General features: G+C 63.3%; 45 protein-coding genes, 1 tRNA gene and 2 riboswitches (2 of these 48 cut by a window edge). Of the genes, 15 read left to right on the top strand and 31 right to left on the bottom strand.

The window, feature by feature from the left end:
• Both fliG and fliF read right to left on the bottom strand, forming a co-directional pair.
• Positions 1-46, bottom strand: partial view of a flagellar motor switch protein FliG gene (gene fliG / locus ACIQWO_RS09185; RefSeq protein WP_039393995.1) — the 5' portion only. Its footprint begins 953 nt before the window's first position; 46 of the gene's 999 nt are visible here — the first part of the coding sequence; the start codon lies at positions 44-46; its stop codon lies off the left edge, out of view.
• Positions 33-1712, bottom strand: coding sequence for a flagellar basal-body MS-ring/collar protein FliF (gene fliF / locus ACIQWO_RS09180; RefSeq protein ID WP_402822308.1), 1680 nt, complete (start codon positions 1710-1712; stop codon positions 33-35). The genes fliG and fliF overlap by 14 nt, the downstream gene beginning before the upstream one ends.
• A 359-nt stretch (positions 1713-2071) precedes the next feature.
• Here fliF and fliE point away from each other — a divergent pair, with 359 nt between their 5' ends.
• The gene (gene fliE, locus ACIQWO_RS09175) at positions 2072-2407 is read left to right on the top strand and encodes a flagellar hook-basal body complex protein FliE (RefSeq protein ID WP_402822305.1); all 336 of its coding nucleotides are present in this window, start codon (positions 2072-2074) and stop codon (positions 2405-2407) included.
• A 79-nt stretch (positions 2408-2486) separates the two neighbouring features.
• Here the strand turns inward: fliE and ACIQWO_RS09170 are convergent, their stop codons facing one another.
• The 12 genes from ACIQWO_RS09170 to ACIQWO_RS09115 all read right to left on the bottom strand — a co-directional run bounded on the left by ACIQWO_RS09170 (position 2487) and on the right by ACIQWO_RS09115 (position 15101).
• Complete coding sequence (locus tag ACIQWO_RS09170; RefSeq protein WP_402822302.1) at positions 2487-3683, bottom strand: AAA family ATPase; 1197 nt, start codon at positions 3681-3683, stop codon at positions 2487-2489.
• Positions 3684-3759: 76 nt separating this feature from the next.
• Positions 3760-4215, bottom strand: coding sequence for a hypothetical protein (locus tag ACIQWO_RS09165; protein WP_402822299.1), 456 nt, complete (start codon positions 4213-4215; stop codon positions 3760-3762).
• Between the two features lie 233 nt (positions 4216-4448).
• Complete coding sequence (locus tag ACIQWO_RS09160; RefSeq protein ID WP_402822296.1) at positions 4449-4820, bottom strand: EscU/YscU/HrcU family type III secretion system export apparatus switch protein; 372 nt, start codon at positions 4818-4820, stop codon at positions 4449-4451.
• Positions 4817-6235 carry a flagellar hook-length control protein FliK gene (locus ACIQWO_RS09155; protein WP_402822293.1) on the bottom strand — a complete coding sequence of 473 codons (1419 nt, stop codon included), beginning with the start codon at positions 6233-6235 and terminating at the stop codon, positions 4817-4819. The genes ACIQWO_RS09160 and ACIQWO_RS09155 overlap by 4 nt, the downstream gene beginning before the upstream one ends.
• Positions 6236-6275: 40 nt before the next feature.
• Positions 6276-6614: a flagellar protein FliT gene (locus ACIQWO_RS09150; RefSeq protein WP_150578041.1), complete on the bottom strand. Its 339-nt coding sequence runs from the start codon at positions 6612-6614 to the stop codon at positions 6276-6278.
• Positions 6607-7041, bottom strand: a complete 435-nt coding sequence (fliS, locus tag ACIQWO_RS09145) for a flagellar export chaperone FliS (RefSeq protein ID WP_150738181.1) — start codon at positions 7039-7041, stop codon at positions 6607-6609. The genes ACIQWO_RS09150 and fliS overlap by 8 nt, the downstream gene beginning before the upstream one ends.
• Positions 7042-7056: 15 nt before the next feature.
• A complete protein-coding gene (gene fliD, locus ACIQWO_RS09140; RefSeq protein ID WP_402822286.1) occupies positions 7057-9102 on the bottom strand; it encodes a flagellar filament capping protein FliD in 2046 nt (681 codons plus the stop codon).
• A 158-nt stretch (positions 9103-9260) separates the two neighbouring features.
• Positions 9261-10679 carry a flagellin gene (locus tag ACIQWO_RS09135; protein ID WP_402822283.1) on the bottom strand — a complete coding sequence of 473 codons (1419 nt, stop codon included), beginning with the start codon at positions 10677-10679 and terminating at the stop codon, positions 9261-9263.
• Positions 10680-11214: 535 nt separating this feature from the next.
• Positions 11215-11874 carry a response regulator transcription factor gene (locus ACIQWO_RS09130; RefSeq protein ID WP_010807699.1) on the bottom strand — a complete coding sequence of 220 codons (660 nt, stop codon included), beginning with the start codon at positions 11872-11874 and terminating at the stop codon, positions 11215-11217.
• The gene (locus ACIQWO_RS09125; RefSeq protein ID WP_402822280.1) at positions 11871-12671 is read right to left on the bottom strand and encodes a sensor histidine kinase; all 801 of its coding nucleotides are present in this window, start codon (positions 12669-12671) and stop codon (positions 11871-11873) included. The genes ACIQWO_RS09130 and ACIQWO_RS09125 overlap by 4 nt, the downstream gene beginning before the upstream one ends.
• A gap of 371 nt (positions 12672-13042) precedes the next feature.
• Entirely contained in the window at positions 13043-14437 is a 1395-nt protein-coding gene (locus tag ACIQWO_RS09120; protein ID WP_402822277.1) for a sensor histidine kinase, read from the bottom strand.
• Positions 14430-15101, bottom strand: coding sequence for a response regulator transcription factor (locus tag ACIQWO_RS09115; protein WP_046290162.1), 672 nt, complete (start codon positions 15099-15101; stop codon positions 14430-14432). Before ACIQWO_RS09115 ends, ACIQWO_RS09120 begins: the two co-directional genes overlap by 8 nt.
• 301 nt (positions 15102-15402) lie before the next feature.
• On the opposite strand from ACIQWO_RS09115, the gene ACIQWO_RS09110 reads away from it, so the two are divergent.
• The 3 genes from ACIQWO_RS09110 (at position 15403) to ACIQWO_RS09100 (ending at position 18321) form a co-directional block, all read left to right on the top strand.
• Positions 15403-16404: an ABC transporter substrate-binding protein gene (locus tag ACIQWO_RS09110; RefSeq protein WP_402822272.1), complete on the top strand. Its 1002-nt coding sequence runs from the start codon at positions 15403-15405 to the stop codon at positions 16402-16404.
• A gap of 187 nt (positions 16405-16591) precedes the next feature.
• Positions 16592-17425, top strand: coding sequence for an ABC transporter ATP-binding protein (locus ACIQWO_RS09105; RefSeq protein WP_233327268.1), 834 nt, complete (start codon positions 16592-16594; stop codon positions 17423-17425).
• Between the two features lie 14 nt (positions 17426-17439).
• Positions 17440-18321 carry an ABC transporter permease gene (locus tag ACIQWO_RS09100; RefSeq protein ID WP_402822268.1) on the top strand — a complete coding sequence of 294 codons (882 nt, stop codon included), beginning with the start codon at positions 17440-17442 and terminating at the stop codon, positions 18319-18321.
• 85 nt (positions 18322-18406) lie between these two features.
• Here the strand turns inward: ACIQWO_RS09100 and ACIQWO_RS09095 are convergent, their stop codons facing one another.
• The 4 genes from ACIQWO_RS09095 to ACIQWO_RS09080 all read right to left on the bottom strand — a co-directional run bounded on the left by ACIQWO_RS09095 (position 18407) and on the right by ACIQWO_RS09080 (position 21892).
• Positions 18407-19009: a YSC84-related protein gene (locus tag ACIQWO_RS09095; RefSeq protein ID WP_402822265.1), complete on the bottom strand. Its 603-nt coding sequence runs from the start codon at positions 19007-19009 to the stop codon at positions 18407-18409.
• Positions 19010-19340: 331 nt separating this feature from the next.
• Positions 19341-19817, bottom strand: coding sequence for a hypothetical protein (locus ACIQWO_RS09090; RefSeq protein WP_402822262.1), 477 nt, complete (start codon positions 19815-19817; stop codon positions 19341-19343).
• Positions 19818-19859: 42 nt separating this feature from the next.
• The gene (locus ACIQWO_RS09085; protein ID WP_402823869.1) at positions 19860-20672 is read right to left on the bottom strand and encodes a response regulator; all 813 of its coding nucleotides are present in this window, start codon (positions 20670-20672) and stop codon (positions 19860-19862) included.
• Positions 20673-20785: 113 nt separating this feature from the next.
• Positions 20786-21892, bottom strand: a complete 1107-nt coding sequence (locus ACIQWO_RS09080; RefSeq protein WP_402822259.1) for an ATP-binding protein — start codon at positions 21890-21892, stop codon at positions 20786-20788.
• A 307-nt stretch (positions 21893-22199) separates the two neighbouring features.
• Between ACIQWO_RS09080 and ACIQWO_RS09075 the strand changes: the two genes are divergently transcribed.
• The gene (locus ACIQWO_RS09075) at positions 22200-22907 is read left to right on the top strand and encodes a flagellar basal body L-ring protein FlgH (protein WP_402822256.1); all 708 of its coding nucleotides are present in this window, start codon (positions 22200-22202) and stop codon (positions 22905-22907) included.
• Positions 22907-23440 carry a hypothetical protein gene (locus ACIQWO_RS09070; protein ID WP_402822253.1) on the top strand — a complete coding sequence of 178 codons (534 nt, stop codon included), beginning with the start codon at positions 22907-22909 and terminating at the stop codon, positions 23438-23440. Before ACIQWO_RS09075 ends, ACIQWO_RS09070 begins: the two co-directional genes overlap by 1 nt.
• A gap of 58 nt (positions 23441-23498) precedes the next feature.
• Here the strand turns inward: ACIQWO_RS09070 and ACIQWO_RS09065 are convergent.
• Positions 23499-23574, bottom strand: a tRNA-Arg gene (locus ACIQWO_RS09065).
• A 391-nt stretch (positions 23575-23965) separates the two neighbouring features.
• Here ACIQWO_RS09065 and ACIQWO_RS09060 point away from each other — a divergent pair.
• On the top strand, positions 23966-24862 hold the full coding sequence (locus ACIQWO_RS09060) for a c-type cytochrome (protein WP_402822250.1): 897 nt from the start codon (positions 23966-23968) through the stop codon (positions 24860-24862).
• 99 nt (positions 24863-24961) lie between these two features.
• Here ACIQWO_RS09060 and ACIQWO_RS09055 read toward each other — a convergent pair whose 3' ends face one another.
• Both ACIQWO_RS09055 and ACIQWO_RS09050 read right to left on the bottom strand, forming a co-directional pair.
• Positions 24962-25738 (bottom strand): metallophosphoesterase, encoded by a 777-nt coding sequence (locus ACIQWO_RS09055; RefSeq protein WP_402822247.1) that lies wholly within the window; start codon positions 25736-25738, stop codon positions 24962-24964.
• A gap of 548 nt (positions 25739-26286) precedes the next feature.
• A complete protein-coding gene (locus tag ACIQWO_RS09050) occupies positions 26287-28395 on the bottom strand; it encodes a UvrD-helicase domain-containing protein (protein WP_402822244.1) in 2109 nt (702 codons plus the stop codon).
• 309 nt (positions 28396-28704) lie between these two features.
• Here ACIQWO_RS09050 and ACIQWO_RS09045 point away from each other — a divergent pair, with 309 nt between their 5' ends.
• From ACIQWO_RS09045 to ACIQWO_RS09015, 7 genes are all read left to right on the top strand, one after another.
• Positions 28705-29754, top strand: coding sequence for a hypothetical protein (locus ACIQWO_RS09045; RefSeq protein ID WP_402822241.1), 1050 nt, complete (start codon positions 28705-28707; stop codon positions 29752-29754).
• 100 nt (positions 29755-29854) lie between these two features.
• Positions 29855-29951: riboswitch (glycine riboswitch) on the top strand.
• 8 nt (positions 29952-29959) lie between these two features.
• Positions 29960-30074, top strand: a riboswitch (glycine riboswitch).
• A 173-nt stretch (positions 30075-30247) separates the two neighbouring features.
• A complete protein-coding gene (gene gcvT / locus ACIQWO_RS09040) occupies positions 30248-31354 on the top strand; it encodes a glycine cleavage system aminomethyltransferase GcvT (RefSeq protein ID WP_402822238.1) in 1107 nt (368 codons plus the stop codon).
• A gap of 77 nt (positions 31355-31431) precedes the next feature.
• The gene (gene gcvH / locus ACIQWO_RS09035; RefSeq protein ID WP_039393944.1) at positions 31432-31815 is read left to right on the top strand and encodes a glycine cleavage system protein GcvH; all 384 of its coding nucleotides are present in this window, start codon (positions 31432-31434) and stop codon (positions 31813-31815) included.
• Positions 31816-31967: 152 nt separating this feature from the next.
• Positions 31968-34895 (top strand): aminomethyl-transferring glycine dehydrogenase, encoded by a 2928-nt coding sequence (gcvP, locus tag ACIQWO_RS09030; protein ID WP_402822235.1) that lies wholly within the window; start codon positions 31968-31970, stop codon positions 34893-34895.
• 139 nt (positions 34896-35034) lie between these two features.
• Complete coding sequence (locus tag ACIQWO_RS09025) at positions 35035-36438, top strand: L-serine ammonia-lyase (RefSeq protein WP_402822232.1); 1404 nt, start codon at positions 35035-35037, stop codon at positions 36436-36438.
• Between the two features lie 223 nt (positions 36439-36661).
• Positions 36662-38584 carry a hypothetical protein gene (locus tag ACIQWO_RS09020; RefSeq protein ID WP_402822229.1) on the top strand — a complete coding sequence of 641 codons (1923 nt, stop codon included), beginning with the start codon at positions 36662-36664 and terminating at the stop codon, positions 38582-38584.
• Positions 38585-38859: 275 nt separating this feature from the next.
• Complete coding sequence (locus ACIQWO_RS09015; RefSeq protein ID WP_402822226.1) at positions 38860-40365, top strand: alanine/glycine:cation symporter family protein; 1506 nt, start codon at positions 38860-38862, stop codon at positions 40363-40365.
• Positions 40366-40505: 140 nt separating this feature from the next.
• On the opposite strand, the gene ACIQWO_RS09010 is transcribed toward ACIQWO_RS09015, so the two are convergent.
• The 7 genes from ACIQWO_RS09010 to hemE form a co-directional block, all read right to left on the bottom strand.
• Positions 40506-41648, bottom strand: coding sequence for a branched-chain amino acid ABC transporter substrate-binding protein (locus tag ACIQWO_RS09010; protein ID WP_402822223.1), 1143 nt, complete (start codon positions 41646-41648; stop codon positions 40506-40508).
• A 207-nt stretch (positions 41649-41855) separates the two neighbouring features.
• Positions 41856-43409: a sodium/proline symporter PutP gene (putP, locus tag ACIQWO_RS09005; RefSeq protein WP_402822220.1), complete on the bottom strand. Its 1554-nt coding sequence runs from the start codon at positions 43407-43409 to the stop codon at positions 41856-41858.
• Positions 43410-43892: 483 nt separating this feature from the next.
• A complete protein-coding gene (putA, locus tag ACIQWO_RS09000; RefSeq protein ID WP_402822217.1) occupies positions 43893-47807 on the bottom strand; it encodes a trifunctional transcriptional regulator/proline dehydrogenase/L-glutamate gamma-semialdehyde dehydrogenase in 3915 nt (1304 codons plus the stop codon).
• A gap of 151 nt (positions 47808-47958) precedes the next feature.
• Complete coding sequence (locus ACIQWO_RS08995; protein WP_402822213.1) at positions 47959-48327, bottom strand: sulfite:cytochrome C oxidoreductase subunit B; 369 nt, start codon at positions 48325-48327, stop codon at positions 47959-47961.
• A gap of 14 nt (positions 48328-48341) precedes the next feature.
• Positions 48342-49679, bottom strand: a complete 1338-nt coding sequence (locus tag ACIQWO_RS08990) for a molybdopterin-dependent oxidoreductase (RefSeq protein WP_402822210.1) — start codon at positions 49677-49679, stop codon at positions 48342-48344.
• Between the two features lie 141 nt (positions 49680-49820).
• Positions 49821-52313 carry a primosomal protein N' gene (locus tag ACIQWO_RS08985; protein ID WP_402822207.1) on the bottom strand — a complete coding sequence of 831 codons (2493 nt, stop codon included), beginning with the start codon at positions 52311-52313 and terminating at the stop codon, positions 49821-49823.
• A gap of 395 nt (positions 52314-52708) precedes the next feature.
• Entirely contained in the window at positions 52709-53779 is a 1071-nt protein-coding gene (gene hemE / locus ACIQWO_RS08980) for a uroporphyrinogen decarboxylase (RefSeq protein WP_402822204.1), read from the bottom strand.
• Positions 53780-54043: 264 nt separating this feature from the next.
• On the opposite strand from hemE, the gene ACIQWO_RS08975 reads away from it, so the two are divergent.
• On the top strand, positions 54044-54871 hold the full coding sequence (locus tag ACIQWO_RS08975) for a transporter substrate-binding domain-containing protein (protein ID WP_402823866.1): 828 nt from the start codon (positions 54044-54046) through the stop codon (positions 54869-54871).
• Positions 54872-55044: 173 nt separating this feature from the next.
• Here the strand turns inward: ACIQWO_RS08975 and ACIQWO_RS08970 are convergent, their stop codons facing one another.
• The 3 genes from ACIQWO_RS08970 to otnI all read right to left on the bottom strand — a co-directional run.
• Positions 55045-55983 (bottom strand): alpha/beta hydrolase, encoded by a 939-nt coding sequence (locus tag ACIQWO_RS08970; protein ID WP_402822201.1) that lies wholly within the window; start codon positions 55981-55983, stop codon positions 55045-55047.
• A 112-nt stretch (positions 55984-56095) separates the two neighbouring features.
• Positions 56096-56545 carry a CoA-binding protein gene (locus ACIQWO_RS08965; protein ID WP_402822198.1) on the bottom strand — a complete coding sequence of 150 codons (450 nt, stop codon included), beginning with the start codon at positions 56543-56545 and terminating at the stop codon, positions 56096-56098.
• A gap of 630 nt (positions 56546-57175) precedes the next feature.
• Positions 57176-57671 carry the 3' portion of a 2-oxo-tetronate isomerase gene (gene otnI / locus ACIQWO_RS08960; RefSeq protein WP_402822195.1) on the bottom strand. Its footprint extends 299 nt past the window's final position, so only the last 496 of its 795 coding nucleotides appear in the window; its start codon lies off the right edge, out of view; the stop codon is at positions 57176-57178.

Genomic DNA, 57671 nt, shown 5'->3' with positions numbered 1-57671 from the left:
ACATCAGGAGGATGGCGCTGCGTTGGAGTCCCTCAGCCGCGCTCATCGCCACCACCCACCCATGCTTTGACTACCGTTGCCACGATCTTCGGATCCTGTCGCGCCACCTGACGCGCGTACTGCAAGTTACGTTCGTAAGCGCTGAGTTCGCCGCGCTTGCCAGCTTCGCCGTCTGCGCCTTCGCCTTCACCGCCGTCGGCACCTGCTGCGCCTGCCATCGTCGGCTCGGCCGGCGGCGGCGGGGTCAGGTGCTTACGGATGGCCGGACGAATCACGCCGAACCACAGATAGAGACCGATCAGACCGATCAGCACCCACTTGCCGACTTGCTTGGCCAGTTCGATGTTCTGACGCTGACGCCACCACGGCAGGTTCGCTTCCGGATCTTCTTCGACCGTGAACGCGCTGTTCACGATGTTGATCGTGTCGCCGCGCTGGCCGGAGAAGCCGATGGCTTCCTTCGACAGATTCTGGATCTGGTCGAGTTGGGCTTGCGTGAGCGCCACCATCGCGGGCTTGCCCTTGGCATCCGTGCCCGGACGGTAGTTCACGACAATCGCCGCCGACAGGCGCTTGAGGCCGCCCGTCGCCTGCTGCACGTGACGAATCGTGCGGTCGACTTCGTAGTTGGTCGTGGCGTCCTTGCGGTCGCTGCGCGGGCCTTGCGGGGCGCTGGCGGCGCTTGCCGGGTTGGCACCTTGCTGGGCGAACTGCTGTTGTTGCTGCTGCTGCGTGATCGGCGCGGTGGCCTGACCCGGCGGCTGGTTCGACAGTGCACCCGGCACACCACCGGCGGCGTTCGCACCGATCTGCGAGGCTTCGCTGCTTTGCTGGCTGCGAACGGCTTGCTCGCCCGCGTTCGGCTTGTAGTTCTCGGACGTCTGCTCGACCTGATTGAAGTCGACGTCTGCCGTCACTTGCGCGTGGACGTTGCCCGGCCCGACGATCGGGTTCAGGATCGCCTCGATGCGGCGTGCGTAGGACTGTTCGAGTTCGCGGACGTACTTGAGCTGGCTGGCGTCCAGACCCAGCGCATTACCGCTTTGGGCGGAGAGCAGATTGCCGTTCTGGTCGAGCACCGTCACGTTCTTGACGGGCAGTTCCGGCACGCTCGACGCCACCATGTGCACGATGGCGCTCACTTGCGCGTCGTCGAGCACGCGGCCCGGGTAGAGCGTGACCAGCACCGAGGCGCTCGGCTTTTGCTGTTCGCGCACGAATACGGAAGGCTTCGGGATCGCGAGGTGCACGCGGGCCGCCGACACGGCGGAGAGCGATTCGACCGAGCGCGCCAGTTCGCCTTCGAGGGCGCGCTGGTAATTGACCTGTTCGGCGAACTGGCTGATACCGAACTTTTGGTTGTCCATCAGTTCGAAGCCGACCAGACCGCCCTTGGGCAGGCCTTGGGAGGCCAGACGCAGACGCACGTCGTGCACCTGTTCGGACGGCACCAGAATGGCCCCGCCACCCTCGGCGAACTTGTACGGCACGTTCATCTGCTGGAGCGACGTGATGATGGCGCCGCCGTCACGATCGCTCAGGTTGCTGTACAGCACCTTGTAATCGGGGGCACGGCTCCACAGGAAGACGGCGATCAGCAATGCGACGATGGCCGCGCCGCCGATGAGCAACGGCAGGCGCTCACGCGAGCGTAGCTGCGCGAGCAGGGGCGGCTTGGCGGCGACGTCAGCCGTCTGGGTGGCAGCGTTCATGCGCGGCTCCACGCCAGGGGCGTTGTGATGACGGTCATCGCGGTGGAAGTGCTCACTAACATGCGACAGAATTCTCCGGGTACGCGTGGCATCGGGCACACATCCTCAAGTCGCTAAGGATTGGAAAGAAACTTGGTACAGGTGCGCACGATGCCGATGGTCCTGATTATTCGTTGGCGAATGTGGAATCGTTCTGAGGATTAGGCGGGTCTTTCCCCGTTAATTAAGCTATTGAGGGCTTGCCAAGGGGTGGTAAGCTCCGACGTGACTGATAAAAGGCAATCCGGTGTGAGCCGCGGGTGTTTCGCGGGGTGCCGGGTTGTTGTATCGACGCATCGACATAAGCAAGGACAAGCAAAATGGCCATTCCGGGGATCGAATCGGTACTGCAAAAGCTGGGCGGCGTCGCGTCGCAGGCGGCAGGCTCGATCATGGGCACGTCCAGTGTCGGCGTGGGTTCCGCGTCGAAGTCGGGCGGTTTCGCGTCCGAGCTTGAGGCATCGCTTAAGCGCGTGTCGGCATCGCAGAACGGTGCCGAAGCGCAGGCCAAAGCCTTCGAAATGGGCGAGCCGGGCGTGGCGCTGAACGACGTGATGGTCGACCTGCAAAAAGCCAACATCGGCTTCCAGATGAGCCTGCAAGTGCGCAACAAGCTCGTTTCGGCCTACACAACCGTGATGAATATGCAGGTTTGATGGCTGGCTAAATGGCTGTTGAGAAGGCCCCGTCTTTGACGGGGCTTTTTTGTTTCACGTTAGGACCCGAAAGCCGATTTCATACTGGCTCGGCCTCGACCGTGTTTGGCATGATTCGCTTCAGAAACTCGTGGAAGCGAGGTACGGTGAACGCCGCGTCCCCAAGCGGGGCGGTGTAGAGCATGCCCTTTGTGACGAGATCGTTGCGAACGGGTTCGAGAAGCTCTGAAGGTAGCCCCATCGCCTTCGCGACGCGGCGTGAGTCGTGAGGCCCCTCACCGAGTTCTGCCATCGCACGCAGGTAGCTTCGCTCCGGCTGCGTCAGCCGTTCAAAGCGAAATCCATAAAAACCGTCATCTAATGCAGCGATGGCGGCATCCGAGACGTTATCGACATGATCGGGTGTGATCGGGCTCACGCTTGCCGCCCGCCACGTGAGCTTTCCCCACTGTTGCAGGAAGTATGGGTAGGCCCCCGACTGTTCGACGATGGCGTCAAGTGCGGCTGGCTGAATCGTGACACCCGCCTGCGCGGCAGGCTCGGTGATCGCATCTCGAGCGGCTTCCAGCGTAAGCGGTCCAAGGCGATGGACATCGAACATCCGCTCGGCGTAGGACTTGGCGTCGCCAATGTGCTTGATCATTGGTGGAAGGCCTGCGCCGATAAGAATGACCGGCAGCTGAAGCTGGGTGCATCGATGGAGCGCGTAAAGCAGCGAAGACAATTCATGCTGCGGCATCCCTTGAAACTCGTCGATGAAGATCGCGAGTACCGTGTGTGCGGCGCGTGCTGCACGCCCCGCTTCAACCAACAATGCGCAAAGATCCAACTCCAGATCGCCACAGTCGGCCAGTCCGGGCTCCGGAGGGTAATCCATCCCAACTTCGATATCGCCGAACGATACTTTCAGTCCTATCACGAAGCCCGCAAGTGCTCGCAGCCCCCGAGTGACGGCTTCTTTTGCGCTCTGCATTCTGTTCATGCGAAGCAAAGCTACGCGTAGCGCCGGAGCGAGTGACGCAGGCAACGATTTGAATTCCGGCGCTTCGAGCCGAAGCGTAATCGAGTCACGTTGCTCGGCCTCGTACAGCAACCGTTCAAGCAAAACGGTCTTGCCAACGCCGCGAAGTCCGACGAGCAGTTGACCATTGGCATGGCGCCCGATACGAAGGCGTTCGATACAAATACGAACTTCCTCGCGGATGTCATCGCGACCGGTCAAGGCGGGCGGGGCTGCGCCAGCGCCGGGATTAAAGGGGCTTAAGATGCCGTCCATTGTGATGGGCTCCAAAAAAGCGGTAAGCGAAGCGTTTTGTTCGGCTGTAGCGCCGTGGCACTCCAGACGATCGGGATCACTCGTGATTGCCCTCGATCAGGTTTCTGGTCGCTTCCTCGACCTCGTCGTTAGCAATCCACTCCGTGTCGGGGGCATCCGCCTCGCGGACGGCTTCCTGAATTGCCTGCAAGACCCAGTTGTCGTAGTCCGCCGCGCGTAACGCGGAAGGATTCGGGATCACGGAGAATTCGGTGATGCCCAAGGCGAGAAGAAAATCTGAGACGTCGCTCAATGTCGCAAAGGCTCTTGCGGCAGTCGATGTCGTATCCGCCAGCAGTCGAATCTCATCGTCGACGATGACTTCGATTCGCCAGAACTCCGCCTCCGATACCGCAAACACGCCGGACTTCCCTGTGGTAATCCAATCGAGAAATGCGTCGTGCGAAAGCGTCGGCATAGGCGGGGACATGAAATGTGAGGCGCAAGGCATTGCGCCGGACCGATGAGCGTCGGGAAAAGCGATGAGTTGCATAGTCTTCGGTCAAGAAAGCGGTCTGTAGAGACGGGCGTTCCGCGTGAACACCCGAAGACTCATGCTATTGACCTGTGCAAACGACGTGATGGGCGTGTCGAATCCCGACGCGTCGGAAACGTCAAATACCTCGGAAAATCAAGCGAGTAGCGCGCACTCGCATGGAGTGCAATTCGGACGCTTCACGCCACACACGCATCAAACGTGCATGGCGTGACCTAGCGCTTGCGGTGTCAGGCGGACGGGGGTGAGGCGGGGAGTGAAGGCGGGTTTTCGGCGGATGCGTCGGCCGGGACTTCCGGGGGCAGGATGCCCGGAGGGAGCGGAGGCGGTTTGCCGCCGCGTCCGGCTTCCAGCTTGTAGAGCCATGCCAGCAGTTCGGCGACTGCCTGATAAAGCTGTGCGGGAATTCGCTGGTCGAGGTCGACCTGCATCAGCAGACTCACCAGCTCCGGCGACTCGTGCACGTACAGGCCATGCTCGCGTGCCGTGCGCACGATGGTCTCGGCCAGCAGGCCGTAACCCTTCGCGACGACTCGCGGGGCCGAATCCTTCGCGCCGTAGGCGAGCGCGACCGCAGTGCGGCGTTCCGGTGGCAACGTCATGCTTCACCTCCGGTTTGCGGCGGGGTATCCGTCACGGGTACGGGCAGTTCTGCGACTTCAACATCGGTGGATGGCACGCCGGACCCACCGGACACAGTGGTATTCCCCTGCGCCGCTACCTCACCCGCATCGTCCAACGCACCGAACGACAACTGACTCGCGATCAGGCCGACGGCCGCCAGTCGGTGGCGTAGGTCTTCGCCTTCGTTCGACAGCACGTCTGTCGACGCCGTCGAGTCAGTGAGCAAGCGTGCCTGCAACTGCTGACCAGACAAGCCCAGCGTGACGTCGATGGTCCCCAGCGACGGCAGTGTCAGACGCAAATGCGTATGCCATGTCGACGGCGCAGCGGCTTCGCCCGGCGCTTGCTGTCCGGGACGCTCTTCGACGCGCCACTCCATCGGCGCACCGGGCCACGCCATGCCGTTCCACTGAAACTGCGGATTGACCAGCATGTCGAGTTGCTGACGGACCAGCGTCACACTCTCGGCAGGTGTATTCGCGACGGCCGCAATCGCGCCCGCCGCACCGTGCTGTTGCGCGTTCGCCGACGTACCGCTGGCCGCTAGCGCAGCGTCGCCGCCGTCATGTCCCGTCGGGAGCACGCTGCTTGTCGTATGCGCCACGCTTGCGGCATGCGCAAGCGCGGTCGCGGTGTTCGGAAGATTCGCACTTGTGCGCAGTCCACCGTCGCCGGTATCGCCCTGAGCGGTCGGTGTGCCGGTGCCGGGCTGTCCCGGCGTGGGATTCGGTGTGGCCGACGGCAGGGTCGAAGCCAAGGCGGACGGACTCAACGTCGGCCAGCCAGTCGCCAATGCAGCCTCGCCACCCGCCGGGCCGAGCAAGCGCGTCAGCGGCCCGGGCCCGGGCAACGTGGCATCCGCACCGGCGGCTCGCAACTGCGCCGCAAGATTGGCGGACGCTGGCCAGCGCAACTGTGGCTCGGCCTGCAACTGCTCGAACGAGCGGCTGCCCGAGGCCCATTGCGACAGGTGCGATTCGTAGAAAAGCCCACTCGCCGACAACGCTTCCTTCAGCGCGGCGGCGACCAGCGGTGCCAGCGCCGGAGCGCCTGTGCCGGGCGCCGCAGGCCACACCGGCGCGCTCGCCTGCACGGGGCCGGGCGAGTCGGGGGCGAGACGCAGAATGGTGTCGATGGTGCGCGCAGCGGCTGACAACGTTGCCTGCTGAACCGGCGTGGGAACACGCGCCCCCGTCTGCGAGGTCGCATTGCCCAACGCAACGGCAGTGGGTGAGGTCTTGGTGGCGAGGTCGCCGAGGGCGGAGGTGGCGTCGCCCGTCGGCTGAGAGCCTGCGACGGCATTGGGCGCGGTCGTGGAAGACACCCCCACGCCGAGTAAAGTGTCGAGCCGCCGTGCGAGTGTCGTGGCCAGAACCGAGTCGAGACCGGCCATGCCTTACTCCGAGATGCGGGCGGTGACGCGCGGTCGCGCGTCAGGCGCCCAGGTTCAGGCCGTAGACTTCGTGCAGGGCACGTTGACGGCGCGTGCTGTTGATCATGGCGTCCAGGTGCGCCAGATGGGGCACCGCGAGATCGCGAATGGCGGCATCGTCGGCCAGAATGCGGCGGATGATGGCGTGCTTGCGCGTGCGCTCGTCGTCGGACAACGGCAGATCGGCGTCGAGCTGCTTGATCGAGTCGACCTGTGCACGATACTGCGTCTCGAGATCGATCAGGGCATCCCAGTCGCCATCGCGCGCCACACCGAGCATGCGCTCCGTGAGACCGGCAATACTTTCGTAGCAGTTCAGCAAAGTCGTGGCTTCATTCATAGCGCACTCCGGTGCCCGCCTGAGCGGCGGGGGCACCCGTGCCAGTGTTCGGTGCGATCGCTCGCCAGGCCGATGCAATTGTCTCGAGCAGGGTGTCGACTTCTTGAATCTTGGCCACGTCGTTCTCGAGGTTGGCTTCGAGAAGACGTCGCCCCATGTAGTCGTAGAGATCACGCAAATTGCGTGACAGTTCCCCGCCGACTTCCATATTCAAACCATCGCGCAGACCGCCGATGATCTCGATGGCTTTCGAGATGGCTTGCCCGCGCTCGACGATATGGCCAGCTTCGAAGTGAATGCGGGCTTTGGTGAGCGCAGCCTTGGCACCGTCGAACAGCATCACGATGAGCTGGTGCGGGCTCGCGGCGACGACGCCAGTTTCGAGCCCGACTTTGCGATACGCATTGGCGGCGTTCTGACCGTACATGACTCTTTGCCCCGCTTACTTCGAAGACGACGAAGACGAACCACCGAGCACCTGCTTGAGGTAGTCGCTGGTGTTCTGGAGCTTGGCCATCGTCGCGTCGAGTGCCGTGAACTGAGCCAGATAACGGTTCTGCATCTGCGTCATCTGGTCTTGCCAGTCGGTTTCCTGCTGCTTGATCTGCTTGATCGACGTGTTCAGGTTGTTCGTCGCGCTCGTCACCGCGCCCTTGGCGCTCAGGAAGTCGCCGACCTGCGTGTTCAGCAGCGATGCGAAGCCCTGCGAGAAGCCGATGTTGCCGCGATTGCCCGTGGCCGTGCCCGACACCGTGATCTTGAGGCCGTCGATCGGGGTGCCCGCAGCACCGGTGAGCGTCTGACCGCTACCCACTGCGGTGAAACCGCCAATGGTGCCGACGACATCTTTACCGGTCGTCGTGTTGTTGCCGTTGAACAGCTGGTTGTACGCCGAGCCGCCCGTCACGATCACTTTCGATGCCGAGCCGTAACGGTTTGACGTGATCGTCAGAATGCCGTTGTTCGACGCCACCGACACGCCCGACTGCGCGGTGGTGAACTTGCTGTTGCCATTGATCGCGGACTGAATCGCGGAGGCCAGCTTGTCTTGCGTGTAGGTGCCCGGCGGAATCAGCACGCTGGCGATGTTGCCGTCGAGCGAGATCTGGAGTTCGTTGCTGCCTGCGGCAATCGTCGTCGTCGCGCCCAACGTGATTGAGCCGGTCGTCGTGCCTTGCGTTGCCGCTTGCGAGATGTTGATGCCGTACTGACCCGGCTGTGTCGCGTTCGTCGAGCTGGTGAAGCTCACCAGACTGTCGGTCGTCTGACCGTTGGTCGCGAACAGCGAAGCCAGCGCGTTGAAGCCGTTCGTCGTGTTCATCGCCTTGTTCAGGGCGGTGGTGTCGACGGACAGCGTGCCGTCCTTGTTGAAGCCCACGCCAACCTGTGCGAGCGATGCGAGGCCCGTCGAGCCGACGCCCGGCAACTTGCCGTTCAGAATCTGGGTCAGACGGTTCTGCACGAGCTGAACCGTCGAGTCGCCGATCAGCGGACCGTTGTTCGCGCCGTTGCCGGCCGAGTCGAACGCGGTCAGCTTGCCGATCGTCGATTGCAGTGTGTTGTAGGCGGTCGCGAACGACTGCACGGCTTGCGTGACGGCCGCCGTGTTGCGGCTGGTCGTGACGGTCGTCGAGCCGATCTTCGTCAGATTGAGCGTGACGCCCGTGATCGACTTGGTCACGGTGTTCGTGGCGCTGGTGACAGCCAGACCGTTGACGGTCAGGAGCGCGTTCTGCGCGGCGCTCGTCTGCGTGAGGTTCTGCGTGCCGGTCGGATCGTTGGCCAGCAGGTTCGTGACCGCGGTGTCGCCGCCAGCGGCCACATCGACCTTCATGCTCATGTTCTCGCCCGTCGTCTTGGAAGTCAGCACAAGACGATAAGGCGTGCCGCTGCCGTCGTTGACGATCGTTGCCACGGCGTCGCCGTTCTGGGCGTTGATCGCGTCGCGGATACCGGTCAGCGAGTTGTTGGTGCTGTCGATCGTGAAGTTGATCGGCGTGGAGCTGGCGTTGGCGGCGAAACTCGCGCCCGTGTACGTGCCGTTGGTCAGCGTGCCGCCCGAGATCGTGCCAAGGGTAATCGTCACCTTGGTCGACGTACCCGCGCCGATCGTGCTCGTCTGGCTCGAAAAGCCGCTCGTGGTCAGGCTCTGTGCTTGCGCGAGCTGCGTGACGCCGACCGTGTACTGGCTGACGTTGGCCGTCGAATCGGCGGTGGCCGACAGGATCGTATTGTCACCCACGGCTGCCGCGACTTGCAGGAACTGCGAGGCGCTGGAGAGCGTGGTGAGCGAGGACTGGAATGCGGACAGCGCCGATTGCAACTGACCGATGGCGGAAAGCTTCGTGTTGTACGCCGCTTCCTGGTTTTGCAACAGAGTGAGCTTGTTATTGGCAGGGGTCATCAAGCTCTTGACGAGTGCATTGACGTCCAGGCCTGACCCAATCCCTGGGGAGGAAATAGTGCCCGGTCCGTTAGAAGTTGCCATGATGTGCTCTCACTCCGTTGAATTGATCGTTACCACCCGGACCACCAGAAAACACGAGGGTCCGTAAAACACACGCGGCGGCGGCACCGTTTCGCAGTGACGCCGCCGTCGACCCGGCGAGCTTGCGCTCACCGGGTGTGCCAAGCACTACTCCGGTATTACTGGAGGAGCTTGAGCACTTGCTGCGGCAGCTGGTTAGCTTGCGACAGCATCGAGATACCAGCTTGTTGCAGGATCTGCGAGCGGGTCATGTTAGCCGTTTCCGCTGCGTAGTCCGTGTCCTGAACGCCCGAACGTGCCGAGGTCAGGTTTTGCGTCGTTGCCGACAGGTTGCTCACAGCCGACTGGAAGCGGTTTTGGATTGCGCCCAGCGTTGCGTTGAACGAGTCAGCCGTGCCGACGGCGGCGTCGATCTGTGCGACCAGCTTGGTAGCCGAGTCAACCGTCAGCGCGTTAGCCGTTGCCAGGCTGCCGCTCACTGCCGAGCTGCCTGCTGCCACGCCGATTTGCGTCAGCTTGGCGGCCGTGCCACCGACCGTGAAGTTCTGGCTCGACACCAGGTTCAGCTTGCCGGTCGAGTCGACGAACGCCGTCACGCCGCTGCCGCTGGCGCTGATGGCGTCAGCCAGTTCGCCCACGGTCTTGAACGTGCCGGTGATCGACGTAGCCGTCGTGGAGCCTGCGGCTTGCAGCGTCAGGTCGTTGCCCGTCAGGGTCAGCGGAGCCAGGGCCGTCTTCACGCCCGTGGTCGAAGCCGTACCCGGAACAGCCGGCGGGCCACCTGCGGCAGCGGCCACGTTGGTCGGGATCGTCACGCCGGTCACGCCGGTCTGAGCCATCGTGATGGCCGTGGCGGTCGAGTTGGTGAAGTCGATTTCACCCGTCGTCGCGTTGGCGGCGGCGATGTTCGAACCTGCGGCGGTGTTGATCGCGGCGGCCAGGTCGGCTGCCGTGTTGTACGTGCCGTTGGCAACTGCCGTGCCACCGACCTTGATCGAGTTGGCAGCGTCGAGCGTGATCGAACCGAACTTGGCGGCCGTCGTAGCCGTTGCCAGAGCAACGCCACCGATCGAGCCAGCGCCCATGTTTTGGCTCAGCGAAACCGAGATCGACTGACCAGCGTTAGCGCCAACTTGGAAGTTCGCTGCGCCCATCGTGCCGTTGAGCACCGACAGACCGTTGAACTGCGTTTGTTGTGCCGTGCGGGTGATTTCCGACAGACGTTGCTGAACTTCCTGGTCGATTGCAGCGCGGTCCGAAGCCGAGTTCGTGGCGTTCGTGGCTTGCACTGCCAGCGTACGGATACGTTGCAGGTTGTCCGAGATCGACGTCAGGCCGCCAGCAGCGGTCTGCACCAGCGAGATGCCGTCGTTGGCATTGCGCTGAGCTTGCGTCAGACCGTTGATCTGCGACGTCATACGGTCGGTAATGGCCAGACCGGCGGCATCGTCAGCGGCGCTGTTGATGCGCAGACCCGACGACAGACGCGTGATCGACGTTTGCAGGCTGGATTGCGACGTACTCAGGTTACGCTGAGCAATCGTCGAGAAGATATTGGTATTGATGACAGATGCCATTTAGCAACTCCTTTCCCAAAATTTTTTGGCTCCGGCTTAAGTGCCGTAACTTTGGCTCACCAGCCAATTGCCGAAAGCCGCCGTTGTAAGGGATATCGGACGGCCATTGGGAAAATTTAGGGTGGATTTGCAAAATGCTTTGCCAGCCCCCATCGACGTGCCAGGCCGATGTCGGAAAAACGCTAGTAGGCCAGTCTACAAAATTCCTCCACGATTGATCCGTCAAGGAAAGGGGCAATGTGCCGCCTATTCATGCCCTGTAAGGCTCGGAGAGGTGGCGACACGCTGACGGCCGTCGGCGATTCCCGATGGCGTGGTCGGTAATTCTCAACCGGCGGCAACCCCGGCCCGTGGGCGAAAAAAATTTTCTCGTCACCGTGAAAATTCCTCTAAAGCGCGTACATCGACCGTCGAGTGCGACCCCGGAAATGGAAGTGGCCCGCTGTCGCGGGCCACGAAGTGAGTACTTAGTTCTGGGGATTCCTGGCGAAATCTGGCAGGAATTGTGGTGACGCTGTCGTGCCCCGCGCCGTGATCAGGCGCAGACCGGCCCCATCTCCGCACTGACCAGGCCGTGCTGCATGACGTAATAGGTCAGCTCGGCGTTGTTATTCAGACGCATCTTCTCTAGTAGACGCGTGCGGTACACGCTCACGGTCTTGACCGAGAGGGACAGCGCGTTGGCGATGTCGGTGAGGCGCTTGCCCGAGCCGATCATGCACAGCGTCTGGTATTCGCGATCCGACAGGCGTTCGTGCGGCGGCTGATCGGCGTCCGGTCCGAGATAGTCGGCGAGCGTTTCGGCGACCATCGGGCTCACGTACTTGCGGCCCGCGGCCACTTGTCGCACGGCCGAGACCAGTTGCTGAGCGTTCGAGCGTTTGCTCAGGTAACCGGCGGCGCCCGCCTTGAGCGCGCGCAGCGCGAACTGACCTTCGCCGTACATGCTGAAGATCATGATCGGCAGACGCGGATGTTTGCGTCGCAGGGTCTTGAGAATCTCCAGACCGTTAGTGTCGGGCAGCGAGATATCTAGTAGGACGATGTCCCACTGGGCTGCGTCTGTCATCTCCAGCGCTTCTGCGCCGCAGTCGGCTTCGCCAATGACGGCGATGCTTCCGCTATCGGAGAGCAATTGCCGGACGCCCTGGCGCACGATGGCGTGGTCGTCGACGATGAGCACTCTAAGCGTCATGATGCGTATCCGTGAAGAGCAAGCGATTCCGGGCCGTGCTGGCCGGTCGGGGCAGGCAGGATCTGATGCCAGGGAAGCCGTGCGCTGACGAGCGTCCCCGATCCTTGAACACTGCCGATACGTAGCGTGCCGCCGAGCGCCGTACAGCGCTCGCGCATGCCAACTAATCCGAAATGTTCCTGCTTGCGACGCGCGCCGCGGGCCAGCCCGCAACCGTCGTCGGAAATCGTGAGTTTGAGTGAACCGTGGCTGCCATCGAGCGCCACGACCACGCGCGTGGCGCGGGCATGACGAGCAACGTTGGTCAGCGCTTCCTGAGCGATGCGATACAACGCCAGCACCGCGTCGGGAGTAAGGTTCGCAACGCGCTCGCGCGTCACGTCGTCGCAGCGCCAGATGCACGTGAGACCGCTTTGCTCGCCAAAGCCGCGCAGCCAGGCACGCAGCGAAGTGACGAGACCTGCGTCGAGCGCAGGCGGGCGATTGCGTCCGACGAGTTCGTCGGCCGCGTCTTGTGCAGCGTTCGCTACGTTCTGAATCTGGGTGCAGAAGGATTGCCACTCGGCGGCGTCTGCGGGCGCGCGCGTCGCAAGACGTGCGACGACCAGTTGCAGTGCCGTAAGGTGAGCGCCGAGCCCGTCGTGCATTTCCTGCGCAAGTCGCGTGCGCTCGGCTTCGCGTGCTGCGTCGATCTTGCGTGCGACCGTCTGCGGCGTCGTGGCGCGCGTGTGCAACGCGTCGTCAATCGACACGCGATGTCTCGCAGCCTGTGCGGCAGGATCGACGAGAAACGGCATGGAGGCAAATCCCTGAGAGAAAAAGTCCCGTGCCGCAACCCACGCGGCGAGACCCACAATCAATTTAACAAACTTTACATTTCGTCACAATTACACGCGGCGGGCACCCGCATGGTTGACAGCGATGCGTAACTATTTGATTTGGATCAAGAAATTTTCGCTTGCTTGAGGGGATTTCTGCGAAGACCCTGAATATATCAGGGTTTGTCCTAGCGTATCCACTCGAGCGTATGTTTCAAACGACATTCTCGGTCCAAAACGGTCATAACGCCTGAATTGACGACGTCATTTCATACGATTGTTATTTTCTTTCAGATGAGAGCGCGGGTATACCACGTGCTCCATCGGTGAACCGCCTCGCGTGGCGCTCCTCATAAGACGTTGCTTTCGGTCTCCGAATCTAAGGGGAGCGTCACGCTGACGATCAGTCCGATGCCATCCGTGCCTGGCGACAGGGTCACCGTGCCATGGCTGGCCGCCACGATTTCCTTCACGATGGCCAGCCCCAGACCCGTGCCGGGCTGACCCGGCGGCGCGTTGCGGTAGAAACGTTCGAATACGCGCTGACGTGCTTCGGCCTGAATGCCGGGTCCATCGTCGATGACGCGCAGGCGGGCGGTGCTGTCCGGACAGTCGATCGCGACGGTCACGCGTCCACCCTCGTGGATATAGCGGATCGCATTGTCGACAAGATTCATGACCATCGCATGAAACAGCTCGCCATTCCCCGAAACCCACACACTCGCATCCAACGTTTCCAGCCCGAGATCGATGTTGCGTCGCTGTGCCAGCCCGACCAGTTCTTCCAGCACCCCGGCGGCGACCGCTACCAGGTCCACCCGCGAACGCGAGAACGCGGGCGTGTCCGCCGCCTCGGCCTGCGAGAGCAGCAACAGCTTGTTTGTCAGATCGGCGAGGCCCCGGCTGCTCGTCTGCATGGCGGCCAGCACGTCGGCCAGCGCGGTGCGGTCGTCGAGCTGCGCGGCGAACTGCAACTGCGTGTCGAGCAGCGTGAGCGGCGTGCGTAACTGGTGGGCGGCATCGGCGACGAAGCGACGCTGCTGCTGCGCCTGTGCGGAGAGCCGCTGAATACACAGGTTGATGGCGTCGACGATGGGTCGCAGTTCCGTTTGCAGTTGCCCGGCGCGAATCGGCACCAGTTCTTGTGGCGCGCGTCCGGCCACTTCGTCCTTGAGCCGGATGAGCGGATGCAACTCGACCGTCAACCCGATGAGCACCAGCACGGCGGCCAGCGCGGCCATGGCGATCTGCCGGTGCAGCGAAGGCTTCCACAACTGCGCGAGCATCTCGTCGCGCGCATGCATCGTCTCGGCGACGACCACCGCTACGCGATGCGGCTGGCCGGAGTCGTACATCGTACGCACGAAACTGATGGCGCGCAGCGGCTCGCCGTTCACTGTGACGTTCGAATAAGTGGGGACTGTCGACGGAAACAGTGGCGGATGCGGAAAGTCGGGCGGTCCGGCGAGCAGCTTTCCGTCTTCGGTGATCACCTGATAGAACACCCGGTCACGCGCGGGCGACGCGAATAACTCCAGTGCCGAAGGCGGAACCGTTGCACGCAGTGCACCATCCACCCAGGTCAGCTCGCCCGCAATGACCTGCGCCGAGGTGAGCAACGCGCGGTCCTGCACGAGTTCGGCGGTGTCGTGTGCGCTGCGATAAGCCTGCCAGCCGGTCGCCACGATGTAGAGCGAGAGCGGCAGCATCAGCCACATCAGCAGCCGGACGCGCAGACTAAGCATCTTTCTCGCGCAGCAGATAACCGAGACCGCGCAGGGTCATGATGGCCGCCCGGCTCGTTTCGAGTTTCTTGCGAAGCCGGTGAATGTAGATCTCGATGGCATCGGCGCTGGGTTCGTCGTCCAGTCCGAACACGCCGTCGACCAGTGCGCTCTTCGCCACGGTCTTGCCCTGCTTGCGCATGAGGATCTCAAGCACGGCGTGTTCGCGCGACGGCAACGCCAGCGGCGCACCCGCAATCGTGAATTGCCGTGTGCCGGCGTGATAGCTCAGATCGGCGCACACGAGATCGGCGCTTTGCTCGGGTGCGTGGCGACGCGCCAGCGCCTTCACGCGGGCGATCAGTTCGCGCACTTCGAAGGGTTTGACGAGATAGTCGTCGGCCCCGGCCCCGAGGCAGTCGACTTTCTCGTCGACCGATCCGCTGGCCGTCAGGATGATGACGGGCACGTTGTTGCGCCGCTCGCGCAGCCGCCGCAAGACATGCTTGCCGCCGAGCTTGGGCAGCATCAGATCGAGCAGCACCACATCGTACGTTTCCGTTTGCAGCAGACGGTCGGCGGCGTCGCCATCGCGCGCGGCGTCGACAGTGAAGTTGTCGTCGCGCAGCATGCGGGCGAGCCAGTGGGCCAGAGTCTCGTTGTCTTCGATCAGCAGCAGTTTCATGACGGCGAATGCAGAATGCGACGGCGAGTGTGTCCGTGGAACGCGGGCGCGCCAACAGCGGGTAAACACCCATGAGCATTGGGCGAAAACCTGCAGGGGGCGAAAGCTTGATGAAAGCTTCGGTTTTCTACAATTTGCTCCAAGGCAGAGGATACGCATCAGTGGACCGCTGCCCGGGCCCAGTGACAGAGATATCACGACGGGCCGGCCGGTACCGCAATCGGTTCGGGCCATTATCCCTAAAAACGATGGAGACACCACAATGCGAGCAAGCCTTGGCGTGCGTGCGCCGAAAGCCTTCATGAAACCCCTTCTCGCCGCCGTTTTCGGCGTGTCGATGGCGCTGGCCGCCGCACCGGGTTTCGCTGCCGATAGCGGCAAGATCACGATCATGGTCGGTGGCATCACCAAGATGGTCTACCTGCCTGCCAAGCTTGCCGAGCAGCTCGGCTACTTCAAGGAAGAAGGCCTGAACGTCGAATTGCTGTCGCAACCGGCCGGTGTCGACGCTGAAAACGAATTGCTCGCCGGTGCCGTGCAGGCCGTCGTCGGCTTCTACGATCACTCGATCGATTTGCAGAGCAAGGGCAAGGAGATCCAGGCCATCGTCGTGTTCGGTCAGGTGCCGGGCGAAGTGGAACTGGTCAACGCCAAGAGCAAAGACACCATCAAGAGCATGGCCGACGTGAAGGGCAAGACCCTCGGCGTGACCGGTCTGGGCTCGTCGACGAACTTCCTCACGCAGTATCTGGCCGCCAAACACGGCCTGACCTCGGCGCAGTACTCGGTGCTGCCGGTGGGCGCGGACAACACGTTCATCGCGGCCATCAAGCAAAACCGTATCGACGCTGGCATGACCACCGAGCCGACCGCCTCGCAACTGCTCAAGACCGGTGATGCTGCCGTGCTCGTCGACATGCGCACGATGGAAGGCACCGTCGCAGCACTGGGCGGCGCTTACCCGGCATCGAGCCTGTACGTGCAGCGCGCGTGGCTCGACAAGCACAAGCCGGAAGCCACGAAGTTGGCCCGCGCCTTCGTGAAGACGCTCAAGTTCATCAACACGCACTCGGCGGCCGAGATCGCGGACAAGATGCCGAAGGACTACTACGGCAACAACAAGGCGCTGTACGTACAGGCCTTGCAGAACTCGCTGCCGATGTACTCGCCGGACGGCCGCATGCCGAAGGACGGTCCGGAGACCGTGCTGAAGGTGCTCGCCGCGTTCAATCCGAACGTCAAGGGCAAGCACATCGATCTGTCGAAGACGTACACCAACGAGTTCGTCGATCAGGCCAAGTAAGTCTGTTCGTGCCGACTTGCATCGGTTGACCCTGTAGTACCGGCGCGCGGTCCCCACGACGCGCAGCCCTTACCCGTAAAACGCCAAGCCGTCCGCACCCGACCCATGTCCGGTGTGCGGGCCGGCTCAGCCCTAGCAAACGCAATACACGGTTTATCACCGTTCCGACGTTATTCAGGAGCCGGGCATGACCCAGACCATTACCCCCACGGCACCGGCGCGCGCGGCAAGCGCCGTGTCACGCGACACGCCCGCCATCGAGTTCGACAATGTGTCGTGCCGCTTCATCTCGCCGGACGGCAAAGCCACCATTGCGTTGCGCAACTTCAGCATGTCGGTGGCGCGCGGCGAATTCGTCGCCATCGTCGGCCCGACCGGCTGCGGCAAGTCGACCACGCTGTCGATGATCACCGGCCTGCTGCGTCCGACCGCGGGCAGCGTGCGTGTGATGGGCCAGCCGGTCAACGGCATCGACCCGCGCATCGGCTTCGTCTTCCAGAACGACGCGGTTTTCCCGTGGCGCAGCGTGCGCGATAACGTGGCCGCCGGGCCGCTGTTTCGCGGTCAGTCGAAAGATGCCGCTTATGCGCAGGCCGACGAATGGATCAAGCGCGTCGGGCTCGACAAGTTCGGCGGCCACTATCCGCACCAGCTCTCGGGCGGGATGCGCAAGCGTGTGGCGCTCGCGCAGACGTTCATCAACAACCCCGAAATCCTGTTGATGGACGAACCGTTCTCCGCGCTCGACATGCAAACGCGCACGCTCATGCAGGACGAGCTGCTGCAACTGTGGTCGTCGACGTCGGGCTCGGTGGTGTTCGTCACGCACGATCTCGAAGAGGCAATTGCGCTGGCCGACCGGGTGTTCGTGCTTACGGCGCGCCCGGCGACGTTGAAGAACACGTACACGATCGATCTGCCGCGTCCGCGCGTGATGTCCGAGATTCGCTACGAACAGCGCTTCATCGACATCTCCCGCGAGATCTGGGCGGATCTGCGTGAAGAAGTGAAGATCGGTTGAGTGGCACGGAGGATATGAACATGACTGAACAAGCTATGCAGGCGGCGATGCCCGCCGGACTCGGCGACGCCGATCTGGCACGCGAAGAAGCCATCGCGCAACGCCGTATCAAGCAACGTCGCGCGCTGGTGGTGTTTCTGCGCGTGGCGATTCTGGTGGTCGGGCTGGGCGGCTGGGAACTGGCGGCACGCATCGGCTGGATCGATCCGTTCTTCTTCTCGCAGCCGACGCTGATCGTGCAGCAGATCTACGACTGGTGCGTGGAAGGTACGTCGCAGGGGCCGCTGTGGACGCAGGTGCTCGTCACGCTCGAAGAGACCGTGCTGGGCTTTCTGATTGGCGGCGTGGCGGGTGTGATCTGCGGCATCGTGCTCGGTCGCAACAAGCTGCTCTCGGATGTGTTCAGTCTCTACATCCAGATTGCCAACTCGATTCCGCGTGTGGTGCTCGGCTCGATCTTCGTGATCGCGTTCGGTCTGGGCATGGCGTCGAAAGTGGCGCTCGCTGTGGTGATGGTGTTCTTCGTGGTGTTCGCGAACGCCTTCCAGGGCGTACGTGAGGCCGATCGCTACATGATTGCGAATGCGCAGATTCTCGGCGCGTCGCGCCGTCAGGTGACGATGTCGGTGGTGATTCCGTCGGCGCTGTCGTGGATTCTCGCGAGCTTGCACGTGAGCTTCGGCTTCGCCCTCGTGGGTGCGGTCGTCGGCGAATTCCTCGGGTCGAAGCAGGGCATCGGTCTGCTGATCTCGACTGCGCAGGGCGCATTCAACGCCAGCGGCGTGTTTGCGGCGATGATCGTGCTGGCCGTGGTCGCGCTGGGGGCGGACTGGTTGCTGACGTCGCTCGAGAAGCGATTGCTGAAGTGGCGTCCGGCGGCGTTCTCTAACGAGTAATCTTCGCGTCCGGTAAAAAGCAAAGCGGCGTCACTTCTGCAAGTGACGCCGCTTTTCCTTTGGAGACGCTGACGACCGTAGCGCGTCAGATCTTCAGCTTGGTGACCTTCGTCCCTTCGATGTTCAGGTTGGCCATGAGACCGGCGTTGGTCATCACGATCACTTCCACCGGCGAGGTCGCGGTGTTGAGGTCGACAGCACCGTTCGCACCGATCTTCACGACAGCCACCGAGGCGTCGGCACCGGCCGTCCAGCCGTCCGTACGCTGGAATTTGTCGAGTGCGTCCTGCGTCATGAACAGGAAGATGACGGCCTTCGATTGCGCGCCGATCTGAAGACCGAACGACGCCGTGACCGTGTTGTAGTAACCCTGCGTCTTGCCGCCCACGCGCAGCGCGCCTTCGCCGTATTCGCCACCCACCACGAAACCGGCTTGCAGCACCGACGGGAAGACGAGCACGCCGCGCGCCTTGCTCACCAGTTCGCGCGAGCCTTTCACCGAGGCGTACATCTTGTCGAGTGCACCGTTCACCGAAGCGTCGATCTCCTGACGCTTGCTGGCGTTGGCAGACGGTGAGCTGTCGCTCTGGCTGGACTGCGTCGGGGTAGTTGTCGTGCAGCCCGCAAGCGCAAAGGCGGCAGCGGCGACGACGACGGAAGTTTTCATCAGGAATTCGCGTTTTTGCATTTTCTCCCTCCGGAAAGCGTGCGCCGTGCGCAAAGCGTAGCGGCGTGGATGTGGATTAAACGTCAGGCCGATGGGGACGCGCCTTTCGGCGCCGATCCCCGCAGCATTGAAGCGGGTGATGAGGACGATCGTTTGGCATCCGACGGATGCCGATGGTGACAGTTGATCGGCCAGAGAGCGTAGCGTGATATCCGTTTCACCGTGTCGCGAAGGCGGAAATCAATGCATCGGCGTGACGTCGATTATGCGGTCTCTGTCGGTATTGTCAAGAAAATAGCGCGATAAGTTCCGCTAACGTGTTGCCATCTTCCGCTAACTTGTAGGTGTCCGCCTACGTGCACTCGCGCATGTATTGCTCTTTGAGCGCTTTGCGCGGGTTTGTGCGTGTAGGAATGTCGACGCGATTGCCTGCGGGCGAATCGACGCGCTGATCGCGGGTGTACACCGGCTTGTCCGGCGTATTGGCGATCTTGTCGGCGAGCGACTTGCAGTAGTCGCGTTTGGTCGGGGCGGCAGCGGCGGAAGACGCCTCCTGTGCAGCGGCCTGATTGCGGGCAGCTTGCGAGCATTGCTCCGGCGGTAACGCGCGGCCGACGCTGTCGAAGCACACCGGCGTTTGCGCAAAGGCAAAGCCGCTCGCGCCGAGCAACAGGGACGCGGCAGTGATCTTCAGCAGGCGGTGGATCGATCGGACGGACGACGGTGCATCGTCAAACTCGGCAGTGCCAACGATTATCGATGCACGGTGTGTTGCAGGGGAAGCGGTGCTCAGGAACATCGGGGACAGCGTGGCGGTGCGGCGTGGCATCGACATTCTCCTCAATGAGTCCCGCTTGGGCAGCGGGTGCGCCTATTCTGGCACCGCCCCGGCCGGGTTGTCGATAGCCGCGACGCCCGGTCGCACGGACGGCATGGTCGACATGCTTGGCACTGCGGGCATGTCCGTGCGCAACTCCAGCCGATAACCCACGCCGTAGATCGAGCGCACGATCTCCTCGTCTGGCCGGATCGCCTGCAACTTGCGACGTAGATTCTTGATATGGCTGTCCACCGTGCGGTCGGCGACCACGCGGTGATCGTCGTACATCCGGTCGAGCAGATGCGCGCGCGGGAACGTCTTGTCGGGATGACTGGCGAGCGTGGCGAGCAGTCTCAGCTCGACCGGCGTGAGCGGCAGTTCGTGTCCGTCGAGTTTCGCGTGATGACGCACCGCGTCAATGACGAGCGCTGGTGTTGGTGGCGCGGTGGGCGTCGGCATTGCGACACCAGCGCTGGCCATCGCACCGCCGCGCACGCGCCGCAGGATCGCCTTGACGCGCGCGACGACTTCACGCGGACTGAACGGCTTGCAGATGTAGTCGTCGGCACCGAGTTCGAGTCCGAGCAGACGGTCGGTTTCCGCCGCACGCGCAGTCAGCATCACGATAGGCACTTCGGAAATCTCGCGCACGGCGCGGCAGACTTCGAGGCCATCCATCCCCGGCAGCATCAGATCGAGCAACACCAGTCGCGGCTGCGTCACGCGTACGGCTGGCAGCACGTCGCGTCCGTCCGTCAGGATGCGACACGGCATGCCCGCCACACGCAGATATTCGGCGAGCAGCGCGGCGAGTTTCGGCTCGTCTTCGACGATCAGAATCGGTGCGGCGTCCGAGAGCGCCATGGCGGCGGGCGTCGAGACGATGGCCGAGTGCGCTGGCGGCGTGGGCGTGAGGGAGGAAAGGCTTGAAGTGCTCTGCAGGGATGTCGACGAGTGCGTGTGCATAAAGGGCGGGCTCAACTCAGGGTCGTCAGGGCTTGGGTGCCAAAACAGCTGGCGGCCGCGCTCAGGGCGCAGGCCGTCGATGTCGAAGCGCCGTTCGTGGCCGGGTTATGACGCGGCAGCGTGATTGCCAGCGCGAGACCGCCCAGCGGCGAGTGTCGCGCGGCGATCTGACCGCCGTGCGCTTCGACAATATGTTTGCAAAGCGCGAGTCCGAGGCCCGCGCCGCCGCTGCGTCGGCTGCGCGACGCTTCCACCCGGAACAAACGTTCGAACAGGCGGGGCAGTGCGTCGTCCGGCACGCCGGGCGCGGAGTCTTCGATCTCCAGACGCAATTGTGTCTCGGTCGCCGACAGATAGACACGCACTGCGCCGCCACCGTCGGTATAGCGCAACGAATTCTCAAACAGGTTGCCGATGAGCTGCGTCAGACGGTGCAGGTCGCCGTCGACCGTGAGCGTGTCGTCCGGGAGGTGCACGTTCAGCGCGATGCCCTTGGCTTCGAACCAGTCGCCGAAGGCGGCGACCGATGTCGCGACGCGCTCGGTCATGTCCACCGGCGCGAATTCGTAGGTCAGCGCGCCCACGTCGGAAAGCGACAGTTCGTACAGGTCGTCGATCAGCTTGGAGAGTAGCGAGATCTCGATACGCAGCGAGGCGAGCGCGTCCTGCGTGAGCGGGCGCACCCCGTCTTCCATCGCTTCGATTTCGCCACGCAGGATCGACAGCGGCGTGCGCAGTTCATGGGAGATGTCGGCGAGCAGATTGCGGCGCAGGCGGTCGTTCTGGGCCAGCGTGTCCGCCAGACGGTTCAGGTCGACGGCGAGCCGCGCGAGTTCGTCCGCCCCGGCGGTGGGCGCACGCGCGCTGTAGTCGCCCATCGCCATGCGGTGCGTGGCTTCGAGCAGCGGCGTGACGGGCACAAGCAGACGCTGGGCGAGCCGCAGCGCGACTGCGCCGAGCAGGGCGATGCCGAGAATCGCCAGATACATCAGATTGTCGCCGCGCAACCAGCTGTGTCCGTCCATAGCGGCACGCACGACGGCCGTCGTGGCCGCCATGGTGACCAGACCCGTCGCGAAGATCGCGAGGAACAGCTTGCGGGTGATGCCTGAATTCATGCGCTTGGGTGTTCGGACGAAGTTAGCGGCTGAAATTAGCTGCTGCGTTGTTGACGACCGGGCAAGCGAGTGCGGCCCTCCCGTGGTCGGCGCGCCATTCTCTCAGCTTCGGGACGCCGCGCGTCATGCCTCCACAAATTTTCCTCTATTTGTGCGCAGTGGCTGCACGCGCGGTTCTTACTATCCATCACGAAGCTGGCCGCCGTGCTGTCTTCGTCTGGCGGGGGCCGTGCCGCCTGCCAACCGTCCACCACTTTCGAAAGACATCCGGATACGGCATCCGGGACCGGCGCGGGGGCGCCTCACCATGTCGAAACTGTCGATGCTACCGAGCGCGGCAACGCGCGTTCTGACCCGTACGCTGGCCTGGCTGGCGGTGCTCGCGAGCGCAAGTGTCGCGCTCAGCGGTTGTGTGGGCCCGCAGGTCACGGCAACGCCGATGGCGGTCATGCCGATGCCGCGCGTCGCCAATGTCCAGACCGGCGGTTCCATCTACCAGTCCACCACGGCGACGAACTGGTTCGAAACGCCGGTCGCGCACCGCATCGGCGACCTGCTGACGATTGCCGTCTCGGAAAACTCCACGGGCACCAGCAAATCGCAGAGCGATACGTCGCGCAACGCCAGTATGACGGCCAAGAGCGCCAAGGCGGATGGGGCCGATTCGGTGCTGGAGCGCTGGTTCAACATCGGCCAGCAGGCGAGCAGCTTCAAGGGCAATGGCACGAATACGTCGAGTTCTGCGATGACCGGGACGATTGCCGTGGCGATTGTGGAAGTGCTGCCCAATGGCGCTTACGTGGTCGGCGGGGAAAAGCAGGTCATGCAGGGCCGCAACATGGAGACGTTCCGCTTCACCGGCGTGGTCAACAAGTTCGACATCTCGCCCGCTAACGTGGTGGCGTCGAGCAAGGTTGGGCAGGCCAAGGTCGCGCGCGTGGACGACGGTCAGGTCGCCGACGGCAGCAACGGTGGCTGGTTGCAGACGATTCTCCTCGGCGTTTCACCGTTCTGATGAAGCGCCTCGCGATGGTGCTGGCGCTGGCGGCGACGGCCAGCGCGACGCTTAGCGGTTGCCTTTTCACCACGCCTGCGCCGATCCTCGCGGCGCAGGTGGCGGCGAGCGTCGTGTCGACGGGGGTGGTGCTCTCGGATCAGTTGCCTTCGGTTTCGCCGCCGACGCAGCAGGCAGCCCCCGAGCTGCTCTCGCGCAACATGTGCATCGAACTGGCCCCGGACGGCATTTCCGATTTGCTGCCTGCGATACAGGGGCGTTTGCGAGCCTACGGGATCATCAGCACGATCTACAGCCCGGGCACCTGGCCGACGGGTTGCGTCGTGCTGAACTACACGGTGCGCCGCGCGTGGCGTAATTCCTTGTGGGGCAGCTCACCGAGCGAGTACCTCGCCTACGCGACGCTGACCCTGAGTCAGGACGGCTCGGTCATCAATACGGTGTACTTCGACGGACGGTCGTCGACCGTGGAATCGTGGTCGGCGTCGAATTCACGGATGGCGCAACTTGTGGACCGGCTGGTGGTGTTTTAAGTCGAGCGGGGACGCGGGTAGATCGAGGGCGTCTAATGGCGGGAGGCAAACGGCAGATTGGTGCGCCCGACTGGAATCGAACCAGTGGCCCTCGGCTTCGGAGGCCGATACTCTATCCCCTGAGCTACGGGCGCTGTGCTGACCACCGGTAGGAATGCGCGAGCGCGCGACCGGCGAGCAAAGAGATAGAAGCATAGCGGTTTTGCCGCGTGGCGTCCATGCCCCATGCATTCTCTCGCCTCACAATGCGGCGATTCTCTGCAGGATGCCCGTCCCGCGCGGATTTGACGTGTGTGCAAGGCGTCTGCACTTTGCGCACGAACTACGCGGAACACCGCTTTTGCTTTCGCGTAAGTTAGGGAAAATACGGGACTTTTGCGGCGTCTGCGCACTGCCTTGGCACGTCATCGGCCGAGGGTTTGTTGCTACAATGGTTCGTTATTTTGACTGGATGGTGTCCGCCGCCGATGCGAACTATCCAGTGTGATGCACTCGGTTTCCACAAAAACTATTGAGAGATCCCGCATGAGTGAAGCACATAACGAGCACGAGTCCCTGATTAAAACACCCAAGCAGCTCATCGCCGCAGTCATCGCCGGTTTTCTCGTCCCGATCGTCATCATCGTCTTGCTGGTCAATTACGTGGGCAACAACGCCCTGACCGGTGCCGGTAGTTCCGCCATGACCGAAAAAGCCATTGCCGAGCGCATCGCGCCCGTGGCACACGTCGAGGTCAAAGACGCCAACGCACCGCGCGTCTATCAAACCGGCGAACAACTCTATAAGGCGGTTTGTGCGGCTTGCCACGCCTCCGGTGTAGCAGGCGCGCCGAAAGTCGGCTCCTCCGAAGACTGGGCCCCGCGCATCAAGCCCGGTTATGACGACATGCTCAAAATCGCGTTGGCTGGCAAAGGTGGCATGCCTGCGCGTGGGGGCACCAACCCGGACGACGTGACGGATTACGAAATCGGCCGTGCCATCGTCTATATGGCGAACGCCTCGGGCGGCAAGTTGCAGGAGCCTGCTGAACCGGCGGCACCCGCCTCGGGAGCCGCCGCATCGGGCGCTGCGGCACCGGCAGCCGCATCGGGCGCCGACGCTGGTTCGGCGGCAGCGGCCGCCGCCGCGATGGCGTCGCTCAAGACAGCCGCCCCGGCCGCCGCTAGCGCAGGGGGCAGCGTCGACGCTGGCAAGAAGCTCTACGACACCGTGTGTATGGCTTGCCACGCGGCCGGTGTGGCAGGTGCGCCGAAGTTCGGCGACAAGGCCGCATGGGCACCGCGTATCGCGACCGGCATCGAGACGCTGCACAACGCGGCGCTCAAGGGCCTGAACGCCATGCCGCCGAAGGGCGGGGCAGCCAACGCGTCGGACGACGACGTCAAGGCCGCCGTCGACTATATGGTGAGCGCGGCGAAGTAAGCGCTTCGCATCTGCCCGCATCGCAACGAAAAATCCCCGCTTCGGCGGGGATTTTTGTTTCTGCGTTCGCGCGAGACCGGCGCTTCAGACGCCGTCGCGTCACACACGCACAATCATCTGCGGATCGAAGGCCGGATTTTCGACGCGCCCCTCGAAGCAGTACCCGCGCGGATTACACAACACGCGCGTGTGCCCAACGCGATAGTCGAACGAGTCGTGCGTATGGCCGTGAATCCACAGCGCGGCGTCGGATTGTTCGATAAGCGAGGTCAGGTCCGAAATGAACGCCGGATTGACGAGAGAGCCCGCGAAGCGCGGGTGAATGCTCTGCGGCGTCGGCGCATGATGCGTGACCGCCACCGTTGGCCCATCGTGGGGCGCGGCGAAGGCGCGCGCGAGCCAGGCCACGTTCTCGCGACACAGCGCGGCACAGTCGTCTGGCGAAAAGAAGGGCAGATCGGACCACGGCGCGGCCGGATCGCCAACGCGAATACGTGTGAAGTCGCGCACGAATTTTTGCGACTCTTCGACGGCTGCGTCGTGCTTGCCCTCGGCGTCGTAAAGCGCGAAGTCCGTCCACAACGTCGTGCCGACGAAGCGCACACCACCGATGACGACTGCACCGCGTTCGAGCAGATGCACGTTGGTACCCGCCGTCAGACGTCGCAATTCGGCCAGCGTACCGGCGAGCGTCGCGCCATAAAACTCGTGATTACCGGGAACGTAGATGACGGGGCGCGGCAATTGCGTCGCCCATTCAATGGCTTGCGCCGGGCGGCTGATGTCGCCCGCCAGGATCGTGACGTCGGCATCGACATCGGGGATGGCCAACGGCGCCACGGACAAATGCAGGTCGGACAGAATATGCAGTCTCACGCACCACGCTCCAAAAAACTGGGGATCGGCGCCGCACACGCGCGACCGCGGTGCCCGTCAAACGTTGGCATGCCTGACAAAGCGCCTGACGAAGATGCGGAGGGTGTGGGCATTGGATCGAAATCGACGCAACTTGCGTAACGTTTCGCCCGTTTTTTACCGACTATCACCCGGCCCGCGTCGATGGTCAAGATGTCTTTGTCTTCGAAAGGATGCGCTCCTATAGTGAAACTTCACCTGACGAGAGGAGGCGAGCCTATGCGAAAACTGATGGTTGCAGTCCTGCTTTGTTTGACCGGTCTGGCGGGTGTGGTCGTGGCAACGAGCCCGGCTGCCGCATGTGACCAAACGTCTTCAGGTAGTGGCAAGTAGCGGTAAGCATCGCTTTTCCGGCGTGCCTGCCGCCGCCGACAGCCTCGGTAAGGACGTCGTCGTATGTCGCCGTAATTCGCCGTCCGGCCCGCAGTATGGCCGTGTCCTAGTCCAGCCCCCGTTCGCGGGGGCTATTCGTTTGTGGAACGCGTGAAGGGCTGCGCGACGCTTAAGCGTTAAGCACCCGAGGCGGACGGCGTCTTGTTCGCGCCGCCAGCGAGCATCGCCTTGAGGCTGGCGAGTCGGTCCTTGGGCGACATGGGCGCATCTTCAGGCGGCGGGGGCGGCGCTTCGTCCAGTTGCATCTCCGGCACAAAACGCGAGACTTCGCAGGTGTACGTCTCACGGGCGCGCTTGCGCTTCTTGCACCACGACAGTTGCAGCGTGCGCTGCGCGCGCGTGATGCCGACGTACATCAACCGGCGCTCCTCTTCGATTTTCTCGGCGGTCACTTCCTCGTCTTCGCGAGTGTGCGGCAGGATGCCTTCTTCCACGCCGACGAGAAACACGTGCGGATACTCAAGCCCCTTCGACGCGTGCAGCGTCGACAGACGCACGGCGTCAGGATCGTCGCCATCGCGCCCTTCGAGCATCGACATCAGCGCGATGGTCTGCGTGAGTTCCATGAGGCTCTTGGCGTCGTCGTCCTGATCTTCAAGCGAATCGAGACCTTCGGCAGTCGCCGACGTCTCGCTGCGCGTGCCCTTGCGCTTCATCCATTCGAGGAATTCGAGCACGGTGGTCCAGCGCGATTGCGCCTGACGCTCGTCGAACGTGTCGTAGAGATACGCCTCGTAGTGGATGCCTTCCATGAGGTCGTCGATGACCTCGTTGGCCGGATCGCGTGCGGCCCGCGCAGCGATGCGCTGAATGAAATCGCAGAACGCACGCAACGGGTCGAGCTGACGCGGTTGCAAGCGCGCTTCGACCGCACCCATATAGACCGCTTCGAACAGCGACACCTTCGCCTGACCCGCAAAGCTGCCCAGCGCTTCGAGTGTGGTGCTGCCCACGCCCCGGCGCGGTGTCGTCACGGCGCGGATGAACGCGGGATCGTCGTCGGGATTCGCGAGCAGTCGTAGATACGCGCAGAGATCCTTGATTTCAGCCTTATCGAAAAACGACTGTCCGCCCGAAAGCACGTACGGAATGCGCTCACGACGCAGCACCTGTTCGAAGATGCGCGCCTGATGGTTGCCGCGATAGAGGATGGCGTAGTCGCGAAACTCTGCGCGTCGCTCGAACTTGTGCGCGGACAGACGGAAGACGACCGACTCGGCTTCATGCTCCTCATCGTTCATCGCGGTGACGGTGATGGGATCGCCCAGACCGTGTTCACTCCAGAGCTTCTTCTCGAAGATTTTCGGATTTTTCGCGATGACGTTATTCGCCGCCGTCAGGATGCGCGACGTCGAGCGGTAATTCTGTTCGAGCTTGATGACCTTGAGCGTCGGAAAGTCGACTTGCAACTGCTTGAGGTTCTCCAGCGTCGCGCCGCGCCAGCCGTAGATCGCCTGATCGTCGTCGCCCACGGCGGTGAACGCCGCGCGCGGCCCAGCGAGCAACTTGAGCAGCAGGTACTGACAGGTGTTGGTGTCCTGATACTCGTCGATGAGCAGATAGCGCAGCTTGTTCTGCCAGCGCTCGCGCACTTCCTCGTCGCGCTCGAAGAGTTCGGCGGGCAGGCGGATCAGATCGTCGAAGTCGACCGCTTGATACGCCTGCAACGTCGCCATGTAATTACGGTAGACGACGGCTGCCTGATGTTCGTCGGCTGTCTCGGCGGCGGCGAGCGCCACCTCCGGTGTGACGAGACCGTTCTTCCACAGGGAGATAGCGGTTTGCACGCCGCGAATCATCGCCTTGTCGGTCGTGCCGAGCTGTTCCTGAATCAGGCCGAAGCAGTCGTCGGCGTCGAGAATCGAGAACTGCGGTTTCAGGCCGACGTTTTCCGCTTCGCGTCGCAGGATCTGCACGCCCAGCGAGTGAAACGTACAGATGGTGAGCTGATTGACCGGCACCTTGCGCCCGACCTTGCCCGGCGTGGTGAGCGTCTTGCCTTCGAGCTGCTTCGCCACTCGCTCGCGCATTTCGGCGGCCGCCTTGTTCGTGAAGGTCACGGCGGCGATGTGCTTTGGCTCGAACCCCTTGGCTTCGATAAGCCATGCGATCTTCTGCGTGATCACGCGCGTCTTGCCGCTGCCTGCGCCGGCCAGCACGAGGCATGGACCGTCGAAATAATGCGTGGCTTCGTTCTGGGCAGGATTGAGCGGAAAGGACGACATGGTGTGAAGCGATGGGGACGAAGATTGAAAGCGCTGGCCGCGTGCGGCATGCCTGATAGCGGTTTCGAGATTCGGTCGAAACGTTGCTCAAAACGGGCATGCGCCGGGTGGTGGGCAAGTCTATCACGCAGGATGCACACCGCCGTGACACCCGGGGGATAGTCCCTAACGACGTGCGCGTGATGGCTCGCGCGCAGGGCCGACTGTGGGGCCGACGCGACGCGCGGCCGCAAGCAGAAGGTGTCGCGCTGGCGTCTACGCCGACCGGGTGCCTATAATAAAAAACGTTGCCATCGTGGTGAGGTCGCCGTGCAATGTCCAACCTGTGGGACGAACAATGCGACGCGTGCACTGCACTGTGTGAAGTGCGGCGCAACACTCGCGGATGCCGAACCGGGATTCCGGGATGATGGGCTGAGCGCTGCCGACGTCGGCATGGCCGCTGTGGTCGGCGCGGGTGCCGTGGGCGCCTTGGGTGCGATGCCCGAGATGAGCGTGCCCGGTGTTCCGTCCTCCGGTGCGCCTGTCGAAACTGTGCCTGCGTCGTCCGATACCTCATCTCATCCCCGGAAGCCCACGCGTCGTGAGCGCCGTGCGCGTGGCGAAGAGCCCGGTTGGCTCAACAGTGCGCTCGTCATCGGCACGGCGGTATTCGCCGCCATTGCGTTGCTCGGCATCTGGTGGAATTTGCGCGCGCCGTATATCGATCCGGTGCCGAAACCGCCCGGCGGACTCGCCATCACCCCGTTCAACTCCGGAAATAGTCTGCCGCAGGCTTCAAGCTCGGCGGCAGGCGCGTCGGGCGCCGCCGCGAGCGAGGCATATGCTGCACTGGCTCGCGCTCAGGCGCTGGCGGCGGTGGACGCCGCGGCGTCGGGTGCGGCTGCCGAAATCGCTGCGACCACCAACGCCGGGGGAACGGCACCCTTGAGCGCGTCGGCGGCGACGGCGGCGCTCACGGCCGCTGCGACATCGCCATTGCCGCCGGCCGCATCGTCGAACGCGACGCAGGACCCCATGATGCAATTGCTCAGCCGACGAGATGCAGGGACCGCGAACACAACCGCGGCACGACCGGCGGTCAGTACAGACCTGCCTGCCCATTTCGACAACGACGACATCGGCGCGATTGCCGCCGCGCAGCAGGCGCAAGGTCAGCCGGAGGCGGCTTCCGCTGCAGTGGCGTCGGCACCGACAGCGCAAACGGCAGCGGCGACGATTGCCGCAGCGCTCGCGCAATGCGACCGCTATCGCTGGTTCGAAGTGATTCCGAAGCAGCGCTGCATCTGGGCGGTCTGTAACGGACGATGGGGACGGGACGGATGTCCGGCGGGTACGAATCCGGGCGAATCGCGCTAAGTCGACACTGAATCGGCATTGAGATTGCGCCCGAATTGCACTGCGCGTCGAGCCGTTTTTGGCCCAAATTGACAGCCTCCGGCTTTCCCCGTAAAGTGCGCGGGCGTGGTCGGGAGAGCGCGCCGGGAAGCACATGCCGGCGCCGCCGAAGGGGTAATACCCACAAACTCTCAGGCATCAAGGACCGGCCGCGCCGAAGGCATCGCCTTCGATCTCTGGAGAGCGGTTGCGGCGTGCACGGCACGCGGGCAACCCACCGAAGGGGCCGGTCATCAAATGAACCGGGCAATCTCTCAGGTACCAAGGACAGAGGGGTCATCTCGCCAACTGGCATTGCGCCGGGCTAGTGCACAGGCACGCGCTCCGCGCGACAAGTGCCGGTCGTCGAGATGACCCCTTTTTGCATTTTCGGACGGCGAAATCGGCGCATGACACACGCGCCAGACGTCGTCCGGAATTCATGAACCTTGGAGCCTTACGGACAGACGCCCCGATGACCGAACTCAAACGTACTCCGCTCAACGAGACGCACCGCGCAGCCGGTGCCCGCATGGTCGATTTCGGCGGCTGGGACATGCCGGTGAACTACGGTTCCCAAATCGAAGAGCACAACGCCGTGCGTACCGACGCAGGCATGTTCGACGTCTCGCATATGTGCGTGGTCGACCTGCACGGCCCGAGCTGCCGCGAATTCCTGCGCTTCGCCGTCGCCAACAACGTCGACAAACTCCAATCCCCGGGTAAGGCGCTCTACACCTGCATGCTCAACCCGAGCGGCGGCGTGATCGACGACCTCATCATCTATTACATCGCCGAAGACTGGTTCCGCATCGTCGTGAACGCCGGTACGGCCGACAAGGACCTCGCGTGGATCGGTCAGCTCAACGCCCACGGCGATTACAGCCTGACGATCACCCCGCGCCGCGATCTGTCGATTGTGGCCGTGCAGGGCCCGAACGCCCGCGCCAAGGTGTGGCAGGCCGTGCCGGGCAGCCAGGTCGTCAGCGAAACCCTCAAGCCGTTCAACGCCGCGTTCGCCAAAGACACCGCTTTCGGTGAGCTGATGATCGCGCGCACGGGCTACACGGGTGAAGACGGCTTCGAAGTCGTCGTGAACTCGGATCACGTGGCGGCGCTGTGGAAGGCGCTGGTCGCCGCGGGTGTGCGTCCGGCCGGTCTCGGCGCGCGCGACACGCTGCGTCTCGAAGCGGGCATGAACCTCTACGGTCAGGATATGGACGACGACGTGTCGCCGCTCGACGCCGGTCTGGGCTGGACCGTCGAGAAGGAAAGCGACCGTACGTTCGTCGGTAAGGATTCGCTGATCTCGCGCGGCCAGACGTGGCGCTTCGCCGGTCTTGTGCTCGACGGCAAGGGTGGCGTGCTGCGCGCCCACCAGGTCGTGGTGACGGACGCGGGCGACGGTGAAATCACCAGCGGCACGTTCAGCCCGAGCCTCCAGCAATCGATTGCTTTTGCCCGCCTGCCGAAGGGCGTGCCGGACGGTGCCATCGTCCATGTGCAAATTCGTGACAAGCAATTGCCCGCACGTGTGGTCAAATTACCGTTCGTGCGTCACGGCAAGGCCGTGGTGGCCTGAGCAGGACCCCACTACGGCACGGCGACACGAAGTACCGAAAACCGAATACCCCAAACACTGAATCCCGGAGCGTCAACATGGCGAACATCCCCGATAACCTGAAGTACACCGAATCCGACGAATGGGCGCGTCTCGAAGCCGATGGCACCGTGACGGTCGGCATTACCGACTTCGCACAGGAATCCCTGGGCGACATCGTGTTCGTCGAGCTGCCGGATGTCGGCCGCACGGTGGCCGCTGACGAAGCGTCGACCGTGATCGAATCGGTCAAGGCGGCTGCGGACGTCCACTCGCCGGTCAGCGGCGAGATCCTCGAAGTGAACGAAGAAGTGCCGGGCTCGCCCGACCTGATCAACGGCGACGCCTACGGCAACTGGCTGTTCCGCGTGAAGCCGTCGAACGTGGCCGAGCTGGACAAGCTGCTCGACGCCGGCGCTTACGCGAAGAAGATCGGCGCGTAATCCGCGACCGGTCTGACCTGAGTCTGGTCTGAGGACGGCGCTGTGCGGCTTCGGCTCGCGCAGTGCTGTTCGCAAACCGTCTCTGCGTCGACGTGAATTACGCAATACCTCCTACGCCGTCACTTGCCGTGATCGAACGAGAGATTTGACCCATGAATGCTTTGACCGACCTGCACGCCGCACGCCGCTCGCTTGCCGAGCTTGAGCAGCGCGACAACTTCTCCGCGCGCCACATCGGCCCGGATACTCCCGAACAACAGGCCATGCTCTCCGAGCTTGGCTACGCCTCGCGCGCCGCCCTGATCGACGCCGTCGTGCCCGACTCGATCCGCCGCGACAGCGCGCGCTTCGCCACGTCGCTCGGCCAGTTCGCCGCACCGCAGACCGAAGCGCAGGCGCTGGCGCAACTGCGCGCGCTGGCCGATCAGAATCAGGTCTTCAAGTCGTTCATCGGTCAGGGCTACTTCAACACGCTCACGCCGGGCGTGATTCTGCGCAACGTGCTCGAGAACCCCGCCTGGTACACGGCCTACACGCCGTACCAGCCGGAAATCTCGCAGGGCCGCCTCGAAGCATTGCTCAACTACCAGCAGATGATCATCGACATGACGGGTCTGGCGATTGCCAACGCGTCGATGCTCGACGAGGCGACTGCTGCCGCTGAGGCAATGACGCTGGTCAAGCGCACGGGCAAGTCGAAGTCGAACACGTTCTTTGTGGCCGACGACGTGCTGCCGCAAACCATCGAAGTCGTGCAGACGCGCGCCAAACCGCTGGGCATCGAAGTGCAGGTCGGCCCGGTGGCCGCTGCCACGGAAGTCGATGCGTTCGGCGTGCTGGTGCAATACCCGGGCGTGGGCGGCGATGTGCGCGACTACCGCGCACTGGCCGACGCGATCCACGCCAAGGGCGGCATGCTGGTCGCAGCGGCCGACCTGCTCTCGCTCACGCTGCTCACGCCGCCGGGCGAGTGGGGTGCCGACGTCGCCGTAGGTAACAGCCAGCGTTTCGGCGTGCCGATGGGCTTCGGTGGCCCGCACGCCGCCTATCTGGCCACGCGCGACGAACTCAAGCGCTCGATGCCGGGCCGTCTGGTCGGCGTGTCGGTCGATTCGCAGGGCAAGCCTGCCCTGCGTCTGGCGCTGCAAACGCGCGAGCAGCACATCCGTCGCGAGAAGGCGACGTCGAACATCTGCACCGCACAGGCGCTGCTCGCCATCATGGCCAGCATGTACGCCGCGTATCACGGCCCGCAGGGCCTGCGTGTGATCGCTGAGCGCGTGCACCGTCTGACGGCCACGCTGGCCGCCGGTCTCGCAACGCTGGGCGCGACCCCGCGTAACGCGACGTTCTTCGACACGCTGACGGTGCCCGTCGCCGGTCGTGCGGATACTGTCCATACCGTTGCAGCGGCCCGTCGCTTCAACCTGCGTCGCGAAGACGCCGACACCGTGGGCATCTCGCTCGACGAGACCAGCACGCGCGCCGATGTGGTCGCGCTGTGGGAAGTCGTGGCCGAGGGGCTGGGCAAGAGCGCAGTGTCGCTGGACTTCGACGCCATCGAAGCCACCGTCGCCAACGGTTTCCCGGCGTCGCTCTCGCGTCAGAGCGCGTACCTCACGCACCCGGTGTTCAACCGGTATCACTCCGAGCACGAAATGCTGCGTTATCTGCGCAGCCTGTCGGACAAGGATCTCGCGCTCGATCGCACGATGATCCCGCTGGGCTCGTGCACGATGAAGCTCAACGCGACGTCGGAAATGTTGCCGGTGACGTGGCCGGAGTTCGGTCAGATCCACCCGTTCGCACCGACCGAGCAGACCGTCGGCTATCGCACGATGATCGACCAGCTGGAGCAGATGCTCGTCGCCGCGACCGGTTACGCAGCTGTCTCGCTGCAACCGAATGCCGGTTCGCAAGGCGAGTACGCCGGTTTGCTGATCATTCAGGCGTATCACGCGTCGCGCGGTGAAGCGCATCGCGACATCTGCCTGATTCCTGCGTCGGCCCACGGCACGAACCCGGCGTCGGCGCAGATGGCCGGTATGCAGGTCGTGGTCGTCGCATGCGATGCGAACGGCAACGTCGATCTGGCCGACCTGCAAGCGAAGGCCGAGCAGCATCGCGACCGTCTGGCCGCGATCATGATGACGTACCCGTCCACGCACGGCGTGTTCGAAGCGGGTGCGCGTCAGATTTGCGAAATCGTGCACGCGAACGGCGGTCAGGTGTATGTCGACGGCGCGAACATGAACGCGATGGTCGGCCTGTGCGCACCGGGCGAGTTCGGCGGCGACGTGTCGCACCTGAACCTGCACAAGACGTTCTGCATTCCGCACGGCGGTGGCGGCCCGGGCGTCGGTCCGGTGGCGGTGGGCGCGCATCTGGCGCAGTTCCTGCCGAACCAGCGCTCGACGGGCTACTCGCGCGATGCCGATGGCATCGGTGCGGTGTCGGCGGCGCCCTACGGTTCGGCATCGATTCTGCCGATCTCGTGGATGTACGTTGCCATGATGGGCGCACAAGGCCTGACGGCCGCGACCGAGACGGCCATCCTCAACGCCAACTACCTCGCCAGGAAGCTCGCGCCGCACTATCCGGTGCTGTACACGGGCCCGGGCGGTCTGGTGGCGCACGAGTGCATTCTGGATCTGCGTCCCCTCAAGGACACCAGCGGCATTAGCGTCGACGACGTGGCCAAGCGCCTGATGGATTTCGGTTTCCACGCCCCGACGATGAGCTTCCCGGTGCCGGGCACGCTGATGGTCGAGCCGACCGAATCGGAATCGAAGCACGAACTGGACCGCTTCATCGAGGCGATGGTGACGATTCGCGAGGAAATTCGCGCGGTGGAAGAAGGCCGTGCCGATCGCGAAGACAACCCGCTCAAGCACGCACCGCACACGGCCGATGTCGTGACCGCCGACGAATGGACGCACGCCTACGCGCGCAGTCAGGCGGCGTACCCGGTGAAGGCCCTGCGTGAGCGCAAGTACTGGCCGCCGGTCGGACGTGCCGATAACGTCTACGGCGACCGGAACCTGTTCTGCGCCTGTGTGCCGATGAGCGACTACGAGTAAAACGTCGCGATAATTCGACAAACGGGGGCTGGCAGAAACATTGTTGGCCCCTTTTTGTCTCTATAGATGTAACGCGGATGCGCCAGACTGGCGGTATCCGTCGAGTCACAAACACGTTTCAGAACTTCAGGAAAGCCTCATGGCCGTTTCAGTTTTCGATTTGTTCAAGATCGGTATCGGACCGTCGAGTTCGCATACCGTCGGGCCAATGCGCGCGGCGCTGATGTTTGTGCAGGGTCTGGAGCGCGATGGCCTGCTGCCGCAAGTGGCGTCGGTGCGTGCCGAGTTGTACGGCTCGCTCGGTGCGACGGGCAAGGGTCACGGCACCGACAAGGGCGTGTTGCTCGGTTTCATGGGCGAAGCACCCGACACGGTCGATCCGTCGACGATTGCCGAGCGTCTGGTCGCCATGCGCAAGGAAAAGGTGCTGTCGATTCTCGGTAAGCACGAGGTGCCGTTCGTCGAGAAGGAGCACATGGTGTTCTACCGTCGCGAGGCGATGGCGGAACATCCGAACGGCATGAAATTCCATGCGTTCGACGGCTCGGGCAACCGACTGCGCGAAGGGCGTTATCTGTCGGTCGGTGGCGGTTTCGTGGTGACGGCCGGTGCGTCGAATGCGCAGGTGCTCGCTGCGCACAACCAGTTGCCGTACCCGTTCCGCACGGGCAAGGAGTTGCTGGAGATGTGCCGCACGAGCGGCAAGTCCATCGCCCAGCTGATGTGGGAAAACGAGAAGGTCTGGCATCACGGCGAGAACGCGGAAGAGGACATTCGTCGCGGCTTGCTCAACATCTGGAACGTAATGCAGTCGTGCGTGACGCGCGGATGCGGCATCGGTAACCCCGAGGCCGACGGCGAGTTGCCGGGGCCGCTGCATGTGCGACGTCGTGCGCCGGAGTTGTATCGTCAGTTGACGCAACGTGCGGAGCGCACGCTGTCCGATCCGCTGTCGGTGATGGACTGGGTGAACCTCTACGCGATTGCCGTCAACGAAGAGAACGCGGCAGGCGGTCGCGTTGTCACGGCGCCGACCAACGGGGCTGCGGGCATCATCCCGTCGGTGCTGCATTACTACGACCGCTTCGTGCACGGCGCGAACGAACAGGGCGTGATCGACTTCCTGCTCACGGCCGGGGCCATCGGCATTCTGTACAAACTCAACGCGTCGATCTCCGGCGCGGAAGTGGGCTGTCAGGGCGAAGTCGGCGTGGCGTGTTCGATGGCGGCCGGTGCGCTGGCAGCCGTGTTGGGCGGGACGGTCGAGCAAGTCGAGAACGCGGCCGAGATCGGCATGGAGCACAACCTGGGTCTGACGTGCGACCCGGTCGGCGGCCTCGTGCAGATTCCGTGCATCGAGCGCAATGCGATGGCGTCCGTGAAAGCGGTGAATGCCGCACGCATGGCACTGCGCGGCGACGGTGCGCACTACGTGTCGCTCGACTCCGTCATCAAGACGATGCGCGAAACCGGCGCCGATATGAAGACGAAGTACAAGGAAACGGCGCGTGGTGGACTGGCGGTGAATATCGTCGAGTGCTGACGCGTTCTGCGTAGGAGTATCAAAGCCGCACGGTTTTCGCCGTGCGGCTTTTTTCTTTTTGATGCCCACATTATCGGTTTCGCGAGCGTGGTTCGCGAAGTTCGGGCATTTCCCAGACCTCTTTCGGGCGCTTGCCTAGAGAATAGCGGGCTTGACGTCTTTACTGCCACGCACGATATGGCGTTGCGCGGCAGTGACGTGACTGAGAGAGAGGGCACGGACAATGCGAAAGAAGCAAACAGGCGCATTCCTGATTTCGGCCGCGATTGCGGTCGCCATCCTTGGCGTACTGATTTCGTTCTGGGGTGTGAATTACGCGCGCCAGATGCGAATCGAGCGGGCCGAACGTATCGGCGAAGCGCTCAAGATTGTCGGCGACAGAGTGCAGAGCTTCGTCGTCGAACATCATCATGAGATCGATGCGTTGTTGCGCGACGGGAAACCGGAGCTTAAGGCCGGTGGTGAGACATTCCAACGAGAGACGGATTCGCAGGGCAACGTCTACGTCGGAAAACTCACCGCCGCTAGGCTGATCAAGGCGACGAACGCGAGCGGCATCGGTGAGCGTCCACCGGGAAATGTGGGTGAGTACGTCATTCGGGTCTATCTCTCGCCTGACATCGCGGGACAAAAGCGCAACGTCGAAACGCTGACGTACATCGAGAAGCCGATTCCAAAACCTTATTCGTCTGAGCCGGACATGGATGCGGCGGCGATTGCTGCGCGCAAGATCGGCATGTTGGGTGGCGTTTCGCTGATAGATGGGGGACACGCGTTTCGATTTCTTGATGCCAATGGGCGAAGCAGTACGGTTGAGAATTTCGCGACGACGGGCGGCCTCGTGGCAATGCGCGGTGGGTACTCAACCAGTGCGATGGATGTTTATCTTCGTCGCGATGGTTCGCGCGCAATGACCGGCGATCTTCAGATGGATAAGCACGACATCGTGGGTGCAGGAAAGATCGCGGGAGACGAGCTTAAGGTGGCGAGTGCGACCGTGACCGGCCAACTGAGTCTGACCGATCCGAAGACCAATATGCGAAACAATATCGTTGGCGCGGGCAACATCGAGGGAGACGGAAAGCTGACGATGCGGGATCTTGAAGTTGCTAGCGCGGCGGTTAATGGTCCGCTGAGTGCGAACAGCATGAAGGTCACGGGCGAAATGACGGTCAGCGGCAAGCTGGACGCAAGCGACGCGGAGATCAAGACGATGAAATCCGGCGCGATTTCCGCCGATTCGGTCGCGACGGCGAAGGCCTTGAAATCAGGATCCGGCGTCGTCGTTCTGGAGAAGGAGTACCGCGTTGGCGGCGCTTGTGGCGGCGTCGGCGGCATTGATCGTTCTGCATCCAACGGCATTGCGCTGGACGCCGGTGGGCGGGTGCTTTCGTGTCAGGGAGGTTCCTGGCAACTGGCGAGTACGCCGAAGACCATCACCGAGGTACCGGATCCCATCATTCAGATCATCCGAAAAAATGAGGCGGTGTGGCTCTCCATTTTTAAGCCGGACCAGCATCAGGGGATGCACAGTGTCCGAGGCGCGTTGGCCTGTGCACACGTCGACATGCCGCGCGGTGACATGATGACTCCGGCGTTCCTTTCGAGCAGCGGCGATGCGGGCAGTCCTGAGGTTACGTTGATGGGCGACGGCACGATATCGTTTTACCGGAGCGGACGTGGGGCCTCCGTTGCGTGTTTATCGCGATCGCAACGGGTAAAAGGGGAGGTGTACTCGATCACCGGTCCCAATTCCTGGACTTACCGCACCATTGCACCGCATGAACAGTTCGCAAGCGATTCCGTCGAATTCCAGGACAAGGCCATCGCCATATTTACGCGCCGCAAACAAGAGCACATCGTGATGGGTATCTGGAAGTACGCGTGGGAAAATTGCAGCGGTCGTTATCGGGGTCGAATGAAAGGTGCGCTGGCATGCACAGTGACGGAGCGGAGCTGGTGCTATTCGACTTCCGGCGGCTCCAAAAGAGCCTCTGTGGATATCGATACCGATGGGACGCCCATCGTCGACTTCGGCAATACCTATGGCGAAGTGACCTGCGCTTTTCCGACGAAGGCCCACGCACTGGCGGCTGGTTTCTCCGTGTGCAATCACGACGGCAACAACTGTGTATCCATATGGTGACCTCGACGCCCATATGTCCGTCACATGAATGCCACATTCCCCCGTTAATCTACCCACCGATGTCTCCTTGCCTTGTCTTTGAGCCGCCCGGCGAATGCCGAGCGGCTTTTTTATTGCCCTCGCGCGGAGGGTGGTGACCTCAAAGGCGTCGGCGATTAGGAATAGACGTAAAGTGCAGCGACAAAGTCCCGAACTGCGCGAAATGTTGCGATTCTCCTGCCTCACCTCCTGATTTCCGGGGGGACAACAAGCGGTTACGAAAGGAGACGCAATCGATGGAAAGTTGGCTCAATTCGGCGGTCGACGCGATTGGCGGGGCGCTATCCGGCTACCCGCTGGTCATTGCCCTGCTTGGCGCGGGCTTGTATTTCACCTTGCGGTTCGGCGGCATTCAGATCCGCGCGTTTGCGCATAGCGTCAGCTTGCTGCGCATTTCTGGCGGTACGTCCGGCATTTCCCCGTTTCAGGCTTTCGCGACAGGGCTTGCCAGCCGCGTCGGCACTGGCAACATCGCGGGTGTCGCGGTCGCGCTGACCATTGGCGGGCCGGGCGCGATTTTCTGGATGTGGATGACGGCGTTGCTGGGCATGGCCTCGGCGTTCGTCGAATCGACGCTCGCGCAAATCTTCAAAATTCCTCACCACGACAGTACGTTTCGCGGCGGACCGGCGTATTACATCCGGCTCGGACTTGGTTCGCGCAAGTTCGCCGTCGTCTTCGCCGTCGTGTTGCTTTACACGTTCGGCTTCGCGCTGAACTCCGTGCAGTCGAATTCGATTGCGAATGCACTCGAAGCGGCATTCGGCTGGGAGCCGCAGTGGATCGGTATCTCATTGGTTCTGCTGACCGCACCGATCATCTATGGCGGGGTGCGTCGGGTGGCCCGATTCGCGCAATGGATCGTGCCGGTCATGGCCATTTCGTATCTGGGATTGGCGGCCTATGTCTGCATCGTGAACATCGATCAGATCCCCGGGATGATCGCCATGATCTGGCGTCATGCGTTCGGGCTGGAGCCTGCTGCGGGCGGTATTGTGGGATACGCCGTCGGTCAGGCGATTCTGATGGGGGTGAAGCGCGGCCTCTTTTCCAACGAGGCTGGCATGGGCAGCGCGCCCAACGCGGCGGCGGTGGCCACGACGAAACATCCCGTGCAGCAGGGGCTGATGCAGATGCTCGGCGTGTTCTTCGACACCATCGTCGTGTGTTCGGCCACGGCATTCATGATTTTGCTTTCGGGGCAGTTCATCCCCGGCTCGGGACCGGAAGGCGCCGTGCTGACGCAACGTGCGCTGGGCGTGCACTTCGGCGACTGGGCGGTGATCTTCACCGGTATCACAGTATTTTTTCTCGCCTATTCCAGCGTACTCGGCAACTACGCGTTTGCCGAAGTGAATATGGACTTCCTGACGCAACGCGTGTGGCTCCTCAACATCTTCCGCGCGTTCGTCTTGCTCGCGGTCATGCTGGGTTCCGTCGCGAGCTTGCCGCTGGTGTGGAGCTTTGCCGATGTCGGCACGGCGTTGATGGCGTTCATCAACCTCGTCGCGATTGGCCTGTTGATACGTTACGCACAGGCAGCGTGGTGCGACTATCAGACGCAGCGCAAGGCCGGTGTCGCCGAACCCGTCTTCGCACGCGATGCATTGCCGCCCGAGTTGCGTGAGAAGTTGCCGACGGATGTCTGGCCCGCGACGCGCGAGTCGAAGACCGCTGCCGATAAGGTGGCCGGTCGGCACGGCAAAGACACTGAAGATGCCATAACGCCGAACGCTGTCTGATCGAACGGCCCGCTCCGGAATGCACCAACGTTCGGGGCGCGTCATAAGGCACAAGGGCCGGTGAGTCATCCTCACCGGCCCTTGTCGTTTTACTGCGATGCCTTGCGCGCTAAGTGTCGGCGCTCAGGCACGTCGATGGCTTACTTGCCGCCGACGGTTTCCAGCACGGTCCACTTGCCGTCCACGACCTTGTACAACGTGATCGAGCCGTACTTCAGATCGCCCACGTTGTCGTAAGCCAGCTCACGCGTGGTCACGCCGGGCATGCTCGTCTTCGCCAGCGCCGGCAGGTACTTGGCCGGGTCCGTCGAGTTGGCCTTCTTCATGGCCGACATCATGGCCATTGCGCCATCGTAAGCGTACGGCGAGTACGTTTCCGGGCCTGCACCGAACTTGGCTTTGTAACGCGACTCGTAAGCGGCGCCACCGGGCATCTTGTCGAGCGGCAGACCGGCGAGCGAGACGACCGAGCCGTTGGCGGAGTCACCGGCGATCTTCAGGAAGGCGTCCGACTTGACCATTTCGCCCGCCATCAGCGTGGCCTTGATGCCGAGTTCGCGCATTTGCTTGGCGAGCGGGCCAGCTTGTGCGTCGGCACCACCGTAGAACACCACGTCCGGGTTGGAGCGCTTCAGGTTCGTGAGAATGGCGCGGAAGTCCACGGCCTTGTCGTTGGCGAATTCACGACGCACGATCTTGCCGCCAGCGGCCTTCGCGGCCTTCTCGAACTCGTCTGCCAGACCCTGACCGTAAGCGGTACGGTCATCGACGATGGCAATGTTCTTGAAGCCCAGCTTCTTGACGGCAAACGTGCCGACGACCGACCCCTGCTGGATGTCGGACGTCATCATGCGGAAGGTCGTCTTGAAGCCCTGCTTGGTGTATTCCGGGGCCGTGGCCATGGCGATTTCAGGAATACCGGCCTGCGCGTAGATACGCGATGCAGGAATGGTCGTGCCGGAGTTGAAGTGGCCGAGCATGCCCTTGATGCCGTTGTCGACCAGCTTCTGTGCAACGAGCGCGCCCTGACGCGGGTCGGCCGCATCGTCTTCGGATTGCAGCACGAACTTCACCGGCTTGCCTTCGATGGTCGGCTTGGTGGCGTTGTACTCGTCGATGGCGAGTTGAATGCCGTTCTGCATGTCCTTGCCGTAGTGGGCCTGTGCGCCCGTAAGCGGTGCGGCAAAACCAACCTTCACTTCCTGCGCCTGTTGCGCGTTAGCCGCGCCAAACGCGAGCAGTCCCGCGACTGCGACGGCGCTAGCCGTAAGCTTCGATTGCATCAACCCTCTCCTTGCATGTGTTTGTCGTGAGTGGCGTGTCTGCGGGATCGCCGCGGCACGCCTTTCTTGAAACGCCGTCGACATCGGGCCGGTTGACCCGAGGCGGCATCAATCGCAATCAAACGCAAAATGCGTCCGACGCGGCAGTATTGGATGGCTGCTCGCGCCGGTCAAGAGGGAGAAATTCCGATAGAAGGTGCTACCGCCTTATGGCGAAGGTTGCGCCACCGGGGCGTCGGTGCCACCGCCGATGACTTCGCCGGTCGACTTGCCCTCGCGGATGTCCTTCAGCATCGTTTCGGCCGCGGCGTAACGGGCCAGTACCTCGGCGCTCGGCGCACGATCCAGTCGGCTGACGACATACAGCGCCAGACCGCCCAGCGCAAAGCCCGGCACGATTTCGTACAGGTCGAACCAGCCGAACTGCTTCCAGATCAGGACGGTCGCCGCCCCGACTACGATGCCCGCCAATGCGCCATTACGGGTGACACGCGGCCACAGCAGGGTGGCCAGCACCAGCGGACCGAAGGCCGCCCCGAAACCTGCCCAGGCATAGCTGACCATACCCAGAACGCGGCTCTCCGGATCCATCGCGAGCAGCACGGCCACGACGGCCACGGCCAGCACCATCGCGCGGCCGATCCACACGAGACGTTTCTGGCTCACCGGACCGCGCGCAAAGGTCTTGTAGAGGTCTTCCGTGAGCGCGCTGGAGCACACCAGCAACTGACACGACAGCGTGCTCATGACGGCGGCGAGAATCGCGGCCAGCAATACACCCGCAAGCCACGGCGTGAAGAGTTGCGTCGTGAGCGCCATGAAGATGGTTTCGGCGTTCGCCTGCACGCCCGCGCCCAGCTCGGGACGCGCGCTATAGAACGCCAGCCCGAAGAAGCCCACGGCCACCGCGCCCGCGAGGCACAGCACCATCCACGTCATGCAGATGCGACGCGCCTGCGGAATCGCCGCCGCCGAGCGCGCGGCCATGAAGCGCACCAGAATGTGCGGCTGACCGAAGTAGCCGAGGCCCCAGGCGAGCATCGAGATCACGCCAATGGGTGCGAGATCGCCGAACCAGTCGGTGTGTGCGGGATGCACGGCGGTGACCGCCGTGACCGCCGCGACCGGTCCGCCGTCGATCGTGATGACGGCAATCGGCGTGACAACGAGTGCGGCAAACATCAGCGAGGCCTGCACCGTGTCCGTCCAGCTCACGGCAAGGAAGCCGCCGATGAAGACGTAAGCGATGGTCGCGACCGCGCCGATCCACAAGGCGGTGTGGTAGTCGAGTCCGAACATCGTCTCAAACAGACGAGCGCCCGCCACCACGCCCGAGGCGCAATAGATCGTGAAGAACGTGAGAATTACGAGCGCCGTGACGATGCGCAATACGTGACTGCGGTCGCCGAAGCGTTGCGTCAGGTATTCGGGCAGCGTCAGCGCGTTGCCACAGACTTCCGTGTGTACCCGCAGCCGTGCTGCCACGAGACGCCAGTTGGCCCACGCGCCGAAGGCCAGACCGATCGCGATCCAGACACCGGACAGGCCGCCCACGTAGATCGCGCCGGGCAGGCCGAGCAGCAGCCAGCCGCTCATGTCGGAGGCACCTGCCGACAGCGCGGTGACGAAGCTGCCGAGACGGCGTCCGCCCAGAATGTAGTCCGAGAGGTTGTTGGTCGATCGGTAACCGAGCCAGCCGATCACCAGCATCAACAGCAAATAGACGGTGAACGAGACCGCCGTGGGATTCCAAAGGGACATGTTGCCTCCTTGTACGGCTCAGGAGCGCGCCGTGCCTGTCTTCCGGCATGACGAAAGGGGCAAACGCGTGCTGAAGACCGCAATGGCCGACGATACGTGTCGTCGGCACGGGTTGACCGCTCAAAGGCGGTGAGACGCGTTATATGTCGGGGGCGGGCGCGAAGATACCCCGAATTTGCTCAATTTGCGCATGTACGCAGCTAGCGGCGCGATGACGACGCAAGTGAGGTGACGTCAGTGCGCAGGGATTGCGGATGGTGTGGCGGACGGTCTTGCGGAGGCTGCGGCGAGCGCGGGGGACGGTCTCGTGCGAGAAGTGTGAGGCGGGCGATGCTGAGACGACGCATTCCGGGTTCGCATTGAAACCGGCGCGTTGGCGGAGAAAAGACGGGGTGACTGCAGGAAAGGGCACCGCCAGATTTAGGACGAATCCGGGAGGAGACGTCGCTAAATCCGGCGGGATGACATCGATGCGTCGAAAGATCAGCCGATGGTCATGAGGTTGGCGTTACCGCCGGCGGCGGCCGTGTTGACCGACACCGAGCGTTCGCACAACAGGCGTTCCAGTGCGTAGTCGTCGCCCGCTGCCAGCGCCTCGGGGGCGAGGCCCTGCATCGACAGAATCGGACCGTTACGCGTGGCGATGCGGCGGTTCAGGGCGCGCAACTCGTCGCTGTCGCCTTCGAACAGCGCTGCCGCCAGCGCCGCTTCGCTCGCGGCGTCCGCACCGGCTGCCAACACCGATGCACGTCCCTTGAGCGTCGCGGGCAGCGCACTCACCAGTTCACGCGCGGCGGCGCTGTCGGTGAACACAGCGTTGTTGCCCGTGGCCAGTACGGCCGCGAGTTGCGTGCGTGCACCGAGTGTCGTCGCCGCGACGCACAGCACCGGGCCGCGCGGCTCCAGACCGTACGTATTGCGCTCGCCGGTCGGACCGGGCAGCACGGCGGTAGCGTCGAGTGCGGACGTCGCCAGATAACGGTCGACGCGATCGATGGCGGGGGCGCTGTCCGCTTGCTGACGCAGCCAGTCGCGGTAGTTCACCAGCGGCGAGAGCGCGGCTTCGTTGCGGTTCAGCTCCGGTGCGAGGGCGGCAGGGCGCGTCGCCAGCAGTCGCGGCAGATACATCGGACCGCCCGCTTTCGGACCCGTCCCAGACAAACCTTCGCCACCAAACGGCTGCACACCGACCACAGCGCCGATCACATTACGGTTCACATAGACGTTGCCGACGTGCGCACGCTCGGTCACGTAAGCGATGGTCTCGTCGATCCGCGTATGCACACCGAACGTCAGGCCATAGCCCGTGCCGTTGATCTGGTCGAGCAGCTTGTCGAGTTGCGCGCGCTTGAAGCGAATCACGTGCAGCACCGGGCCGAAGACTTCACGTTGCAGCGCCTTCAGGTCGGTGAGCTCGATGAGCGTCGGCGGCACATAGGTGCCATGACGGGCGGCGTCCGGCAGCGTCAGTTGCTCGACCGGGAAGCCCTTGCCGCGCATCTGTTCGATGTGACGGGTGATGCCGTTCTGCGCTTCGGCGTCGATCACCGGGCCGACGTCGATGGACAGGCGATCCGGGTTGCCGATGGCAAGCTCCTGCATCGCGCCCTTGAGCATGTGCAGCGTCTTGTCGGCGATGTCGTCCTGCAAGCACAGCACGCGCAGGGCCGAGCAGCGCTGACCGGCCGAGTCGAAGGCCGAGGCGAGCACGTCGTACACGACCTGCTCGGGCAGTGCCGACGAGTCGACGATCATGGCGTTCTGCCCGCCGGTCTCCGCGATCAGCGGGATCGGACGGCCGTTGGCGTCCAGACGATCGGCGAGCGTGCGCGCGATGATGCGGGCGACTTCGGTCGAACCGGTGAACATCACGGCCTTGGTGCGGGCGTCGGCCACGAGCGCAGCACCGACGGTCTCGCCCGTGCCCGGCAGCAGTTGCAGTGCACCGGAAGGCACACCGGCGGCTTGCATCAGACGCACGGCTTCTGCGGCGATGAGCGGGGTTTGCTCGGCCGGTTTGGCGATGACCGGGTTACCGGCCGCCAGTGCCGCAGCGACCTGACCGACGAAGATGGCGAGCGGGAAGTTCCACGGGCTGATACACAGAACCGGGCCCAGCGGACGGTGCGTGTCGTTCGAGAAGCCCTGACGGATCTGCGCGGCGTAGTAGCGCAGGAAGTCGACGGCTTCACGGACTTCGGCAACGGCGTTCGGCAGCGACTTGCCCGCTTCACGCACGCACAGACCCATGAGCGTGGGCATGTGGGCTTCGAGCAAGTCGGCCGAGCGCATCAGGCAGTCGGCACGCTCTTCGACGGGCGTGGCTTGCCAGATCGGGGCCGCAGCCACGGCATGCGTCAGCGCGGCTTCCACGTCGGCGGACGTCGCTTCGATCACCTGCCCCACGATGTCGCGCAGGTCGGCCGGGTTGCGTACGGCGCGCGGCGTGCCTGCCGTGCGTTCGCCGTCACCCAGCATCGGGGCGGCGCGCCACGGGGTGCCCGCGCTGGCGAGCAGGGCGGACGACAACGAAGCCAGACGGTGTTCGTTCGAGAGATCGAAGCCCGAAGAGTTGGCGCGCGACGTGCCGTACAGATCGCGCGGCAGCGGAATCTTGGCGTGCGGTGCGCCGAGCGGTTGCACCTTCTCGGCTTCGGTAATCGGGTCGGCGATCAGTTCGTCGACGCTGACGGTTTCATCTGCAATACGGTTGACGAACGACGTGTTCGCGCCGTTTTCCAGCAGACGGCGCACGAGGTACGCGAGCAGCGTTTCGTGCGTGCCGACCGGGGCGTACACGCGGCACGGGCGCGCCAGTTTGCCTGCGGCGATGGCGCCGACGACTTCCTCGTACAGCGGCTCGCCCATGCCGTGCAGGCACTGGAACTCGTACTGGCCGGGGTAGTAGTTATTGCCCGCAAGGTGATAGATCGCCGACAGCGTGTACGCGTTGTGCGTCGCGAATTGCGGATAGATGGCATCCGGCACCGCGAGCAGCTTCTTCGCGCAGGCGAGGTACGAGACGTCCGTATAGATCTTGCGGGTGTAGACCGGATAGCCTTCGAGGCCGTCGACCTGCGCGCGCTTGATTTCGGTGTCCCAGTAAGCGCCCTTGACCAGACGCACCATGATGCGGTGACGGCTGCGGCGTGCCAGATCGATGATGAAGTCGATCACGAACGGGCAGCGCTTCTGATACGCCTGCACCACGAAGCCGATGCCGTTCCAGCCAGCCAGTTCCGGATCGAAGCACAGCGCTTCGAGCAGATCGAGCGAGATTTCAAGGCGGTCGGCTTCTTCGGCATCGATGTTCAGGCCGATGTCGTACGAGCGGGCCAGCTTGGCCAGCGCCTGCACGCGCGGCAGCAGCTCACTGACCGTGCGCTCGTGCTGGCTGCGCGAATAGCGCGGATGCAGTGCCGAGAGCTTGATCGAGATGCCCGGGCCTTCGTAGATGCCGCGTCCGGCCGATGCCTTGCCGATGGCGTGGATCGCCTGCTCGTAGCTCGCGTAGTAACGCTGTGCGTCTTCTTCCGTCGTCGCGGCTTCGCCGAGCATGTCGTATGAGTAACGGAAGCCTTGGGCTTCGTACTTGCGGCTATTCGCGAGGGCTTCGGAGATGGTTTCACCGGTGACGAACTGCTCGCCCATCAAACGCATGGCCATGTCGACGCCCTTGCGGATGAGTGGTTCGCCGCCGCGGCCGATCAGGCGCGTGAGGGCCTTGGTCAGACCCGCCTCGCTCGTCGTGGTGACGAGCTTGCCCGTGATCATCAGGCCCCAGGTCGCGGCATTGACGAACATTGACGGCGAGTTGCCCATATGGGCGTGCCAGTCGCCCTTGCTGATCTTGTCGCGGATGAGCGCGTCGCGCGTCGCCTTGTCGGGAATGCGCAGCAGCGCTTCGGCCAGACACATCAGCGCCACGCCTTCCTGGCTCGACAGCGAGAATTCGTGGATCAGACCTTCGACGCCGCCGCCGGTGCTCTTGCCGCGCAGGGCGACGACGAGCTTGCGAGCGAGATCGGACGCCAGCGTGGCCGTGGCCGGTGCGAGCTTGGCCTGACCGACGAGCACGGGCACGCACTCGGGTTCCGGACGACGGTACGCAGCCGTGATGGCCGCACGCAGCACCGATTGCGGTTGAACGTTCTGCGCGAATTCCAGGAACGGGTGCGGCACGGTGTCGTCGCCGGAGTGGCCGTCGATTACCTCAGTGCCGGACTGGGTTGCACCACTTAGCTCGGGCGGCAGCGCGCCGCTTTCGATGCGCTCCAGATAGGCGAAGATCGCCTGTTTGATGAGCCAGTGAGGGGTGCGCTCGATTTGCTGGGCGGCCGTCTTGAGACGGGTGCGCAGGATATCGTCGACCTTGACGCCGAGAGTGGTGTTAGCCATGAGAAGGGACCCTGATGACGCGAAAACGCAAAAATGCGTGACACCCATAGCGGGTGAATGGCGGCATCGTAACCGGGTTTCGAAAGAGGTGCAACCAGAGTCAAAATTAGGGTTGCACCCCAGTGCTGCTCACAGGTTAACCGACGGCGAGTTACTTCTTGTCGGTGCCGTAAGTCTTGCCCAGATACTCGGAGATCAGCTTGACCTGATCTTCGGGAATCGGCGCGCCGTAGACTTTCACCATCTTGGTCACTTCGGCATGCCAGAACGCAGACGGCATGGGCGGCTGCGAGTTGATGTAGTCGATGGAGTGGCACATCACGCACCACGCGCTGGCCGCCTGATGACCCGCGAGCGTCGACGCTTTAAGTTGCGACGTTTCCTGCGGCAATTTGATGTCGAGGGCATGGGCAGGGACTGTGGCCGTCAGGCCGACGACACCGAACAGACCATAAAGACCATAAAGACCGTAGAGGCCGGACAGGAGGGCGGTGCTGCGCATCAGTTTCGAGAAGTTCATGATCGTCCCCCGCCTTAAGCCGCGACTACGCGCACGGTTTCCACCCCGTTGCGCAGATAGCCAGCCGGATTCCACAACGATTGCAGCGGTTGCGTAACCCCTGCGCGGTTCGTCGCCCGAACTTTCAGAACATACTCACCGGCTTGCGGCGGCGTGAACGACGCCGTCCATTCGCGGAAGGAGTACTTCGACAGCTCGTTACCGAGTTTCGCGGCCTGCCATGTCTGGCCGCCGTCGGTCGAGAACTGCACTTCGCGAATGCCTTCGCCGCCGTCGAACGCAATGCCGCGCACGCGCATCGGTTTGCCCGCCGCCACTTGCTGGCCGTCGGTGTGACTGGTGACGAAGGAGCGGACGGTGAAGCGTCCGATCGGTTTGGTCTTCTCTGGCGCCTTGCCCGGTTCTACACAGTTGCAGTCGTTGTCGGGAATGCGGTACGCCGTGGCCATCCAGAAGCCGTCGAACACTTTGTCCACGACGTTGATGTCCGCTAGATGTTTGACCCAGTAAGTGCCGTAGTACCCCGGCACGATGAGTCGCACCGGAAAGCCGTTGAGCATCGGCAGGTCTTTGCCGTTCATCGCGAACGCGACCATCACTTCGCCGTCCATCGCGTGATCGAGGTCGAGCGCCTTCACGAACTCGGGCGTCGCCGGGACGATCGGGCGGTCGAGGCCTTCGAACGTCACTTGCTTCGCGTCGGCGGAAACGCCCGCGCGCTCAAGAATGCGCTTGAGTGGGATGCCACGCCAGCGCGCGTTGCCCATCGCACCGTTGGCGATCTGGCCACCGCCCACGCGAGGCTCGAAGAACCCCCGGCTGTTGCCTGAGCACTGATGCACGGCCACGAGTTCGACCGGTGCGCCGAAATCCTTCTTGAGCGACGCCAGCGAGATGTCGAGCGGCTTCGCGACGCTGCCGCCGACGCGAATCCGATGCTTGGCCGGATCGATGTCGGTCGGAATACCGGCCAGGTGATAGCGCACGAAGAACGCGTCGTTCGGCGTGATCAGGCCGTCGTTGAACACTTCGAACGGCGTTTCCAGTTGCGGCGGACGTGCGGTCAGCCGGATCAGCGGACGCTTCTGCGGATACGCGACAAGCTCGCGCTCGCCGTTCGCAAACGGCAGCGTCACCGTCTGCGGTGCTGTCGTGGCGGCGAGCACATCGAGCGCGCGGCCCGCGAGGCTCGCGCCGACACCGAGCGCACCGGCACGTCGCAAAAATCGACGGCGCGACACCTCGGCCACAGCGGACTCGGCCGGTGACTCGGAGAAGGCGTATTCGGGAGGAACGAGAGGGGATGCGGCTTGCGGCGCCGTGGGGGCGGCGCTCCGGTCGTGCGACTTCATCGGATGTCTCCTGTAGGGACTTCTTATCGTTCAAATGCAGTGCAAATGACGTGAACCGTTCGACGTGCAGCGTTCTTCTTATGGCCGCATCGTCGGAGATTCTTCCAATGTTGTCAAATTTCCGGAACGTTATATACCGGTTTATATTTCGAGTGGATCGACTTCGAGATGCCAGCGAACGGGCGCTTTCAGCGCACGCAACTCGCTCATCCATTGGGTGAGGAAGCGCTGGAGCGCGCCTCGGTGAGGGCTCTCGACCACAAGTTGCGCCCGGTCGGTGCCCGCGATGCGGACCATCGTCATGGGGACGGGGTCCCACAGGGAGATGCGCGGGTCGTTCAGCGCCGGGGTGGCGGCGATTTCGCGGGCCTGTTTGAGGAACGTCATGGCGTCATCGAGCTTGCGGGCTTCGGCGCGCAGGAGTGCCTGATGGGTGTAGGGCGGCAACAGTGCGACGCGGCGTTCTTCGAGTTGCTGCGCGGCAAAGCCCGCGTAGTCGTGGCGCATGAGCGACGCGAAAAGCGGGTGCGACGCGTAGCGCGTCTGAATCAGCACATCGCCGGGACCATCGGCCCGCGCGGCGCGTCCGGCACGGCCCGCCACCTGCATCAACTGGGCGAAGAGACGTTCGGCCGCGCGGAAGTCATGGGAGAAGAGGGCGCTGTCCGCGTTGACGACACCCACCAGCGTGACGTTACGGAAATCGTGTCCTTTGGCCACCATCTGCGTGCCGATCAGAATGTCGACCTCGCCCGCATGCACCTGCGCGAACAGGGCCTGTGCGCTGCCCTTGCGGCGCGTGCTGTCGGCGTCGATCCGCGCTAGCCGCGCGTCGGGGAAGTGTTCGGCGAGCGCTTCTTCGATCCGTTGCGTGCCGCGTCCGAGCGGTGCCAGATCGAGGTTGCCGCAGTCGGGGCAGGCGTGGGGGATGCGCGATTCGGCCCCGCAATGGTGGCAACGCAGGCGTCGCTCGGGTTTGTGCAGCACCATGTGCGCGCTGCATCGGCGGCAGTCGCTGATCCATCCGCAGGCGTCGCAGTTGAGCACGGGCGCGTAACCGCGACGATTGAGGAACAACAGACTTTGCTCGCCCGCTTCCAGTCGCGCACGGACGGCCGCGAGCAGTGGCTGCGACAGCCCTTCGTGGACGACACGCTGACGCTTGCACTCGATCTCCATGTCGATGAGCGACACGCGCGGCAGCACGGCGTCGGGGGTGGCGCGCTCGGGCATGGCCAGACGCACGTAGCGGCCTTGCTCAGCACGGTTCCAACTGTCGAGCGACGGCGTGGCTGAGCCGAGCACCACAGGAATACGCAGGCGGTTCGCCCGCCAGATGGCGAGGTCGCGTGCGGAGTACCGGAGGCCTTCCTGCTGTTTGTAGGACGGATCGTGTTCTTCGTCGACGACGATCAGTCGTAGGTGGGGCAACGAGGCCATCACCGCCAGACGCGTGCCCAGCACGATGCGCGCTTCGCCACGATGGGCGGCGAGCCAGTGCCGGGCGCGCTCGCCCTCGGCCAGACCGCTGTGCAGGGTGACGAGCGTCTCGTCGGGGAAGCGCGCGCGGAACACGCCTTCGAGTTGCGGCGTCAGGTTAATTTCCGGGACGAGAACGAGCACCTGGGCATCGCGCACGTCCCGCGTATGCAAGGCTTCGGCGACGGCGCGCAAATAGACTTCGGTCTTACCGCTACCGGTGACGCCATAGAGCAGAAAGGGCGCGCACGCGTGGGTATCTGGTGTATCGGGCGTGTCGCCGGTGGTCGGCGTCTTATCCAGACGCTGCGCGCCAGCAGCGATCAGGGCGTCGTGGATGGCACCGACTGCGTCCGCCTGTCCGACGGTAAGTGTCTTCGTGCCGAGTGGGCTGGCGCTGTCGGTGTCATCGTCCAGCACATCGGCGAGGGCGGCGGACGACGCGTCACCGATGTCGGTAGGTGCGTCATCCTCTGTATCGTCAGCATCCTCAACAGCGCGCACCGTTTCATGGAACGGCACGGTCTCGACGACGACCCATCCGGCGGCAGCCCACTGCTTGAGCACGTCCGCCGCCTTGGAGCACAACGCCTTCGCTTCGTCGGCATCGAGCGTGCCCGCCTGCGCAAGCCCTTCGGCGAGGCGTCGCTGAGCGCGCAGTCGCGCCGGGACGTTCTCCATCAGTGTGGACAGCGCGCCGTCGGCGATCCTGAAACGTTGCACCCCGCGCTGCGCGAGCAGACGCGGCCAGCGCATCGGCGTGCGTAGGTGGCCGGGGATCGCGGGCAGGGCGACTTCCCCGATACCGCGCTGGTAGTAACGCGACGCGAACTGCATCAGGTCGCGCCAGTCGTCGCCGAGCGGTGGCAATTCGTGCCAGACAGATGTCACTTCGCGCAGCTTCGCAGGCGGAACTTCGCTGCGCTGCGTCAATTCCCAGACAACGCCCACAACCTGTCGTCGTCCGAACGGAACCTGCACCAGCTGGCCGGGGCTTGCCGCCTGATCCAGACGGTAATCGAACAGCGTGATCAGCGGCGTATCGAGCGCAACGCGAGCGATGGCGGGCGTACCCGCACGGGGCGGGGCCGCCGGAGCAAGGGCATCGTCGTGCGATGCGACGCTCGGTTCGGAAAGGTCGTCGGCGCGGGTCAAACTTAAAGTGAATCCTGAGAAGTCTCGGTAAACCCCGGATTTGAGTCGGCTTTCCGGCAGCTTCGAAACGCTTGTGGATAACTATGTTGAGAACTGTGGGGATTATGGCTCGTCAGCCTCGCTGCGCGGCCCTCGCACCGCTGGGCATCCCGACTTTGCTTGAATCAAAATTGCTTTTTGATCAATAGCTTATGAATGACGTCGACGGTGCCTTATCGACGTCTCTCACTTGCGGCGGCGCAGCGAGAATTTGTGCATAAGTCTTCGGGACAACTCCGCAAATTGGAGGGGTTATTCGACCGCTTTTCCCTTGACATTCCCCACTTGAAACGGCGGTTGGGTTTGCAGGGCGAAATGCCCCGCGAACCCGCGTCCTCGCTTGCGCGTATTTTTGATCACGCTGTCTGACGCACCTTCCGGCTGTAGCTGTGTACCTCGTCCACGAGCGCCGCAACGTGCTCGGGGTTGGTGAATTGCGAGATGCCGTGTCCGAGATTGAAGACATGGCCTGGTGCATTGCCGTACGCGTCGAGCAGTCGGCGCACTTCGGTGCGGATGGCTTCGGGCGCGGCGAACAGGGCGGTGGGGTCGAAATTGCCTTGCAGTGCACAACGCTCGCCCACGCGACGACGGGCCGCCGCCAGATCGACGGTCCAGTCCAGACCGATGGCATCCGGGCCGGTGTCGGCGATGGCTTCGAGCCACTGGCCGCCGCCCTTGGTGAAGACGATGTGCGGAATACGCACGCCGTTCCATTCGCGGTGCACGCCTTCGAGCGCCTTCTTCATATAGGCGAGAGAGAAGCGCTGATACAGGCCGTCGGCCAGCGCGCCGCCCCAGGTGTCGAACACCATGATGGCTTGTGCACCCGCTTCGATCTGGGCGTTGAGATAGGCGGCGACGGCGCGCGCGTTGGTCTCGAGGATGTGCGTCATCAGATCGGGACGCTCGTACATCATCGTCTTGACGGTGCGGAAGTCGGCGGAGCCTTGCCCTTCGACCATGTAGCACGCGAGGGTCCACGGGCTGCCCGAGAAGCCGATGAGCGGCACGCGACCGTTCAGGGCGCGGCGGATTTCGCTGACTGCGTCGAACACGTAGCGCAGGCTGTCCAGATCCGGGGCCTGAAGGCGGCGCACGTCGTCTTCGGTGCGCAGCGGATGCGCGAAGCGCGGGCCTTCGCCTGCCTCGAACGACAGGCCGAGGCCCATGGCGTCGGGGATGGTGAGGATGTCCGAGAACAGAATCGCGGCGTCGAGCGGGAAGCGCTCAAGCGGCTGAAGCGTGACTTCGGTGGCGTACGCGGGGTTCTTGGCCAGCGCCAGGAAGCTGCCAGCCTTGGCGCGGGTCGCGTTGTATTCGGGCAGGTACCGGCCCGCCTGACGCATCAGCCAGATCGGCGTGTACTCGGTCGGCTGGCGCAGCAGGGCGCGCAGGAAAGTATCGTTTTGCAGAGCTTGGGACACGTCGCAGGGAGGGTCGGTTGGTTTTGGGCAAGCGGCCATTTTACTCGGGTATCCGGGGGCTGGTCGCGGGCCGGGCTGTTATGCCGCAGATAAGTGCTCGAGGCGCTCGCGCAGGACGTGTGTCATCCCGGTCATTTTTTTGCGCGGCTTGGCGGCGTCGCGCCCGAACCCTTAGTATGGGAGGCCCACGCGCCGCCACAGACGGCGCGGGAAACTTGTGCGTCACAACGCCAGTAAAACAATACGGAGACAAGCATGACAGTCATGAAGACGGCCGCCCGCGCGGCCTTCATGGCAGGGACGGCGCTCGCCGTCACCTTCGCCACCGGTATCACCACAGCCACCCTCGCTCAGGCGCAGTCCGCCGCGCCCCAGACTTCCGCCATCCACTCCCGGCTCGACGACATCGTGAAGTCGGGCACCCTGCGCGCTTGCGCGACAGGCGACTACAAACCCTATTCGTTCCGCCGCCCGGACGGTCAGTTCGAAGGCATCGACGTGGATCTGGTCGCCTCGCTGGCGAAGTCGCTCGGCGTGAAGCCGGTGATCGTTCCCACGACGTGGAAGGCACTGATGGACGATTTCACCGCCGGGAAGTGCGATATCGCCGTCGGTGGCATCTCTGTGACGCTTGATCGCGCCGCACGCGCCTATTACAGCAAGGTGGTCATGATCGACGGGAAGTCGCCGATCGTCCGCTGTGCCGACGTAGCGAAGTACCAAACGCTCGCCGATCTGAACAAACCCAGCACGCGCGCCATCGCCAACCCCGGCGGCACCAACGAACGCTTCGCCCGTCAGTATCTCCCCAACGCCACCCTCACCATCTACCCGGATAACGTCACGATCTTCCAGCAGATCGCAGATGGGAAAGCCGACGTCATGGTCACGGACTCCTCCGAGACGCTGCTCCAGCACAAGCTCAATCCCGCTTTGTGCCCAGTCAATCCCGATAAGCCGCTTCAGTTTGGCGAGAAGGCCTACCTTCTTCCCCGTGGCGATGATGTCTTTAAGCACTACGTCGATCAGTGGCTCAACCTCGCCCAGAAAACCGGTGAGTACCAAGCCGTTGTCGATAAATGGCTGAAGTGAGTCGGTAAGGCCTACGCCTCACCCTCCCCACTCCGCAGCGACACCGAAACAAGGGGGGCGCTCCCCTCCGTTCCACTACCTTTAAGTCACTGCGGTGAGCGCCCCCCTTGTTCCGGCCTGCTTTGCCCAGGGCCGGAAAACCCCTCGGTCTTCTGGCCCTGCCGCTTTTACTTTTATCCCAACCACTCTCTTAGTCGCTGCGCGGCGTCGTGCATCACCATCCTCGCCTGCGGCACAAACGGCTGCAATCTCGCAAAACTGTGTGTGAGGCCCGCAGCTTCAATGATCTCCGCCCTCGCGCCCGTCCTTGCGACGAACTGCGCATATTCCACCGCCTCGTCATGTAACGGGTCATACTCCGCCGCAATCACCAAGCTGTTCGGCAACGGATGACGCGGCGCCTCCGCCATCAAATTCACCCGAACATCGCTCTCCGCCGGTTCCACATCACCCAGAAATTCCTTCCAGTACCAACGCATCTCGTCACGCGTCAAACCCACACCGTCCGCCAAACGCTCGTAACTCGGCGTGTCGAACCGATACTGCACCACGGGATAAATGAGCAACTGTGCGCCGACCATTCCGGGATGCTTGTCGTTGAACCACGCTGCCGCCTGTGCCGCCAGATGACCCCCCGCGCTGTCGCCTGCGACAGCCAGACGGTCAAGACTCACACCCAGTCGCGCTCGCTGCTCCGCCGCCCAGGCAAGCGCCTCTCGCGCATCGTCGACAGGCGTCGGGAACGGATGCTCCGGCGCCAGACGGTAGTCGACGCTCAACACCGCCACGTCAGCATCCTGCGCGAGCAGGGCCGCCACGGTGCCATGCGTGTCGACGTCGCCGACAACCCAGCCACCCCCGTGGAAGTACACCACCAGCGGGACGGTGCGACCCACGGGGCGATACAGGCGCGCGCGCAGGTTGCGACCCGGCAATGGAATGTCGAACGTCTCGCTGCGCAAACCCGCCGGTAACGGACGCAAGGCCTCGATCGCGACGGTCGCGAATTTGGCCCGGACTTCCTGCGGCGTCGGTGCAGGCGCGTTTTCAGGGGTGGGGTACTTACGCGCCATCAGGTCGTAGTAGGCGAGCAAATCGGCATCGATGGTCATGGCAGCAATTGGTTGGCGTTTTAGGAGGAGCGAAGGACGTCGGAATTTCTTGTTTTTCGGGACGTGGCGATGCGACGTTTCGTCGGTCGCCGACCTGCTTTGGCTGACTCGGCTAACCACCGCCCTGCATCAGCCAACGTTGATGTTCGATCTTCACACAGCGGTCCATCACGACATCCAGTCCCGCCGCCAGTGCGACGGCAGCGGCGTCGTCGTTCTCGATGCCCAACTGCATCCACAGACTCGTCGCGCCGATGTCCACGGCTTCCTGCGCGATAGGCGGAATGTCCGCACTGCGCCGAAAACAGTCGACCATCTGGATGCGCACACCCTCGGCCCGCAAGGCGTCCGCCGCCTCGCTCAAGCTCGCGTAAACGGTTTCGCCCAGTATCGTTTCGCCCGAATCCGCCGCCTGCGGATTGACCGGCACGATCCGGTAGCCGTGCTGCTGCATATAGCGCGATGTGGTGAAACTCGGCCGGTCCGGCCGCGGCGATAACCCCACGACAGCGATCACCTGATCCCGCGCCAGAATCTGCCCCAGTCGTTCAATGGTTTCCATTGCTCACTTTGTTGCCACGCACAAAGTTTGAAAGTAGCACATTGCAACCGACGGCGTGCGAGACATGAAACCTCACGGAGGTAAGCCCGAGAAGCGCAATAACGGATGATCGTCGGGCTTGAATGCGGATGCATTCCGAGAGGTCGACGAGGTGACGACGAGATGCTTTATCCGGCGAGTTATTCAGGATGACGAACCAACATGGGTAATTTGTGTCACTTCTGAAGTCCTTGCCGGATAAGGCTTTCAGGGGTGTCGTTGCGACGGTGTAACGCTCAAGGTGTTACAACCTGAAACACTTTGTTACCCCTCCGACCAAACCTTTCCACCACAATGCATCTCAACGCTGAAGTGCTTATCCCCCGGTAACACAGCAGCGCGACTGTATCGGCAAGAGGCGTCCCCCGGCGCGAATTGCAAGTGGTTCGATGCAGTGCTCCGAATCTGGTCTCCTCGCGCTAACCCCGTAGCGTGTGGTTTTGGCGGGCCCGTGTGTCCCGCCATTTTTTTTGCCTGTTTCGTCCTACATCTTTCCTAAGACTTTCTCCGACGGTTCCCGACGTTCCCATGCGATTGTTTCGACATCCGATTTATTTTTCGGAAATCGATTCACGATTGCGTAAAACGTTCTCAGCGTGACGCAGTCGCTCTGAGCCACGGCTTGAGCCAGCCCAGTCCCGCACGGGTCTCGCCCTGCGGACGGTACTCGCACCCCACCCATCCCGCGTATCCCAACTCATCCAGCAACCGGAACAGGAACGGGTAGTTCACCTCGCCCGTGTCGGGTTCGTGCCGTGCAGGCACCCCGGCGACCTGCACATGGCCAATGTTGGCGATGTACTGACGCAGCTTCATGGCCAGATCGCCTTCGACGATCTGACAGTGGTAAGCGTCGAACTGAACTTTGAGATTGCCTGCGCCGACCTCCGAGCGGATGGCGTGCGCCTGATCCTGACGCGTCAGGAAATAGCGCGGAAAGTCGCGCGGATTGATCGGTTCGATCATGACGGTGACGCCATGCGCCGCCGCCTGCCCCGTCGCATACGCAAGGTTCTCCAGAAACGTGGCCCGGCAACGTTCGGGGGACTCGGTGGCATCGGGGCAGCCTGCCATGACGTGCAACTGA

Source organism: Pandoraea sp. NPDC090278 (genome assembly GCF_044772185.1).
Taxonomy (GTDB): Bacteria; Pseudomonadota; Gammaproteobacteria; order Burkholderiales; family Burkholderiaceae; genus Pandoraea.
Note: the sequence above shows the minus strand (reverse complement) of the source record. Positions and strands in the feature narration are given on the sequence as shown.

Coding starts and splice junctions, on each gene's coding strand:
- ACIQWO_RS09135 (WP_402822283.1), bottom strand. CDS start 10,679: ATGGCATCTGTCATCAATACCAATATCTTCTCGACGATTGCTCAGCGT.
- ACIQWO_RS09105 (WP_233327268.1), top strand. CDS start 16,592: ATGACCCAGACCATTACCCCCACGGCACCGGCGCGCGCGGCAAGCGCC.
- ACIQWO_RS09100 (WP_402822268.1), top strand. CDS start 17,440: ATGAACATGACTGAACAAGCTATGCAGGCGGCGATGCCCGCCGGACTC.
- ACIQWO_RS09025 (WP_402822232.1), top strand. CDS start 35,035: ATGGCCGTTTCAGTTTTCGATTTGTTCAAGATCGGTATCGGACCGTCG.
- ACIQWO_RS09070 (WP_402822253.1), top strand. CDS start 22,907: ATGAAGCGCCTCGCGATGGTGCTGGCGCTGGCGGCGACGGCCAGCGCG.
- ACIQWO_RS09125 (WP_402822280.1), bottom strand. CDS start 12,671: ATGCCGTTTCTCGTCGATCCTGCCGCACAGGCTGCGAGACATCGCGTG.
- gcvP (WP_402822235.1), top strand. CDS start 31,968: ATGAATGCTTTGACCGACCTGCACGCCGCACGCCGCTCGCTTGCCGAG.
- ACIQWO_RS09170 (WP_402822302.1), bottom strand. CDS start 3,683: ATGGACGGCATCTTAAGCCCCTTTAATCCCGGCGCTGGCGCAGCCCCG.
- ACIQWO_RS09010 (WP_402822223.1), bottom strand. CDS start 41,648: ATGCAATCGAAGCTTACGGCTAGCGCCGTCGCAGTCGCGGGACTGCTC.
- ACIQWO_RS09155 (WP_402822293.1), bottom strand. CDS start 6,235: ATGGCCGGTCTCGACTCGGTTCTGGCCACGACACTCGCACGGCGGCTC.
- ACIQWO_RS09090 (WP_402822262.1), bottom strand. CDS start 19,817: ATGCCACGCCGCACCGCCACGCTGTCCCCGATGTTCCTGAGCACCGCT.
- ACIQWO_RS09085 (WP_402823869.1), bottom strand. CDS start 20,672: ATGGCGCTCTCGGACGCCGCACCGATTCTGATCGTCGAAGACGAGCCG.
- gcvH (WP_039393944.1), top strand. CDS start 31,432: ATGGCGAACATCCCCGATAACCTGAAGTACACCGAATCCGACGAATGG.
- fliE (WP_402822305.1), top strand. CDS start 2,072: ATGGCCATTCCGGGGATCGAATCGGTACTGCAAAAGCTGGGCGGCGTC.
- ACIQWO_RS08975 (WP_402823866.1), top strand. CDS start 54,044: ATGAAGACGGCCGCCCGCGCGGCCTTCATGGCAGGGACGGCGCTCGCC.
- ACIQWO_RS08970 (WP_402822201.1), bottom strand. CDS start 55,983: ATGACCATCGATGCCGATTTGCTCGCCTACTACGACCTGATGGCGCGT.
- ACIQWO_RS09060 (WP_402822250.1), top strand. CDS start 23,966: ATGAGTGAAGCACATAACGAGCACGAGTCCCTGATTAAAACACCCAAG.
- fliD (WP_402822286.1), bottom strand. CDS start 9,102: ATGGCAACTTCTAACGGACCGGGCACTATTTCCTCCCCAGGGATTGGG.
- ACIQWO_RS09160 (WP_402822296.1), bottom strand. CDS start 4,820: ATGACGTTGCCACCGGAACGCCGCACTGCGGTCGCGCTCGCCTACGGC.
- ACIQWO_RS09020 (WP_402822229.1), top strand. CDS start 36,662: ATGCGAAAGAAGCAAACAGGCGCATTCCTGATTTCGGCCGCGATTGCG.
- putP (WP_402822220.1), bottom strand. CDS start 43,409: ATGTCCCTTTGGAATCCCACGGCGGTCTCGTTCACCGTCTATTTGCTG.
- ACIQWO_RS08995 (WP_402822213.1), bottom strand. CDS start 48,327: ATGAACTTCTCGAAACTGATGCGCAGCACCGCCCTCCTGTCCGGCCTC.
- ACIQWO_RS09115 (WP_046290162.1), bottom strand. CDS start 15,101: ATGAAACTGCTGCTGATCGAAGACAACGAGACTCTGGCCCACTGGCTC.
- putA (WP_402822217.1), bottom strand. CDS start 47,807: ATGGCTAACACCACTCTCGGCGTCAAGGTCGACGATATCCTGCGCACC.
- fliS (WP_150738181.1), bottom strand. CDS start 7,041: ATGTACGGTCAGAACGCCGCCAATGCGTATCGCAAAGTCGGGCTCGAA.
- ACIQWO_RS09015 (WP_402822226.1), top strand. CDS start 38,860: ATGGAAAGTTGGCTCAATTCGGCGGTCGACGCGATTGGCGGGGCGCTA.
- ACIQWO_RS09130 (WP_010807699.1), bottom strand. CDS start 11,874: ATGACGCTTAGAGTGCTCATCGTCGACGACCACGCCATCGTGCGCCAG.
- gcvT (WP_402822238.1), top strand. CDS start 30,248: ATGACCGAACTCAAACGTACTCCGCTCAACGAGACGCACCGCGCAGCC.
- ACIQWO_RS09110 (WP_402822272.1), top strand. CDS start 15,403: ATGAAACCCCTTCTCGCCGCCGTTTTCGGCGTGTCGATGGCGCTGGCC.
- ACIQWO_RS09095 (WP_402822265.1), bottom strand. CDS start 19,009: ATGCAAAAACGCGAATTCCTGATGAAAACTTCCGTCGTCGTCGCCGCT.
- ACIQWO_RS09080 (WP_402822259.1), bottom strand. CDS start 21,892: ATGAATTCAGGCATCACCCGCAAGCTGTTCCTCGCGATCTTCGCGACG.
- fliF (WP_402822308.1), bottom strand. CDS start 1,712: ATGAACGCTGCCACCCAGACGGCTGACGTCGCCGCCAAGCCGCCCCTG.
- ACIQWO_RS09075 (WP_402822256.1), top strand. CDS start 22,200: ATGTCGAAACTGTCGATGCTACCGAGCGCGGCAACGCGCGTTCTGACC.
- ACIQWO_RS09150 (WP_150578041.1), bottom strand. CDS start 6,614: ATGAATGAAGCCACGACTTTGCTGAACTGCTACGAAAGTATTGCCGGT.
- ACIQWO_RS09050 (WP_402822244.1), bottom strand. CDS start 28,395: ATGTCGTCCTTTCCGCTCAATCCTGCCCAGAACGAAGCCACGCATTAT.
- ACIQWO_RS08990 (WP_402822210.1), bottom strand. CDS start 49,679: ATGAAGTCGCACGACCGGAGCGCCGCCCCCACGGCGCCGCAAGCCGCA.
- ACIQWO_RS09165 (WP_402822299.1), bottom strand. CDS start 4,215: ATGCAACTCATCGCTTTTCCCGACGCTCATCGGTCCGGCGCAATGCCT.
- ACIQWO_RS09120 (WP_402822277.1), bottom strand. CDS start 14,437: ATGCTTAGTCTGCGCGTCCGGCTGCTGATGTGGCTGATGCTGCCGCTC.
- ACIQWO_RS08965 (WP_402822198.1), bottom strand. CDS start 56,545: ATGGAAACCATTGAACGACTGGGGCAGATTCTGGCGCGGGATCAGGTG.